Annotated in this window: 55 protein-coding genes and 2 pseudogenes (2 of these 57 cut by a window edge); 23 read left to right on the top strand and 34 right to left on the bottom strand. The window is 71.9% G+C overall.

The annotated features are described in order from the left end of the window. The 3 genes from BSB02_RS21450 to BSB02_RS21440 all read right to left on the bottom strand — a co-directional run. Positions 1–474, bottom strand: partial view of an ion transporter gene (locus BSB02_RS21450; RefSeq protein WP_240506559.1) — the 5' portion only. It extends 306 nt beyond the left edge of the window; only the first 474 of its 780 coding nucleotides appear in the window; it begins with the start codon at positions 472–474; its stop codon lies beyond the left edge, outside the window. Between the two features lie 84 nt (positions 475–558). Continuing rightward, positions 559–1,506, bottom strand: a complete 948-nt coding sequence (locus tag BSB02_RS21445) for a sporulation protein (RefSeq protein WP_084961070.1) — start codon at positions 1,504–1,506, stop codon at positions 559–561. A gap of 182 nt (positions 1,507–1,688) precedes the next feature. Beyond that, the gene (locus tag BSB02_RS21440; protein WP_084961068.1) at positions 1,689–2,132 is read right to left on the bottom strand and encodes a MarR family winged helix-turn-helix transcriptional regulator; all 444 of its coding nucleotides are present in this window, start codon (positions 2,130–2,132) and stop codon (positions 1,689–1,691) included. Between the two features lie 78 nt (positions 2,133–2,210). Between BSB02_RS21440 and BSB02_RS21435 the strand changes: the two genes are divergently transcribed. The 5 genes from BSB02_RS21435 (at position 2,211) to BSB02_RS21415 (ending at position 7,635) form a co-directional block, all read left to right on the top strand. Continuing rightward, positions 2,211–2,591, top strand: a complete 381-nt coding sequence (locus BSB02_RS21435) for a hypothetical protein (RefSeq protein WP_084961066.1) — start codon at positions 2,211–2,213, stop codon at positions 2,589–2,591. 68 nt (positions 2,592–2,659) lie between these two features. Beyond that, positions 2,660–4,135 (top strand): pyridoxal phosphate-dependent decarboxylase family protein, encoded by a 1,476-nt coding sequence (locus BSB02_RS21430; protein WP_084961064.1) that lies wholly within the window; start codon positions 2,660–2,662, stop codon positions 4,133–4,135. Next, the gene (locus tag BSB02_RS21425) at positions 4,122–5,375 is read left to right on the top strand and encodes a lysine N(6)-hydroxylase/L-ornithine N(5)-oxygenase family protein (protein WP_084961063.1); all 1,254 of its coding nucleotides are present in this window, start codon (positions 4,122–4,124) and stop codon (positions 5,373–5,375) included. Before BSB02_RS21430 ends, BSB02_RS21425 begins: the two co-directional genes overlap by 14 nt. Beyond that, positions 5,372–5,896, top strand: coding sequence for a GNAT family N-acetyltransferase (locus tag BSB02_RS21420; RefSeq protein ID WP_084961061.1), 525 nt, complete (start codon positions 5,372–5,374; stop codon positions 5,894–5,896). Before BSB02_RS21425 ends, BSB02_RS21420 begins: the two co-directional genes overlap by 4 nt. Further along, positions 5,893–7,635, top strand: a complete 1,743-nt coding sequence (locus tag BSB02_RS21415) for an IucA/IucC family protein (RefSeq protein ID WP_084961059.1) — start codon at positions 5,893–5,895, stop codon at positions 7,633–7,635. The genes BSB02_RS21420 and BSB02_RS21415 overlap by 4 nt, the downstream gene beginning before the upstream one ends. Here the strand turns inward: BSB02_RS21415 and BSB02_RS21410 are convergent. Together BSB02_RS21410 and BSB02_RS21405 are read right to left on the bottom strand one after the other, a co-directional pair. Next, positions 7,617–8,321 (bottom strand): B3/B4 domain-containing protein, encoded by a 705-nt coding sequence (locus tag BSB02_RS21410; protein ID WP_084961057.1) that lies wholly within the window; start codon positions 8,319–8,321, stop codon positions 7,617–7,619. The genes BSB02_RS21415 and BSB02_RS21410 overlap by 19 nt on opposite strands. Before the next feature lie 16 nt (positions 8,322–8,337). Continuing rightward, on the bottom strand, positions 8,338–9,261 hold the full coding sequence (locus BSB02_RS21405) for an NADP-dependent oxidoreductase (RefSeq protein ID WP_206184814.1): 924 nt from the start codon (positions 9,259–9,261) through the stop codon (positions 8,338–8,340). 81 nt (positions 9,262–9,342) lie between these two features. On the opposite strand from BSB02_RS21405, the gene BSB02_RS21400 reads away from it, so the two are divergent. Next, the gene (locus BSB02_RS21400; RefSeq protein WP_084961180.1) at positions 9,343–10,293 is read left to right on the top strand and encodes a GlxA family transcriptional regulator; all 951 of its coding nucleotides are present in this window, start codon (positions 9,343–9,345) and stop codon (positions 10,291–10,293) included. A gap of 4 nt (positions 10,294–10,297) precedes the next feature. On the opposite strand, the gene BSB02_RS21395 is transcribed toward BSB02_RS21400, so the two are convergent. Both BSB02_RS21395 and BSB02_RS21390 read right to left on the bottom strand, forming a co-directional pair. Continuing rightward, a complete protein-coding gene (locus BSB02_RS21395) occupies positions 10,298–11,017 on the bottom strand; it encodes a hotdog fold domain-containing protein (RefSeq protein WP_084961053.1) in 720 nt (239 codons plus the stop codon). 78 nt (positions 11,018–11,095) lie between these two features. Continuing rightward, positions 11,096–11,656 (bottom strand): MmyB family transcriptional regulator, encoded by a 561-nt coding sequence (locus BSB02_RS21390; RefSeq protein ID WP_240506558.1) that lies wholly within the window; start codon positions 11,654–11,656, stop codon positions 11,096–11,098. 347 nt (positions 11,657–12,003) lie between these two features. Between BSB02_RS21390 and BSB02_RS21385 the strand changes: the two genes are divergently transcribed. Continuing rightward, positions 12,004–12,993 (top strand): aldo/keto reductase, encoded by a 990-nt coding sequence (locus BSB02_RS21385; protein WP_084961051.1) that lies wholly within the window; start codon positions 12,004–12,006, stop codon positions 12,991–12,993. Positions 12,994–13,006: 13 nt separating this feature from the next. On the opposite strand, the gene BSB02_RS21380 is transcribed toward BSB02_RS21385, so the two are convergent. The 3 genes from BSB02_RS21380 to BSB02_RS21370 are packed head-to-tail and all read right to left on the bottom strand — an operon-like array spanning position 13,007 to position 16,126. Further along, positions 13,007–13,822: a carbohydrate ABC transporter permease gene (locus BSB02_RS21380; protein WP_084961049.1), complete on the bottom strand. Its 816-nt coding sequence runs from the start codon at positions 13,820–13,822 to the stop codon at positions 13,007–13,009. Continuing rightward, positions 13,819–14,733, bottom strand: a complete 915-nt coding sequence (locus tag BSB02_RS21375) for a carbohydrate ABC transporter permease (RefSeq protein WP_084961047.1) — start codon at positions 14,731–14,733, stop codon at positions 13,819–13,821. The genes BSB02_RS21380 and BSB02_RS21375 overlap by 4 nt, the downstream gene beginning before the upstream one ends. Before the next feature lies 1 nt (position 14,734). Then, positions 14,735–16,126: an ABC transporter substrate-binding protein gene (locus tag BSB02_RS21370; protein WP_084961045.1), complete on the bottom strand. Its 1,392-nt coding sequence runs from the start codon at positions 16,124–16,126 to the stop codon at positions 14,735–14,737. 121 nt (positions 16,127–16,247) lie between these two features. Between BSB02_RS21370 and recD2 the strand changes: the two genes are divergently transcribed. The 4 genes and pseudogenes from recD2 to BSB02_RS42410 form a co-directional block, all read left to right on the top strand. Continuing rightward, a complete protein-coding gene (gene recD2, locus BSB02_RS21365) occupies positions 16,248–18,350 on the top strand; it encodes an SF1B family DNA helicase RecD2 (RefSeq protein WP_084961043.1) in 2,103 nt (700 codons plus the stop codon). A gap of 89 nt (positions 18,351–18,439) precedes the next feature. Further along, positions 18,440–19,063 carry an FMN-dependent NADH-azoreductase gene (locus BSB02_RS21360; RefSeq protein ID WP_084961041.1) on the top strand — a complete coding sequence of 208 codons (624 nt, stop codon included), beginning with the start codon at positions 18,440–18,442 and terminating at the stop codon, positions 19,061–19,063. A gap of 49 nt (positions 19,064–19,112) precedes the next feature. Further along, positions 19,113–19,796, top strand: coding sequence for a helix-turn-helix domain containing protein (locus BSB02_RS21355; protein WP_084961039.1), 684 nt, complete (start codon positions 19,113–19,115; stop codon positions 19,794–19,796). A gap of 34 nt (positions 19,797–19,830) precedes the next feature. Beyond that, a pseudogene (locus BSB02_RS42410) lies at positions 19,831–19,959 on the top strand (MerR family DNA-binding transcriptional regulator); the annotation flags it as partial. Here the strand turns inward: BSB02_RS42410 and BSB02_RS42405 are convergent. Further along, positions 19,941–20,084 (bottom strand): hypothetical protein, encoded by a 144-nt coding sequence (locus BSB02_RS42405; RefSeq protein WP_240506566.1) that lies wholly within the window; start codon positions 20,082–20,084, stop codon positions 19,941–19,943. The pseudogene BSB02_RS42410 and the gene BSB02_RS42405 overlap by 19 nt on opposite strands. After that, positions 20,085–20,270: a hypothetical protein gene (locus BSB02_RS41550; RefSeq protein WP_206184819.1), complete on the bottom strand. Its 186-nt coding sequence runs from the start codon at positions 20,268–20,270 to the stop codon at positions 20,085–20,087. It lies immediately after the preceding gene. A gap of 9 nt (positions 20,271–20,279) precedes the next feature. Between BSB02_RS41550 and BSB02_RS41545 the strand changes: the two genes are divergently transcribed. Further along, positions 20,280–20,777 carry a peroxiredoxin gene (locus BSB02_RS41545; protein ID WP_206184805.1) on the top strand — a complete coding sequence of 166 codons (498 nt, stop codon included), beginning with the start codon at positions 20,280–20,282 and terminating at the stop codon, positions 20,775–20,777. A gap of 10 nt (positions 20,778–20,787) precedes the next feature. Here the strand turns inward: BSB02_RS41545 and BSB02_RS21345 are convergent, their stop codons facing one another. The 3 genes from BSB02_RS21345 to BSB02_RS21335 form a co-directional block, all read right to left on the bottom strand. Continuing rightward, the gene (locus tag BSB02_RS21345; protein WP_084961037.1) at positions 20,788–22,353 is read right to left on the bottom strand and encodes an ATP-binding SpoIIE family protein phosphatase; all 1,566 of its coding nucleotides are present in this window, start codon (positions 22,351–22,353) and stop codon (positions 20,788–20,790) included. Between the two features lie 42 nt (positions 22,354–22,395). Then, positions 22,396–23,079: a class I SAM-dependent methyltransferase gene (locus BSB02_RS21340; RefSeq protein WP_084961035.1), complete on the bottom strand. Its 684-nt coding sequence runs from the start codon at positions 23,077–23,079 to the stop codon at positions 22,396–22,398. Positions 23,080–23,350: 271 nt separating this feature from the next. Further along, positions 23,351–23,818, bottom strand: a complete 468-nt coding sequence (locus BSB02_RS21335; protein WP_084961033.1) for a hypothetical protein — start codon at positions 23,816–23,818, stop codon at positions 23,351–23,353. 201 nt (positions 23,819–24,019) lie between these two features. Here BSB02_RS21335 and BSB02_RS21330 point away from each other — a divergent pair, with 201 nt between their 5' ends. After that, entirely contained in the window at positions 24,020–24,862 is an 843-nt protein-coding gene (locus BSB02_RS21330) for a maleylpyruvate isomerase family mycothiol-dependent enzyme (RefSeq protein ID WP_084961031.1), read from the top strand. A gap of 173 nt (positions 24,863–25,035) precedes the next feature. Then, on the top strand, positions 25,036–25,728 hold the full coding sequence (locus BSB02_RS21325; protein WP_084961029.1) for a maleylpyruvate isomerase family mycothiol-dependent enzyme: 693 nt from the start codon (positions 25,036–25,038) through the stop codon (positions 25,726–25,728). Here BSB02_RS21325 and BSB02_RS21320 read toward each other — a convergent pair. Further along, positions 25,725–26,909 carry an MFS transporter gene (locus tag BSB02_RS21320; protein ID WP_084961027.1) on the bottom strand — a complete coding sequence of 395 codons (1,185 nt, stop codon included), beginning with the start codon at positions 26,907–26,909 and terminating at the stop codon, positions 25,725–25,727. The two genes, BSB02_RS21325 and BSB02_RS21320, sit on opposite strands and share 4 nt — an antisense overlap. A gap of 52 nt (positions 26,910–26,961) precedes the next feature. Between BSB02_RS21320 and BSB02_RS21315 the strand changes: the two genes are divergently transcribed. Beyond that, positions 26,962–27,690: an SDR family NAD(P)-dependent oxidoreductase gene (locus BSB02_RS21315; protein ID WP_084961025.1), complete on the top strand. Its 729-nt coding sequence runs from the start codon at positions 26,962–26,964 to the stop codon at positions 27,688–27,690. Here the strand turns inward: BSB02_RS21315 and BSB02_RS21310 are convergent. The 11 genes from BSB02_RS21310 to BSB02_RS21260 all read right to left on the bottom strand — a co-directional run bounded on the left by BSB02_RS21310 (position 27,687) and on the right by BSB02_RS21260 (position 38,077). Continuing rightward, the gene (locus tag BSB02_RS21310) at positions 27,687–27,917 is read right to left on the bottom strand and encodes a DUF6343 family protein (protein WP_084961024.1); all 231 of its coding nucleotides are present in this window, start codon (positions 27,915–27,917) and stop codon (positions 27,687–27,689) included. The two genes, BSB02_RS21315 and BSB02_RS21310, sit on opposite strands and share 4 nt — an antisense overlap. 28 nt (positions 27,918–27,945) lie before the next feature. Next, positions 27,946–28,650, bottom strand: a complete 705-nt coding sequence (locus BSB02_RS21305) for a maleylpyruvate isomerase family mycothiol-dependent enzyme (RefSeq protein ID WP_084961022.1) — start codon at positions 28,648–28,650, stop codon at positions 27,946–27,948. 89 nt (positions 28,651–28,739) lie between these two features. Next, on the bottom strand, positions 28,740–29,480 hold the full coding sequence (locus BSB02_RS21300) for a hypothetical protein (protein ID WP_084961019.1): 741 nt from the start codon (positions 29,478–29,480) through the stop codon (positions 28,740–28,742). A 346-nt stretch (positions 29,481–29,826) separates the two neighbouring features. Then, a complete protein-coding gene (locus BSB02_RS41540; RefSeq protein ID WP_084961018.1) occupies positions 29,827–30,036 on the bottom strand; it encodes a hypothetical protein in 210 nt (69 codons plus the stop codon). A 141-nt stretch (positions 30,037–30,177) separates the two neighbouring features. Then, entirely contained in the window at positions 30,178–30,792 is a 615-nt protein-coding gene (locus BSB02_RS21290) for a PIN domain-containing protein (protein WP_206184818.1), read from the bottom strand. 263 nt (positions 30,793–31,055) lie between these two features. Next, positions 31,056–32,051, bottom strand: coding sequence for a LacI family DNA-binding transcriptional regulator (locus BSB02_RS21285; RefSeq protein WP_084961016.1), 996 nt, complete (start codon positions 32,049–32,051; stop codon positions 31,056–31,058). After that, the gene (locus tag BSB02_RS21280; protein WP_143590962.1) at positions 32,048–32,980 is read right to left on the bottom strand and encodes a carbohydrate ABC transporter permease; all 933 of its coding nucleotides are present in this window, start codon (positions 32,978–32,980) and stop codon (positions 32,048–32,050) included. The genes BSB02_RS21285 and BSB02_RS21280 overlap by 4 nt, the downstream gene beginning before the upstream one ends. After that, positions 32,977–33,954 (bottom strand): carbohydrate ABC transporter permease, encoded by a 978-nt coding sequence (locus BSB02_RS21275; protein ID WP_084961014.1) that lies wholly within the window; start codon positions 33,952–33,954, stop codon positions 32,977–32,979. The genes BSB02_RS21280 and BSB02_RS21275 overlap by 4 nt, the downstream gene beginning before the upstream one ends. Next, on the bottom strand, positions 33,954–35,288 hold the full coding sequence (locus BSB02_RS21270; protein WP_084961012.1) for an ABC transporter substrate-binding protein: 1,335 nt from the start codon (positions 35,286–35,288) through the stop codon (positions 33,954–33,956). The genes BSB02_RS21275 and BSB02_RS21270 overlap by 1 nt, the downstream gene beginning before the upstream one ends. Before the next feature lie 94 nt (positions 35,289–35,382). Next, a complete protein-coding gene (locus BSB02_RS21265) occupies positions 35,383–36,288 on the bottom strand; it encodes a serine/threonine-protein kinase (RefSeq protein WP_084961010.1) in 906 nt (301 codons plus the stop codon). Between the two features lie 67 nt (positions 36,289–36,355). Beyond that, complete coding sequence (locus tag BSB02_RS21260; protein ID WP_084961008.1) at positions 36,356–38,077, bottom strand: N-6 DNA methylase; 1,722 nt, start codon at positions 38,075–38,077, stop codon at positions 36,356–36,358. Positions 38,078–38,131: 54 nt separating this feature from the next. On the opposite strand from BSB02_RS21260, the gene BSB02_RS21255 reads away from it, so the two are divergent. The 7 genes and pseudogenes from BSB02_RS21255 to BSB02_RS43630 all read left to right on the top strand — a co-directional run bounded on the left by BSB02_RS21255 (position 38,132) and on the right by BSB02_RS43630 (position 47,512). Next, positions 38,132–38,902 carry a PP2C family protein-serine/threonine phosphatase gene (locus BSB02_RS21255; protein ID WP_084961006.1) on the top strand — a complete coding sequence of 257 codons (771 nt, stop codon included), beginning with the start codon at positions 38,132–38,134 and terminating at the stop codon, positions 38,900–38,902. Positions 38,903–39,032: 130 nt separating this feature from the next. Continuing rightward, positions 39,033–39,767 carry a CHAP domain-containing protein gene (locus tag BSB02_RS21250; RefSeq protein WP_084961004.1) on the top strand — a complete coding sequence of 245 codons (735 nt, stop codon included), beginning with the start codon at positions 39,033–39,035 and terminating at the stop codon, positions 39,765–39,767. 52 nt (positions 39,768–39,819) lie between these two features. Continuing rightward, positions 39,820–43,101: a fused isobutyryl-CoA mutase/GTPase IcmF gene (gene icmF / locus BSB02_RS21245; protein ID WP_084961002.1), complete on the top strand. Its 3,282-nt coding sequence runs from the start codon at positions 39,820–39,822 to the stop codon at positions 43,099–43,101. 77 nt (positions 43,102–43,178) lie between these two features. Then, positions 43,179–44,123 (top strand): RNA polymerase sigma factor SigJ, encoded by a 945-nt coding sequence (gene sigJ, locus BSB02_RS21240; protein ID WP_084961000.1) that lies wholly within the window; start codon positions 43,179–43,181, stop codon positions 44,121–44,123. A 123-nt stretch (positions 44,124–44,246) separates the two neighbouring features. Continuing rightward, positions 44,247–45,443 (top strand): NAD(P)/FAD-dependent oxidoreductase, encoded by a 1,197-nt coding sequence (locus BSB02_RS21235; protein ID WP_084960998.1) that lies wholly within the window; start codon positions 44,247–44,249, stop codon positions 45,441–45,443. A 123-nt stretch (positions 45,444–45,566) separates the two neighbouring features. Further along, the gene (locus tag BSB02_RS21230; RefSeq protein WP_084960996.1) at positions 45,567–46,844 is read left to right on the top strand and encodes an ATP-binding protein; all 1,278 of its coding nucleotides are present in this window, start codon (positions 45,567–45,569) and stop codon (positions 46,842–46,844) included. Positions 46,845–46,926: 82 nt separating this feature from the next. After that, positions 46,927–47,512: pseudogene (locus BSB02_RS43630) on the top strand (phosphotransferase). A gap of 10 nt (positions 47,513–47,522) precedes the next feature. Here the strand turns inward: BSB02_RS43630 and BSB02_RS21220 are convergent. Genes BSB02_RS21220 through BSB02_RS21190 form a run of 7 tightly spaced genes read right to left on the bottom strand, consistent with a single transcriptional unit; the run spans position 47,523 to position 55,146 of the window. After that, positions 47,523–48,521 (bottom strand): 2-hydroxyacid dehydrogenase, encoded by a 999-nt coding sequence (locus tag BSB02_RS21220; protein ID WP_084960995.1) that lies wholly within the window; start codon positions 48,519–48,521, stop codon positions 47,523–47,525. Then, positions 48,518–49,138, bottom strand: coding sequence for a histidine phosphatase family protein (locus tag BSB02_RS21215; RefSeq protein WP_084960993.1), 621 nt, complete (start codon positions 49,136–49,138; stop codon positions 48,518–48,520). The genes BSB02_RS21220 and BSB02_RS21215 overlap by 4 nt, the downstream gene beginning before the upstream one ends. Further along, a complete protein-coding gene (locus tag BSB02_RS21210; protein WP_240506554.1) occupies positions 49,135–50,604 on the bottom strand; it encodes an FGGY-family carbohydrate kinase in 1,470 nt (489 codons plus the stop codon). Before BSB02_RS21210 ends, BSB02_RS21215 begins: the two co-directional genes overlap by 4 nt. Further along, the gene (locus tag BSB02_RS21205) at positions 50,601–52,037 is read right to left on the bottom strand and encodes an FGGY-family carbohydrate kinase (protein ID WP_084960991.1); all 1,437 of its coding nucleotides are present in this window, start codon (positions 52,035–52,037) and stop codon (positions 50,601–50,603) included. Before BSB02_RS21205 ends, BSB02_RS21210 begins: the two co-directional genes overlap by 4 nt. After that, on the bottom strand, positions 52,037–53,266 hold the full coding sequence (locus BSB02_RS21200; protein WP_240506553.1) for a sugar ABC transporter permease: 1,230 nt from the start codon (positions 53,264–53,266) through the stop codon (positions 52,037–52,039). The genes BSB02_RS21205 and BSB02_RS21200 overlap by 1 nt, the downstream gene beginning before the upstream one ends. Next, positions 53,263–54,060, bottom strand: a complete 798-nt coding sequence (locus BSB02_RS21195) for an ATP-binding cassette domain-containing protein (RefSeq protein WP_084960989.1) — start codon at positions 54,058–54,060, stop codon at positions 53,263–53,265. The genes BSB02_RS21200 and BSB02_RS21195 overlap by 4 nt, the downstream gene beginning before the upstream one ends. After that, positions 54,061–55,146: a substrate-binding domain-containing protein gene (locus BSB02_RS21190; protein WP_084960987.1), complete on the bottom strand. Its 1,086-nt coding sequence runs from the start codon at positions 55,144–55,146 to the stop codon at positions 54,061–54,063. It lies immediately after the preceding gene. A gap of 193 nt (positions 55,147–55,339) precedes the next feature. Here BSB02_RS21190 and BSB02_RS21185 point away from each other — a divergent pair, with 193 nt between their 5' ends. Further along, positions 55,340–55,641, top strand: the 5' end (the start) of a protein-coding gene (locus tag BSB02_RS21185) for a DeoR/GlpR family DNA-binding transcription regulator (protein WP_240506552.1). It continues 484 nt past the right edge of the window; the window shows 302 of its 786 coding nt (coding positions 1–302); the start codon lies at positions 55,340–55,342; its stop codon lies beyond the right edge, outside the window.

Here is a 55,641-nt window from a genome sequence, read left to right as displayed (position 1 = left end):
CAGGATGTCGCCGAACAGCTTGGTCGAGATCACCGCGGCGATGTAGACCAGCAGGACCAGCAGGCCGAGGATGGACGCCATGCCGGGCACGGCGGTCAGCAGCGCGTGGACGACGCGGCGCATGCTCGGCACGGCCGACACCAGCCGCAGGGCCCGCAGGATGCGCAGCGCCCGCAGGATCGAGGTGGGGCCGCTCGCCGGGATCAGCGCGATCGCCACGATGACGGTGTCGAACCAGTTCCAGGGGTCCTTGAAGAACGCGCGCCCGTAGGCGTACAGGCGCACGGCGATCTCCGCCGTGAAGATCGCCAGCGCCGTGTGGTCCACGGCCACGAGCAGCCAGCCCACGCTGTCCATGAGGGCGGGACTGGTCTCGCAGCCCATGGTGACGGCGTTGACGACGATCACGCAGATCACCGCGCGCTGGACGAGGGGGGACTCCAGGAAGACGCGTACGCGCTCTCGCCTCGACAAGCTCGACAAGGGGGCCGCTCCCGAAGGTGAGGGGACAGATCGCAAAGATCATCCCAGAAGCCCCCTTGCCGCTTGATCCACTCCCTACCAGTCGCCGCCGGAGTCACCCTCGAAGGCGTCCTCGAAGACCTCCTCGACCGCCTCGGCCGCCAGGAAGCCGCCGACCATCCCGGCCGCGCCCGCCGCCGCGAGCCCGCCCAGGCCGTGCCCGCCGTGGTGCCCGCCGTGGTGCTCGTACGGCTCGGCGTGGTACGGCTCGGCGGCGTGGCCGTACTCGCTCAGGCCCGTGACCCAGCGGTCGATCTCGGCGGCCCAGTCGATGCCGAGGGCCTGCTCGTGGGTCACCTGCCACCGGCCGACGGCGTCGCCGTACCGGCCGCTGCGCTTGTCGGCCTCCAGCACGACCTGGAGGCCCGCGGGGCTCGCGAGGAAGGTCAGCTCGATCTCGTTGACGCGGCCCGCGTGCTGGGCGGGCGGGTAGAACTCGATCTCCTGGTAGAACGGCAGCTCCTGGCGCGCGCCCCGGATGTGCCCCGCCTCCAGGTCGGCCGCCTTGAGGTGGTAGCCGAGCTGGGCCAGGCCGCGCAGCACCTGGGCCTGCGAGGGCAGCGGCTCGACGGCGAGCGGGTCCAGGTCGCCCTTGTCGACGGCCTTGGCGATGGCCACCTCGGTCCGCACGCCCACGGCCATGCCGGGCAGGTGCCGCCCCTCGACCCGGCTGACCGGCGTCTCCCACGGCAGCTCGACGTGGAAGCCGACCGCCCGCTCCTCTCCCTTGCGCAGCGTCAGCGGCCCGCAGACCTGGGCGCGGAAGAACTCGCCCAGCCCGTCGGCCTCGCCGTCGCCGTACTCGAGCTCCACGCGGGCCACCAGCCCGAGCGTGATGTGCTCGATCTCGGCGTCGAAGTCGCCGCCCTTGAGCCTGACCTCGCCGGTCAGCGTCCCGCCTGGGTGGGCGACCGGTACGGCGAGCACGGTGTCCACCGAGGGGCCGCCGACGCCGAAGGCGCCCAGCATGCGTTTGAAGACCATCGTTCCTCCCTTGAGTCGGGTGCGCCCGGGGCGCACCGGCACATGGAACGATCATCGCCGTGCCGGGGTTCCTCCGGAGGGGAAGCCGGGAATCGGGCCGCCGGGGAGTCGCGGGCCCGGGATGGCCGCCGGGGGCGTCGCGGGGCGGGGCCATCGCGGGCCGGGACGGCCGCCGGGGTGCCTCAGCCGGGGCGACGGGCGGCGGCCTCGAAGAGCTTGGCGACGAGCCCGCCGAGGCTGTCCCGCTCGGCCGCCGACAGCGGGCCGAGCAGCGCCTCCTCGGCCGCCAGCAGCGCGCGGGCGGCCTCCTCGAACGCCGACTCGCCCGCCGCGGTCGGCTTGACGACGTGCTTGCGGCGGTCGGCGGCGCTGCGCTCGCGGTGGGCGTAGCCGAGCCGTTCGAGCTCGTCGACCACCGCCACCATCGTCGTGCGGTCCATGCCGGTCAGCTGGCACAGGTCCTGCTGGGACAGCGTGCCGCCGCGGATGGCCTCCAGCACCATCACGTGCCGGGGACGCATGCCGAGCGGCGCCAGCGCCTCGTCGAAGGCCGCCGCCGCCACGTGACCCACCTTGACCAGCCGGTAGCCGGTGTGGTCGGAGATGCGATCCGCCTGTGCGCGCATGCGTCCAACTGTAGGCTCCCGGAAGCTCCATCAGCTAAGCTGATATTCAGTATTACTGATTATCAGAAGGGCTGCGCAATGGAGAACGTCGTCCGCTGGACCCTGGTTCTGATCGGCCTCGTGACGGCCACGCCCGCCGTCGCGCTCGTCTCCGCCGAGGCCGGCCTGTCGGCCTACCGGCTGGCCGTGCCCGGCGACCCCATGACGCTGGCGCTGCTCCAGCATCGCGGCGTCCTGCAGGCGGCCCTGGGCGCCGCGATCGTGTGGGCCGCCTTCCGGCCCTGGGTGCGGATCCCGGTCGCCGTGACGGCGATCGCCACCAAGGGGACCTTCCTCGCCCTGGTCCTCGCGCTCGGCGGCGCGTCTCGCGCGATCACCGGCGTGGCGTTCGATGTGGTGGCGATCGCCCTGCTCGTCGCCATAGCGGTGCGCCAGGCCAGAATCATCATAGTTAGGTAAGGCTTGCCTCAAATGACCGTCAATATTAGGTTAGGCTCGCCTAACTACCGAGACTGCCGAGGACGAGCATGCCTTCTGCCGCAAGGCCGTACCTGTTCAACGACCGCACGGTGGACAGCTACCGCGACTGCCTGACCGAGGGAATCGGCCGGGTGGCCGACCGGATCGCCCGGGTCAGGGGCCCCTTCACCGGGATCGCCCCCGACCGGCTGGCCACGGAGATCGCCCGGATCGACCTCGACCGCCCGCTGCGCGACCCGCGGGCCGCCCTGGATGAGCTGGAGGAGGTGTACCTGCGGGACGCCGTCTACTTCCACCACCCCCGCTACCTGGCCCACCTCAACTGCCCCGTGGTGATCCCCGCCCTGCTGGGCGAGGCGATCCTGACGGCGGTGAACTCCTCCCTGGACACCTGGGACCAGAGCGCCGGCGCCACCCTCATCGAGCGCCGGCTCATCGAGTGGACCGCCGCCCGCCTCGGCCTGGGCCCGGCCGCCGACGGCGTCTTCACCAGCGGCGGCACCCAGTCCAACCTCCAGGCCCTGCTGCTGGCCCGCGAGGAGGCCCGCGCCGCCGAGCCGGGCAGGCTGCGCGTGCTGGCCTCCGAGGCCGCCCACTTCAGCGTCCAGAAATCCGCCAAGCTGCTGGGCCTGGACCCCGGCGCCGTCGTGGCCGTGCCCGCCGACCGGGACCGCCGCATGCGGCCCGACGCGCTGGCCTGGGAGATCGAGCGGTGCTGGCGCGAGGACGAGGTCGTCATGGCCGTGGTGGCGACGGCCGGCACGACCGACTTCGGCTCCATCGACCCGCTGCCCGAGATCGCCGACGTGTGCGCCGTCACCGGGGCGTGGCTGCACGTGGACGCCGCCTACGGCTGCGGCCTGCTGGTCTCCCCGACCCGGCGGCACCTGCTCGACGGCATCGAGCGCGCCGACTCGGTCACCGTCGACTTCCACAAGTCCTTCTTCCAGCCCGTCAGCTCCAGCGCCGTGATCGTGCGCGACGGCGCCTGCCTGCGGCACGCCACCTACCACGCCGACTACCTCAACCCCGCCACCGCCCGCGTCCCCAACCAGGTCGACAAGAGCCTGCAGACCACCCGGCGCTTCGACGCGCTCAAGCTGTGGCTGACCCTGCGCGTCATGGGCGCCGAGGCGATCGGCGAGCTGTTCGACGAGGTGGTGGACCTGGCCGGGCGCGTCTGGGAGCTGCTGGCCGGCGACCCCCGCTTCGAGGTCGCGGCCCGGTCGCAGCTGAGCACCGTGGTGTTCCGCTGGCTCCCCGCCGACCCCGACCTTGCCGACCCCGACCTCACCGACCCGGACCTCATCGACAGGGCCAACCGGCACGCCCGCCAGGCCCTGGGCGCCTCCGGCCGGGCCATGGTCGCCGGGACCAAGGTCGACGGTCGGCAGTACCTGAAGTTCACGATCCTCAACCCCGAGACCACGCTCGAAGACGTCGCCGAGGTCCTCGACCTGATCGACCGGTTCGCCACGGAGTTCGTGGGAGACGCCGTTGGAGGCACAGTTGTCCGAGTATGACTTCGTCGCCGTCGGGCTCGGCCCCTTCAACCTCGGCCTGGCCTGCCTGACCGAGCCGATCGAGGAGCTGGACGGGCTGTTCCTGGAGCGCCGCCAGGCCGTCGACTGGCATCCCGGCATGCTGCTGGAGTCGGTCACCCTGCAGACGCCGTTCCTGGCCGACCTGGTCACCCTCGCCGACCCGACCTCGCCGTACTCCTTCCTCAACTACCTGAAGGAGACCGGCCGACTCTACCCCTTCTACATCCGCGAGAGCTTCTACCCGCTGCGCCGGGAGTACGACGCCTACTGCAGGTGGGCCGCCTCCAGGCTCTCCAGCCTCCGCTTCGGCCAGGAGGTGCTGGAGGTCACCCACGACGGTGACCGCTACACCGTCCGCACCGCCACGGCCGAGTACCGGACGCGGCGGCTGGTGGTGGGCACCGGCGCCGCGCCGTACCTGCCGCCCGCCTGCCGGGACCTCGGCGGCGACTTCCTGCACAGCTCCGGCTACCTGTACGGCAAGGCCGCGCTCCAGGACAAGGAGAGCATCACGGTCGTCGGCAGCGGCCAGAGCGCCGCGGAGATCTACTACGACCTGCTGTCCGACATCGACACCCGGGGCTACCGCCTGACGTGGGTCACCAGGTCGCCGCGGTTCTTCCCGCTGGAGTACACCAAGCTCACGCTGGAGATGACCTCGCCCGACTACGTGGACTACTTCCACGCCCTGCCCGAGAACACCCGCTACCGGCTGGAGGCCGAGCAGAAGGGCCTGTTCAAGGGCATCGACACCGACCTGATCAACGCCATCTTCGACCTGCTCTACACCAAGAGCGCGGCGGGAGCCGTACCGACCAGGCTCATCACCAACGCCGAGCTGACCGGCGCCGCCTATGACGGCGGCTACACGCTGACGTTCCGCCACGTCGAGCAGGAACGGGACTTCACGCTGCGCACCGACGGCCTGGTGCTGGCCACCGGCTACCGGCACGAGGTGCCGGCCTTCCTGGAGCCGGTGCGCGACCGCATCCGCTGGGACTCGCGCGGCCGCTACGCCGTCGCCCGCAACTACAGCATCGACGTCACCGGCCGGGAGATCTTCCTGCAGAACGGCGGCACCCACACCCACAGCATCACCTCGCCGGACCTCGGCATGGGCCCCTACCGCAACTCGTGGATCATCCGCGAGCTGCTGGGCCGCGAGCACTACCCGATCGAGAAGAGCATCGCCTTCCAGGAGTTCGGAGCACCCGCATGAGATTCTCCCTGCGCCCGCTGGACCCCGACGCGGACGCCGAGCTGCTGCACGGCTGGGTGACGCACCCCAAGGCCGTGTTCTGGATGATGCAGGACGCCGACGTGGCCCGGGTGCGCGAGGTCTACCGGCAGATCGCCGCGCACCCGCACCACGACGCCTTCATCGGGCTGGCCGACGGCGTGCCCGCCTTCCTCGTGGAGCGCTACGACCCCGCCCACGTCGAGCTCAACGGGCTCTACGAGCACGAGGAGGGCGACGTGGGCATGCACTTCCTGTGCGCGCCCACCGACCGGCCGATCCACGGCTTCACCCGCGCCGTGATCGGCTGGATCGTCGAGTGGCTGTTCTCCGACCCGGCCGTGCGCCGCGTGGTGGTCGAGCCGGACGTGCGCAACGAGGCCGTGCAGGCGCTGAACGCGGCCGTCGGCTTCGAGGTCGTCGGCGTCGTCGCCAAGCCCGAGAAGCAGGCCCTGCTGAGCGTCTGCACCCGCGAGAGCTTCCGCCAGGGGGTGACGGCGTGAACCCCTGCGAGGCCGTCCGCCACCTCAACCCCGAGGCCTGGGCCGTGGCCAACCGGCGCCTGGTCCGCAAGGCGCTGGCCGAGTTCGCCCACGAGCGGCTCATCACGCCCGAGCCCGTCGGGCCGGGCTGCTACGCCGTACGCGGCGCCGGCGTGGAGTACCGCTTCGCCGCCCGCCGCATGGCCCTGGACCACTGGCACATCGACGCCGACAGCCTCACCCGCCACCCTGACGGGCCGCTGGACGCCGTGGAGCTGGTGCTGGAGCTGCGGGAGGCGCTGGGGCTGAGCGACCGGGTGCTGCCGGTGTACCTGGAGGAGATCGGCTCCACCCTGGCCGGGACCGCCTACAAGCTCACCAGGCCGCCGGTCGCCGCCACCGACGACTTCCAGGCCCTGGAGAGCGGGATGACCGAGGGGCACCCGTGCTTCGTGGCCAACAACGGGCGGCTCGGCTTCGGCATCCACGAGTACCACGCCTACGCCCCCGAGGCCGGCCGCCCGGTGCGGCTGATCTGGGTGGCGGCCCACCGCGACCACGCGCAGTTCACCTGCTCCGCCGACACCTCCTACGAGGAGCTGATCCGCTTCGAGCTGGGCGAGCGGGCGCTGGGCCGGTTCGCGGGCGTCATGACCGGCCTCGGCCTGGACCTGGCCGACTACGTGCTCATCCCGGTCCATCCCTGGCAGTGGTGGAACAAGCTCGCGGTCACCTTCGCGGGCGAGCTGGCCACCCGCCGCCTGGTCTGCCTCGGCGAAGGCGACGACGACTACCTGCCCCAGCAGTCCATCCGCACCTTCTTCAACGCCACCGACCCGGCCAAGCACTACGTCAAGACGGCCCTGTCGGTGCTCAACATGGGCTTCATGCGGGGCCTGTCGGCCGCCTACATGGAGGCGACCCCGGCCATCAACGACTGGCTGGCCGCGCTCGTCGCCGGGGACGAGGTGCTGAAGGACACGGGCCTGACGATCATCAGGGAGCGGGCCGCCGTGGGCTACCGGCACCGGCAGTACGAGGCCGCCACCGACCGCTACTCGCCCTACCGCAAGATGCTGGCCGCGCTGTGGCGGGAGAGCCCGGTGCCGGGCCTGGAGCCGGGCAGGCGGCTGGCCACCATGGCCTCGCTGCTCCACCCGGGCCTGGCCGCCGAGCTCGTCAGGGGCTCCGGGCTGCGGCCCGAGGAGTGGCTGCGCCGCTACCTGGAGGCCTACCTGCGCCCGCTGCTGCACTGCTTCTACGCCTACGAGCTGGCGTTCATGCCGCACGGCGAGAACGTCATCCTCGTGCTCGACGGCTGCGTGGTGGAGCGGGCGATCTTCAAGGACATCGCCGAGGAGATCGTGGTGATGGACCCCGACCTGCCGCTGCCGCCGCAGGTGGAGCGCATCAGGGCGAAGGTGCCCGAGGAGCTGAAGATCCTGTCGATCTTCACCGACGTGTTCGACTGCTTCCTGCGGCACCTCAGCGCCGCCCTGGTGAGCGACGGGGTGCTGGGGGAGGAGGAGTTCTGGCGTACGGTGGCCCGCTGCGTGGCCGACTACCAGGACTCGGTCCCGCACCTGGCCGACAGGTTCCGGCGGCATGACATGTTCGCCGAGGAGTTCGCGCTGTCCTGCCTCAACCGGCTCCAGCTGCGCGACAACCAGCAGATGGTGGACCTGGCCGACCCGGCGGGCGCGCTGCAGCTCGTCGGCACGCTGCGCAACCCGATAGCCCCCTACCGGCGCACCTCGTAGGAGAAACGCGGGGAGGCCGCGCTCAGCAGGGCGCTGTCGGGCTTGACCGGCCAGGCGCGGCCCAGCTCCTCGACCAGGACGCCGGTGAGCTCCGCCACGTCGTCGGCGGCCGTCTCGTGCAGCGCCTCGGCGACGATCAGCACCTCGGTCGTCGAGTCGCGGACGGCCGAGTGACCGCTCTGCCGGTTCGACCAGCGTCGCGCGTGCGCCCGGCCGCCCGCGTCCGCGAAGATCACCTCGCCCGGCTCGGGATGCTCGGTCTCGCCCGCGAAGGTGAGGTACACCTCGTCGCCGCGGGCGTGCCGTACCTCCAGGCCGCCGTCGACGCGCGTCACGTCGAAGGCCGCGATGGGGACCGCGTAGGCCAGCGAGACCGCGTTGCACAGGTCGATCAGCGGGTGGATGCGGGGCAGCGCGCCCTCCTTGCGGAAGCGCCGCAGCAGGGCCTCGGCGGCGCACCGGTACTGGGTGGGCTTGAGCCCCATCCGCGTGAAGGTCCGCCGCCAGGCCTGGATCTCGGGCAGGTCGCTTTCCGTGCCGCCGGCCAGGCGGTCGCGCGCCACGGCGGCGAACCGCTCGACCCGCTGGCCGACGTCGGCGCGGGCGTCGACGCCGACCACGAAGACCGTCCCCGCGGCCAGGGTGGGGTGCTCCGCCCAGACGGCGGGGGAGTGCTGGAAGTCCACGAGGGTGAATCTACCGTCACACGGTCAGCACGATCTTGCCCGTGGTGCGGCCGGTCTCGCCGCGCCGGTGCGCCTCGGCGGCCTCGGCCAGCGGGAACACGGCGTCCACGAGGACGCGCAGCCGCCCCGCGTCCGCCAGCGCCGCCATCTCCTTCAGCGCGCCCCAGTCGGGCTCCACCAGCATCGCCTCGGTGCGGATGCCGCGCTCGGGACGCAGGCCCGGATGGATGTCCGACAGCACGAGCGAGACCAGCACGCCGCCGTCGCGCAGCACCCGCATCGAGCGCGGGCCGTAGTCCCCGCCGATGGTGTCGATCACCGCGTCGACCCCGCCGACCGCCTCGGCGAAGTCGGTCTCCCGGTAGTCGATCAGCTCGTCGGCGCCCAGGTCCTTCACCTGGGCGTGCTTGGGCGCGCTGGCCGTGCCGATCACGTAGGCGCCGCGGGCCTTGGCGATCTGCACGGCGAGGTGGCCCACGCCTCCCGCGGCCGCGTGGACGAGCACCCGCTGGCCGGGCTCCACCCGGGCGACGTCCACGACGGCCTGCCAGGCGGTCAGCCCGGCCAGGGGCAGCGCGGCGGCCTGCACGTGGTCGAGGGTGGCGGGCTTGGGGGCGAAGGTCCTGGTGGGGGCGGTCACGTACTCGGCGTAGGCGCCGTGGTCGCGGGGGTAGCGCAGCATGCCGTACACCTCGTCGCCCGGCTTGTACAGCGCGGCGCCGGGGCCGGCCGCCTCCACGACCCCGGAGACGTCCCAGCCGAGCACGAACGGCGGCTGCCCGATCCAGCCGCCCACCTGCCTGAGCTTCCAGTCGGTCGGGTTCACCCCGGCCGCGCGGACCCGCACGAGCACCTCGGTCGGGCCCGGCTCCGGGCGGTCGATCTCCACGGTCTTGAGCACCTCGGGGCCGCCGAGGACGTCCTGGCTGATGGCGAGCATCTTCGTCATGGGAATCAGCGTGCCGTGCCCGCCCGGAGGCCCGGAAGTGGCCCGGTGGCCATCCTGTGCAAGGATCGGGTCATGCACACGATCGCGGTACTGGCCCTGGACGGCGTCATCCCCTTCGAGCTCGGCATCCCGGCGCGGATCTTCGCCGCCGCCGGCGGGTCCCGCTACCAGGTGATCACGTGCTCGCTCGACGGCCGGCCGGTGCGCAGCGACGCCGACTTCTCCATCGCCGTGGAGCACGACGCCTCGGCGCTGGCCGCGGCCGACACCGTCGTGCTGCCGCCCTCGGAGGACCACGCCGGCGTCACCGCCCCCGAGCACCTGCCCGCGGGGGTGCGCGAGGCGCTGGCCTCGGTACGGCCCGGCACCCGCATCGTGTCGATCTGCATCGCCTCGTTCGTGCTGGCCGCCGCGGGGATGCTCGACGGCCGCCGGGCCACCACCCACTGGCTGCAGGCCGACCGCTTCCGCCGGTCCTTCCCCCGCGTACGGCTGGAGCCGGAGGTGCTGTTCGTCGAGGACGGCGACATCCTCACCGCGGCGGGCGGCGCCGCCGGGGTGGACGCCTGCCTGCACCTCATCCGGCGCGACCACGGCAGCGCGGTGGCCAACCAGGCGGCGCGCAAGTGCGTGGTGCCGCCCTGGCGCGACGGCGGCCAGGCGCAGTACATCGAGCGTCCGATCCCCGAGCCCGGCACCGAGGGCACCGCGCCCACCCGGGCATGGGCGCTGGAGCGCCTTCACGAGCCGCTCCAGCTCGACGACCTGGCCGCCCACGCCGGGATGAGCCGGCGCACCTTCACCAGGCGCTTCCGCGCCGAGGTGGGCATGAGCCCGGGCCAGTGGCTGATCCGGCAGCGGGTCGAGCTGGCCCGCCACCTGCTGGAGAGCAGCGACCTGAGCGTCGACCGGATCGCCGCCCGGGCGGGGTTCGGCACCGCCGCCTCGCTGCGGCTGCACATGCGCACCATGTGCGGGGTGTCGCCGCACGCCTACCGCAGGACCTTCCGCCAGGCCGCCTAGATCATTACTGTCCGACGGCGATCCAGGTGGCGCGGGCGGCGGCGACCAGCGTGCCGTCCGGCTCGTACACCGCCGAGGCGGCGAACAGCTTGCGCCGCTCGACGCCCCGGTGCCGAGCGGTCACCACATACGTCCGGCCGGGGAAGACCGGCCGGCGCACGCGGCCGGTCAGCCTGCCCAGCAGCGCCACGTCGCCGGGACGCAGGTGCACCCAGGCCGACACGCAGTCCAGCGCGCCCCACACCTGGCTCAGCGGCAGGGGCGCCGCCGCGTGCCCGGCCGGGACGGCGGGCACGTGCCAGGGAGCGGCGAAGACGCCCGGCGTGCTCGTGGGGCCGGGGTGGATGCGCAACCCGTCGCCCTCCTCGCGGAAGCCGCAGACGAAGCACCGGGGGAAGGGGTGGCCGTCCAGGCCGGGGAAGGCCGCTCCCGCCTCGGCGGCCCGCTCCAGTGGCACGAAAGGCGCAGGCTCGGGTTCCTGGGGCACGGGGACGGCCTCGGCCAGCACCTGCTCGCCGAGGCGGAAGGTCACCCCGGCGGCCGTGCGCTCCACCCGCACGGCCGTCTCCAGCGGCGTCGGCGCCCGCAGCGTCACCTCCACCGCGCCCGCGCCGGGCAGGAAACCCGCGGCCAGGCCGCTGATCCACCCTCCGTTGGCGATCTCCGGCGGGCCGCAGAAACGTTCGGGCACGCGGAACTCCTGGACGGTCGTCGTCCCGGTCATGGCTCTCCTCGGCGATCCGTAGGCGTATCGGACACCCAGCCTGCGCCCACGTCCTTGCACGGCGCTTTCACGACCGGGTCAGGTGTCCGGGGTGCGTGCCTGGGCTCCTTCCCGGGCCTGTCCGGCCTGTTCGGCCTGTTCGGTCTGTTCGAGCGTGGAGGCCCAGCTGGCGAGGAGGGTGAGCCTGTCGTGGTCCGGGGTGCCGGGGTCGGCGCCGAGGGCGGTGAAGGTCAGGCCGGGGTCGGCGGGCAGGGGCATGGCCTCGTAGGCGAGGCTGAGGTGGCCGACGACGGGATGGCGGAAGGTCTTGGTGCCGGTGTGGTGCAGGCGGACGTCGTGCGCGGCCCACAGGGCGCGGAATGCCTCGCTGCGGGTGGCGAGCTCGCCGACCAGGTCGGTCAGGGCCCGGTCGTAGGGGTCGCGCCCTGCTTCGGTGCGCAGCAGGGCCACGGTGACGTGGGCGGAGTCCTCCCAGTCGGGGTAGAAGTCGCGGGCGCGGGGGTTGAGGAAGCGGAAGCGGGCGAGGTTGACCGGCCGGACCGGATCGTCGAAGACCGGCGCGTACAGCGCCCGGCCGAGCCGGTTGGCGGCGACGATGTCCAGGCGCCCGTTGCGGACGAAGGCGGCCGCGTCGGTCATGGAGTCCAGCAGGCGCTGGATGCCGGGCCGTACCCGCTGCTGGGCGGGGCGGCGGCGGACGCGGGGGCCGGAGTTCGCGGCGCAGCCCGGGGACGCGCCGGTTGCCGCCGTAGGCGGGCAGGCCGGCCTGCTGCGGGGTGATCCTGGCTCGCCGCGAGACCAGGAACTCGCGAACCTCGCTGCGGTTGTCCATGTCGTCCCAGGGTAAGCCGGTTCCTCGTGCTGTGGGGTGTTCTGTCGGTACGTGGAACAGCAGGAACTCCCTGACGCCGTCTCATCGGCGGTTTGCTGGCCGGTGCCGGGACGGCCGGCGAAAGACCAGGGCTTTCCGCGCGAAGGAGATGACGGTGGACAAGCGAACCCTCGGACGTGGCCTCGAGGTCTCGGCGATCGGCCTGGGCTGCATGGGCATGAGCCAGAGCTACGGCCCCAACCCGGGCGGCCGGCAGGAGATGATCGCGCTGATCCGGGCGGCGGTGGAGCGTGGCGTCACGTTCTTCGACACCGCCGAGGTCTACGGGCCGTTCCACAACGAGGAGCTGGTCGGCGAGGCCCTCGCCCCCATGCGCGAGCAGGTCGTGATCGCCACCAAGTTCGGGTTCGCGTTCGACGCCGAGGGCCGTCGGATCGGGCTGTCCAGCCGGCCCGAGCACATCCGGCGGGCCGCCGACGGCTCGCTGCGGCGGCTCGGCGTCGAGGTGATCGACCTGTACTACCAGCACCGCGTCGACCCCGATGTGCCGATCGAGGAGGTCGCCGGAGCGGTCAAGGAGCTCATCCAGGCGGGCAAGGTCCGGCACTTCGGCATGTCCGAGGCGGCCGCCGGCACCATCCGCCGCGCCCACGCCGTCCAGCCCGTGACCGCCGTGCAGAGCGAGTACTCCCTGTGGTGGCGCAGGCCCGAGCAGGAGGTCCTCCCCGCCCTGGCGGAGCTCGGCATCGGCTTCGTCCCCTTCAGCCCGCTCGGCAAGGGATTCCTCACCGGCAAGGTCGGCACGTCCACCACCTTCGACGGCTCCGACATCCGCGCGAGCATCCCGCGCTTCACCCCCGAGGCACGCGAGGCCAACCAGGCCCTCGTCGACCTCCTCGCCGCCGTCGCCCGGCGCAAGGGCGCCACCCCCGCCCAGATCGCCCTGGCCTGGCTGCTGGCCCGGCAACCCTGGATCGTGCCGATTCCTGGCACCCGCCGGCTGGAGCGCCTGGAGGAGAACCTCGCCGCCGCCCGGGTCGAGCTCACCGCCGGCGACCTCGCCGACATCGAGGCCGCCACCGCCGAGCTCGACATCCAGGGCGCCCGCTACCCGGAGCACCTCGAACGCATGACCGGCCTGTGACCCGCCCGCGCGCCTATTTGCCGCCGGTCGTCGCGATGCCCCGCACGAAGTGCTTCTGGCCCAGGAAGAACAGCACGACCATCGGCACGGTGGCGATCACGCTGGCGGTCATGACGATCTCCCAGTGCCACTCGCCGCCGAAGCCGTAGGCGTCCAGCAGCGATTTCAGCCCGCGCGGCACCGTGAAGGTGGAGGAGTCGCGCAGGTAGACGAGCGGGCGCATGAGGTCGGTCCAGGCGGCCTGGAACTCGAACAGCCAGGTGACCACGATCGCCGGGCGGCACAGCGGCAGCGCGATGCGCCAGAAGATCGTCCAGTTGCCCGCCCCGTCGATCCTCGCGGCCTCGAACGGGTCGCGCGGCAGCGACAGGAAGAACTGCCGCAGCAGGAAGATGTAGAAGGCGCTGCCGAACAGGTTCTGCGCCCACAGCGGCGTCAGCGTGCCGACCATGCCGAGGGAGTTCCAGATGAGGAACGTCGGGATCATGGTGACCGCGCCGGGCAGCATCATGGTCGCCAGCAGCACGCCGAACAGCACGTTGCGCCCGGGGAAGCGGAAGTAGGCGAACCCCCAGGCCACCATCGCGCTGCTGATGGTCACCGTCACGGCCGCCATGACGGTCACGAACGCGGTGTTGGCCATCCACAGCGCCATCGGCGCCTCCTGCCACACCTTGACGTAGTTGTCGAGGGTGAAGGTCTCCGGGATCAGCTTGTGGTCGAACACCTCGCCGCGCGGCTTGAAGGAGGCGCTCAGCAGCCACACGAAGGGATAGACGAAGGCGACGGACAGCAGCGTGAGCGCCGCCCACACAAGGATCCTCTTCACGGCCGCTCCCCCTCGTAGTAGACGTACCGCCTGGTGAGCAGCACCTGGACGGCCGTGATGATCATGATCACGACGAACAGCAGCCAGGCCATGGCCGAGGCGTAGCCCATGTGGAGGAACTGGAAGGCCTGCTGGAACAGGTAGATCACGTAGAAGAGAGCGGCGTCGTTGCTGTAGGTGGTGTTGCCCGCGCCGAAGAAGGCCGTGTAGGCCTCGGTGAAGGACTGCAGGGCGTTGATGCTGTCCACGATGAACAGGAAGAACAGCGTCGGGCTGATCATGGGCACGGTGATGCGCAGCGTGCGCCGCCACCATCCGGCCCCGTCGACCATCGCCGAGTCGTACAGCTCCTGCGGTACGGCACGCAGCGCGGCCAGGATGATGATGACCGAGGCCCCGACCGTCCACAGGTGCATCAGCACCAGGCCCGGCTTGACCCAGTCGGGGTCCGTCGTCCAGGCGGGCCCCTGGATGCCGAACAGCCCCAGCACGGTGTTGATGAGCCCGTTCTGCCCGTTGAACAGCATCAGCAGCAGGATGCCCACGGCGACGGGCGGGGTCATCTTGGGCAGGAAGAAGGCCGTGCGGAAGAAGCCGGTGGCCCGCGCGGCGGCGTTGAGCAGCAGCGCGAGCCCCAGCGAGACGACCAGCTGGGTGGGCACCGACATCGCGGCGAAGATCAGCGTGTTGCGGAACGCCAGCCCGGCCTTCGGGTCCTCGAACATCTGCCGGTAGTTGTCGAGGCCCACGAAGGCCGGGTCGTTGATCACGTCGTAGTCGGTCAGCGACAGGTAGCCGCTGTAGACCACGGGCCAGAACGTGAAGATCAGGAACCCGGCGATCCACGGGCTGATGAACAGCAGCGCCGCCCGCGTCTCGGCGCGCCGGCCGCTTCGTGTCAGGCCGCGCATGTCAGTTCGTTCGCCTGGCCCATGCGGCCCATGCCTTGTCCAGCGCGGCCTGCGCCACCTGTTGCGCCTGGTCCAGGGCCGCCTTCGGCTCGGCCTGGCCGTTCAGCACCCGGTTGACGGCGTCCTGCCAGGCCTTCTTGAACTCCTCGTCGGCCGGGTTGGCCGGCAGGCTGAAGGTGTTGGCGTTGGCCTCGTAGACCGCCTTGACCCCGCCGTCCCAGGGCTCGCCGCCGGAGGTGACCATCTTCCTGATCTCCTCGTCGGCCCGCGTGTTGCCGGTCAGGACGCCGGTGAACGCCTTGTTCTCCTTCGTGCGGGCGGCCAGCCGGGCCTGCGCGGCGGCCTTCCAGGTCTCCACCTGCGTCATCGCCTTGGCGAAGCGGCAGGCGGCCTGCGGGTTCTTCGCGCCGCGCGGGATCGCCCAGGCCGCGCCCGAGGAGTACGCCAGGGGCCTGCCCTGCCTGTCGCGGAAGGTGTCGAAGGCCATCGGGGCCTTGGGGGAGACGTTGTTGAGCACGTTGAGGTACCACTGCTCCATCGGCATGGCGCCCAGCTCGTTCCTGGCGAACTGGTTGCCCTTGCCGAAGAAGTCGGCCGCGTCGCGCAAAGCCTTGACCTTGGGGAAGCCGCCCTGCTCGGTGTAGACGCCGGCGGCGAACTCCAGCGCCTGCACCACCTGGGGGCTGTTGAGCTGGGCGGTCCTGCCGTCGGCCGAGATGAGGTCGGCGCCGTTGGCCTTGGCCCACAGAGGCAGGAACTCCGGCAGCTTGCTGTCGTAGCCGATGACCTTGAGCTTGCCGCCCGGCGCCTGGTGCATCCTGCGGGCGGCGGCGGTGACGGACTCCCAGCGGGAGCCGTTGACGTCCTGGATGGTCAGCCCTGCCCTCCGCAGCAGGTCGGCGTTGGCCATGGTGATCTGGACCTGGTTGAACTCGGGGATGGCCCAGATCTCCCCGCCGAAGGTCACCTGCTTGATCGCGGCCTCGCGGTACATCGAGGTGTCGATCTTCTCGCCCTCGACGCACGCCGTCAGCGGGATGATGGCGCCGCGCGAGGCGAAGGTGCCGATCTGGTCGCGGTTGGGGTTGATGAGGTCAGGCGGGCTGCCGGCGGCGACCGCGGACAGGAACTGCTGGATGTCCAGCTCGCCCTCGACCAGCTTGACCTCGACCTGCGGCCCTAAGGCGGCCTTGGCCCTGTCCAGCCGCGTGGTGGCGATCTCGTCGTCCGTCCCGAAGCCCATGACGGTCAGCGTGCCGCTGAGCCTGGCCTCGGGGCTGTACTTGACTGCTTGTGTGGGCGCCGCCGCGCCGCCGGTGCCCTTGGCGCAGGCGGACAGCGCCAGCGCCAGCGACAGCGGAACGGCCGCCCAACGGAGGAGTCGGGGTGTCATAGGGGGTCCTCCACACCGGTGCTACGAACGGCACCCAAGTGGCTGCCCCCTGTCGTGTCGATCACACCTTCCGGCGTCGCCGCCCCGGGTCTTGTCGGCGGGATGTCCTAGTGTTCGGTCCGTGGAGGCGTCGGTGGAGCAGCTGGTGTACGTCCGGGAGGACGAGTACACAGTCGCCCGCATGAGCTCGGAGGAGGTCCCGGCGTTCGTCGCCTCCGGCCGGGCGCTGGCCGGCGTGCAGCCCGGCGAGACGCTCTCGCTCACCGGCACGTGGGAGGAGCATCCACGGCACGGGCGGCGCCTCGCGGTGACCGCGTGCGAGCGCGTGACGCCGTCGACCGTGCGGGCCATCCAGCTCTACCTGGGCTCCGGCCTCATCCGCGGCATCGGCCCCCGCCTGGCCCACGCGATCGTCAGCCACTTCGGCGCCGACAGCCTGACCGTCATCGACACCGCTCCCGAGCGGCTGCGCGAGGTGGTCAACATCGGCCCGGTACGGCAGGCGCAGATCGTCGAGGCGTGGCGCGAGCAGAAGGCCGTGGCCGCCCTGATGGTGGCGCTCCAGGGGTTCGGGGCGAGCCCCCTGCTGGCGGCCAAGATCTACCAGGTGTTCGGCGCGCAGTCCCTGGAGGTGCTGACCACCGACCCCTACCAGCTCATCGGCCGCGTGCGGGGCATCGCGTTCGTCACGGCCGACCGCATCGCGCTGCGCTGCGGCGTGCCCGAGACGAGCCCCCAGCGGATCAAGGCGGCCCTGCTCGACCGGCTGGAGGCCGCGGCCACCGGCGGCGGCCACTGCTACCTGTCGCCCACCGCGCTGGTGACGCAGACCGTCGCGGTGGTGCAGCAGGACGAGGAGCTCGTGCGGCGCCAGCTCGACGCCCTGCGGGCCGACAAGCGCGTGGTGGTCGAGGCCGACGCCGTCTACCTGCGGGAGCTGCACGACCGCGAGGTGAAGCTGGCCGCCGAGCTGGCCCGGCTGCTGCGGGCCCGCTCCACGCTGCGCCTGCGCCCCTACGCCGAGGACCTCTCGCTCGACGACGACCAGCGCGCGGCCGTCACCATGGCGCTGACCAGCACGGTCTCGGTCATCACCGGCGGGCCCGGATGCGGCAAGAGCCACACCGTCAAGGTGATCGCCGCGACCGTCCGCGCCATGGGCGGCCGGGTCACGCTGTGCGCGCCGACCGGCAAGGCCGCCAAGCGGCTGTCGGAGCTGACCGGCCAGCGGGCGATGACCGTCCACCGCATGCTGGCCCACGAGCCCGACCCCGAGGCGCTCTTCGACGAGGCGCCCGTCCAGGCCGACCTCATCGTCGTCGACGAGGCCTCCATGCTCGACCTCCACCTGGCCACCCGGCTGTGCACGGCCGTCCTGTCCGGCACCCACCTGCTGTTCGTCGGCGACAGCGACCAGCTGCCCAGCATCGGCCCCGGCAGCGTGCTGTCGGACCTGCTGCGGGTGGAGGCGGTGCCCCGGGTGCGCCTGACCCGCGTCTTCCGCCAGGCCGACGGCAGCGCGATCATCCGCGCCGCCCACAGCATCCGCACCGGCGAGCTGCCGGCGCTGCCGGGCGGGGGCGGCTTCTGGTTCGAGGAGATGGACGACCCCGACGAGGTGGCCTCCCGGGTGGTGCACCTGGCCACGGAGGCCATCCCCCGCAAGCAGGGCGTGGACCCCGGCCAGGTCCAGGTGCTGTGCCCGATGCGCAAGGGCGCCGCCGGTACGGCGGAGCTGGGCCGCCGGCTGCAGGAGCGGCTCAACCCGCCGGCCGACGACAAGCCCGAGCACTGGTCCGGCCCCCGGGTCTTCCGGCTCGGCGACCGGGTCATGCCCATCCGCAACAACTACGACAAGGGCGTCTTCAACGGCGAAACCGGCACCGTGACGGCCCTCGACCCGATCGAGCGGACGCTGGAGGTCCGCATCGACGACGGCGAGGTCGTCACCTACGGCTTCGACGAGCTCGACGACCTCACCCACGCCTACGCGATCAGCGTCCACCGCTCGCAGGGGAGCGAGTATCCCTTCATCGTCGCGCCCGTCGTCGTGGAGGCCGGCGGCATCATGCTGCGGCGGCGCCTGCTCTACACGCTGGTCACGCGGGCCAGGTCGTGGGTCGTGCTCGTCGGCCAGCGTAAGGCGCTGGAGCTGGCCGTCCACCGGCTGGGCCGCCGCCGCAACACCTCCCTGGCCGCCCGCCTCGCCTACCACCTCGGCTGAACCCATCCTTGACTAACCGGACTGCGGTCCATATCGTGGTGCCCGGAGTTAAACGGACTACGGTCCATTTTTCTGGAAGGGTATGAACTGTGAGCCGACTGCTGCACATCTCGGCGTCCCCGCGCGGGGCCGCCTCCGTCTCGCTGAGCATCGCCGAGGCGTTCCTCGACGCCTACCGGGAGGCCAACCCCGGCGCGGTCGTGGACCGCTTCGACCTGTGGGACGGCACCCTGCCCGAGTTCGGCCCGGCCGCCGCGGGCGCCAAGATGGCCTTCATCGCGGGGGAGGAACCGCGCGGCGAGCGGGCCGAGGCGTGGCGAGCCGCCGTGGCCGTCTTCGAGCGCCTCGACTCCTACGACCGCTACCTGTTCAGCGTGCCGATGTGGAACGCCGGCGTGCCGTACAAGCTCAAGCAGCTCATCGACGTCGTCAGCCAGCCGGGCATGGTGTTCTCCGTCGACCCCGAGCTGGGCTACACGGGCCTGCTGACGGGCAAGCGGGCCGCCGTCGTCTACACCAGCCTCGTCTGGGCGCCGCACCTCGGGCCGGAGTTCGGCGCCGACTTCCAGTCCACGTTCTTCGGCGACTGGCTGCGCTGGGCGGGCGTCAAGGACGTCCACGAGATCCGCTACCACCCCGGCCTGACCGGCGACGCGGAGGCCGAGGCCAAGAAGGCGGCGGAGCGGGCCCGCGAGGTGGCTCGCCGCTTTTAGTCGAATCTACGGCTATCTGCAGTGATCTGCGCTGTAGGCTCCAGTGCTTATGGACCATGCGGAGCTGTTGGGCCGGGTACGGGAGCTGCGCGGCCAGGGCAAGTCCCCCAAGCAGATCGCGAGGGCGCTGGGCATGGCCCCGTCCGCCGTGGCGCCGCTGGTGCGGGCCGTGGCCGCCGAGCGCCCCTCCGGCGAGTCCGAGCTCGTGGGCAGCTGGGTCAATGTGGGCTGGAGCGCCGGCCTGGCCTTCGACCCGTCCTTCGGCTGGACCGACGAGGCGCCGCGGGACGAGCAGCCCAACGCCGGGATGGTCAGCGTCCTGGTCGCCCGGCGGCACGGCTACGACAAGGTGTCGGTCTGCGGCTACCTGGCCGACGTGTACTGCCTGGGCGTCAAGCACGCCATCGGGCCGCAGGTCATGGACGAGCGCGAGCTGAGCAGCTTCCGCGAGTACTTCTTCGGCGACTACGCGGGCTGGCGGGCGGCGCCGCTGGAGCTGGCCAGGCAGATCGTCCTGGGGTCCATCGAGTACGCCAGGGGCCTGGGCTTCGAGCCGACCGGCGACTTCGCCGCCGCCCAGGGGCACCTCGGCGAGTGGGAGCCGCCCTCGGCGATCACCTTCGGCCGCGACGGCAGGCCCTGCTACGTCCCCGGCCCGGAGGACGACGCGCGCAAGGTCCTCAGGACGCTGGAGCGCACGGTCGGCGAGGGGAAGTTCGACCACCTCGCTTGACCCTGACGTCAGGGGCAGGCCGTACGGTGGCGGCATGCGAACCGGCGAGGTCGCACGCGCGACGGGGGTGACCGTCCGCGCGCTGCGCTACTACGAGCAGCTCGGCCTGGTGGTGCCCGGGCGATCGGCCAACGGCTACCGCGACTACGGCCCGGCCGAGGTCAGGCTGGTGGAGGAGATCAAGGCGCTCACCCGGCTGGGGCTGCCCGTCGAGGAGACCCGGCCGTTCCTGGAGTGCCTGGCCGCCGGGCACGCCACCGGCGACTCCTGCCCCGCGTCGCTGGCCACCTACCGGAAGGTGATCGACCGGCTCACCGAGCGCATCGACGAGCTCGCCCACCGCCGGGACCGGCTCATCGAGCAGCTGCACCGCGCGGCCGGCGACGTCTCCTCGGCCGCCTCCGCGGCGCTGACCACGCTGACCACGCTGCCCGAGGGCCTGCCCCGCCCGCCGACGACGGTGCCGCCGCGCACCTGCCCGGCATGCGCCTGCCCGCCCTCACCCTCACCAGCACCGACGGCGAGCAGGTCGCGCTGGACCGGCTCGGCGCCGGGCGCACCGTGCTCTACCTCTACCCGCTCACCGGACGGCCCGGCGTGGACCTGCCCGAGGGCTGGGACGCCATCCCCGGCGCCCGCGGCTGCACCCCCGAGGCGTGCGGCTTCCGCGACCACTTCGCCGAGCTGCTGGCGGCCGGGGTGCGCCGCGTTTACGGCGTGTCCACCCAGCCCAGCGACTACCAGCGGGAGGTGGTCGACCGGCTGAACCTGCCCTTCGCCATGCTGGCCGACCCCGGCCTGTCCCTCGCCGCCGCACTGTCGCTGCCCACCTTCGAGGCCGGGGGACAGGTGCTGCTCAAGCGGCTGACCATGATCGTGCGGGACGGGACCGTGGAGCACGTCTTCTATCCGGTGTTCCCGCCCGACAAGCACGCGGCCCAGGTGCTCGCCTGGGTGCGCGAGGCCGGCGGACCGCGGTAGCGGGGGACGGTCATTGGTGGGGGCGGACCGTGAACCACACGGTCTTCCCGCCCGCGATCCGGGTGGCGCCCCAGCGGTCGGCCAGGTGGGCGACGAGCTGCAGCCCGCGGCCCTGCTCGTCCCACGGCCCGGCGGTCCGCAGCTGCGGCAGCCGGTGGTCGTCGTCGGTCACCTCCACCAGCACCGTCTCGGTCCACACCATCCGGATCGAGATCATCCGGGTGGCGTGCCGGCGGGCGTTGGTGACCAGCTCGCTCGTCAGCAGCTCCAGGCGGGGCGCCAGGTCCGCCAGGCCCCACTCGTGGAGGGTACGGCGCAGCAGGCGGCGCACCTGGCCCGGCGCCCGGGTGTGCGGTTCCAGGAACCAGCTGGCCACGCGGTCGCTCGGGATGCCCTCGAACCGGGTCAGCAGCAACGTCACGTCGTCGCGCCGGGGATCGGCGGCCGCCCCCTCCAGCAGGGCGTCGGCCAGCGCCTCCAGCGAGCCGCCGGTGGCGCCGATCGTGTCGCGCAGCTGTTCCAGCCGGTGCTCGATGTCCAGGCCGCGGCGCTCGACCAGCCCGTCGGTGAACAACGCCAGCAGGGACCCGTCGGGGGCGGCGATCTCGGTGGTGGCGATCGGCGGCCGCCCCACGCCGATGGGCAGGCCCATGGACTCGCCGAGGTCGAGCAGGTCCGCGACGCCGTCGCCGCCGACCACGATCGGGGGCAGGTGACCCGCGCTGGCGATGGAGCACCGCCGCACGATCGGGTCGTAGACGGCGTAGACGCAGGTGGTGATCGAGTGGTCGGTCAGCCGGCCGGCCAGGTCGTCCAGCGAGCGCAGGACCTGGTCGGGCGGGAGCTCCAGGGCGGCGAGGGTCTGCACCGCCGTCCGCAGCTGGGCCATGATCGCCGCGGCCTCCAGGCCGTGCCCCATGACGTCGCCGACGACCAGGGCGACCCGGCACCCGGACAGCGGGATGATGTCGAACCAGTCGCCGCCCACGAGCATCCGGGAGTCGCCCGGCTGGTAGCGGTGGGCCAGGGTCACACCGGGCAGGTCGCGGGGCGGCGCCGGACGCAGGCTCCGCCGCAGGGTGTCGGCGATCGCGGCGTGCCGCCGTTCCTCGTGCGCCCGGTGGACGGCGATGGCGGCCACGTGGGCGAGCTGGGCGGCCAGCAGGAGGTCGGGGTCCTGGAAGGAGGCGCGTGGATCGCGCCGGGTGAGCACCGCGACCCCGGCGGCGTGCGTGGCGTCGGCGAGGGGCACGACGGCGCAGTGCTCGCCCAGCAGGACGGGCGCCGGCACGCCCTGGGCCCGCTCGCACCCCAGCCAGGCGTGGTCGGGTTCCTTGGGCCACGGACCGGGTCGCGGGGGCAGGTGCGCGGCCGTGGCGGCCAGGTAGTGGCCGTGCCGATCCGGCGGGTCGGCGGCCTGCTCGGGGTCGTGGAGGAGGTAGACGGCGGCCGAGTCGGCCACCCACGGCACCAAGGCCTGGCACAGCCGCTCGGCGATCGCGTCCGGGTCCTGGGCCGAGGCCAGCTGCCAGGTCGCCTCGTGCAGGGACACCAGCCACTCACAGTCGGGATGCATGGTCGGAGAAGGGAGGCTCACCGCCGCGCCTTGACGGTGCGCTCAGCCGGCGCGCCGACAGGTGAGGAACAGCTGGATCTCCGGGGGCGCCTGGGTGCTGGCCGGAGCGTAGGACCTCGCGTCGCTGTGCTCGACGGTGAAGCCCGCCTGCCGTACCACGTCGACCAGGTCGTCGTTGAGGTAGCCGGTCACGCGGACGGGCGCGCCCAGGAAGGAGAAGGGGACGTCGTCCATGTCGATCTCCACCATGGACAGCGACAGCCAGCCGCCCGGCGCGATGACCGAGTGGAGGCGGCGCAGGGTCCGCTCGATCTCGGCGCGCGGCAGCATGAGGAGCACGAAGTACGCCACGACCGCGTCGAACGCGCCCAGCCGGTCGTCGAGGTCGACGACGTCCATCTCCAGGAACCGCGCCTCCGGCACGTTCGCCCTGGCCAGGTCGAGCATGACGGGGGAGATGTCGATGCCGGTGACGTCCATGCCGGCGTCGGCGAACCGGCGGGCGGTGGGCAGGCCGGTGCCGCATCCCACGTCGAGCACGCGCGCGCCGGGCCTGAGCTGCTTGAGCAGCCACTCGCCCTCGGCTTCCTGGCCGTCCTTGTGCGGGAACGCCTCGTCGTAGCGGGCCCCGATCCGGTCGAACGCACCTCCCTGGAGCGCGCGGAACTCAGCCCGCGTCAACCCGTGGGCGCCGTCGGGGTGGAGCGGGAAGTCCTGCTCGGCCATGTCGCCTCGTCGGTCTCGACAGCAATTTGACTCACCACAGATAGTGGATCTTTCCGCAGGAGTCAATATATCCCCACAAACCTGCCCATTTGGGAGGCTTCATGGCAGCCCTTTCGGCCAGGACTCTGAAGGCGAGCCCTGGCCGCCTGGCAGGTCTCCGTCGGGGCCCGAAGTCAGGGCCACGAGGTCACGGGCCACGAGGTCAGGGCCACGAGGTCACGGGCCGAGGTCACGGGCCACGAGGTCACGGGCCGAGATCAGGGCCCCGACGTCACGGGTCCGAGTCTTGAGTCGCGGCCTCGGCCGTCGTCCCCTCCGCCTGCGCTCCCGCCCCGCGAGCGCGCCGGTACGGCAACTGTGCCGCGATCCCCAGCTTGGCCATGCGCATCTCGATCGCCAGCCGGCTGCGCCCGAACTCCGCCATGAGGTCCGACACGCAGGCCCCGGGGGCGGCGGCCAGCTCGCGCAGCCGTTCGTCGTCCTCCGAGCTCCACCGCAGGCTCGCGTTGCGGTGCGCCGGACGCCTGGCCTGCCGGGCCTTCGCCGCCGACGCGAGCATGCGGGCCACCACCTCCAGCTCCTCGCCCGCCACGGTGCCGCGCAGGACGGCGAGCCGCCGTCCGGAGGAGTCGGACCCGACGACGTCGACCCGCAGGTCGCCCGTGTCGGTGACGTCCGCGCACAGATCATAGGTCCGGCCCTGCTCGGCCAGGTGCAGGGCGAGTGCCTCGGGAGCCATCGGCCACCTCCGAAGGTCGGGGAGAACAACGAGCCGACCCAGGTCTATCAGCTGTCGGTGACAGAACCAGCACGCAGAGCATTCGTGCGGATTTTCGAAGAATGCCCGTTTGGGGCATATGGCGTGGAAACAGAGGGGCTCATGACGCGATGATCGCGCCATGGCCTTCAACGACCACGCCAAGAACACTGAGGTGAAGCCGTGACCGATACCTCCTGGCTCGGGCCCGCCATCGACGTCCGGCCCGTCCTCGCCGAGCAGCAGGACGCCTTCATCGACCTGTTGCGCCGGCTCGACGCCGACGAATGGAGCCGGCCGACGATCTGCCCCGGCTGGACCGTCAAGGACGTCGCCGCGCACGTGCTCGGCGACCACATCGGACGCCTGTCCATCCACCGCGACGGTTTCCATGTCCTGTATCCGCGAGAGGGCGAAGACTTCCCCGTTTTCCTCGACCGGATCAACGAGGAGTGGGTGATCGCCGCCCGCCGCATCAGTCCGCCGATGCTCATCGAACTGCTGTCGGACTTCGGGGGCCAGATCGTGCGGTTCTGGCAGACCATCGACCTGGACGCGCTCGGCGGCTCGGTACGCTGGGCGGGCCCCGGACCGCATCCCTGCTGGCTCGATGTCGCCCGCGAATACACCGAGTACTGGACCCACCAGCAGCAGATCTGCGACGCCACCGGACGAGCCGGACTCACCGACTCTCGCTATCTCGGCCCGGTCATCGACACCTTCCTGCGGGCCCTGCCCCATACGCTGCGCGACATCGCCGCCCCGCCGGGCACCGCGCTCCAGGTGGTCGTGACCGGACCCGGCGGCGGCACGTGGACCTGCGTCCGCGGTCAGGAGCGCTGGGGGCTGAACCACCGGCCACACTCCCAGCCCGCCGCACGGCTCGAACTCGACGCCGACACCACCTGGCGGCTGTGCACCCGCGGCATCACCCCCGAGCAGGCGGCGGAACGCGCTCACATCGATGGCGATCAAGACCTCGCGGCAGCGGCCCTCCGCATCGTGTCGATCATCCGGTCGCAGTGAACCGCGAGGCATGCCGATGAGTTTCGCCCGGCGAGACTGTCTATAAGACGAGGGGACGCCCGTCCTCCCGCCGCCGACCCGCAGGGAGATCACCATGCCAGCTGCCGAACCGCCGTGCTCCCGGGTCGCGGATGCGCGGTGAAACGGATGGGCCGCATCGCCGGTGAGATGTCATGAGCCGCGGCCTGGCGCTGCTCGAACGCGCCATCTCCTACACGCGCGGGAGCCTAGTGCTGGTGACGCCCGAGGACCTGACCCGCCCCACGCCCTGCGCCGCCTGGGACCTGCGCGCCCTGCTGGCGCACATGGACGACTCGCTGGCCGCGCTGAGCGAGGCGGCCGACGTGGGTGAGGTGGGGCCGCCGGGGCCGCTGCCACGGGACCGGCCCAGCCACCCAGAGGGACCCGGCGACGGCCGGGCCGGTGAGAACGACATGGGCACGCCGAGCGCACCGAGCACGCCGGGCACGCGCCCGGGCGGAGTGCCGCCCGGGCGCGCGCCCGGGCGGCTCGTCCCCGAGGTCGACGTCCTGCGCAGGCGGGCCTGCCGGTTGCTCGGCGCGTGGACGTGGGCGGGCGAGGAGGGCGCGGTGACCGTGGGCGGGTGCTCGGTGACCGCGATGACGGTGGCCGCCGTCGGCGCGATCGAGATCGCGGTGCACGGCTGGGACGTCGCCAGGGCCTGCGGCCGCGACCGCCCCCTCCCGGCGGCCCTGGCCGAGGAGCTGCTGGAGTTCGCCCCCCTGTTCGTCGCCGACGACGACCGCCCCCACCGCTTCGGCCCCCGGGTCGCCGTGGTCGCCGACGCCGATCCCGGTGATCGTCTGCTGGCCTTCCTCGGCCGGCGGCCCGCGGAGCCGGTCTAGCTCACGCGCTCGAACACCGCCAGCGCCACCGCCCCCGACAGGCAGGCGGCCGCGACGACCGCCATGACGAGCGTGTACCCGGCCGCCTGCGCCATCGCCGCCCCCGCCAGAGGCGCCAGTGCCTTGGCGAACGTGATGGGAAGCGTCAGCACGCCGCTGATGCTCGCGTAGGCGGCCGTGCCGTACCGGTCGGCCAGCAGCGCGGGCCGCGCGATGGTGCTCACCCCGAAGCCCAGCCCGAACAGCACCACGGACCCGATCGCCCCCGGCACGGTGGCCCCCACGAACGGCAGCATCGCGGCGGCCACGCCCTGCAGCACGAAGACCGCGGCCGTGACGAGCGCGACGGGCCACCGGCTGTGCAGCCCGCTGGTGACCACGCGCCCGGTCACCGACAGCACGCCGAGCAGCCCGGCCGCCGAGGCGGCGAACAGCGGCGCGTGGCCGAGCGCGATCAGGTAGCTGACCAGCAGCATGGCGATCACCGCCACGGCGCCGCTCTGCGCGAGGAAGGCGGCGGCCAGCAGCCAGAAGGGCCTTTCCCGTACGGCGGAGCCCACCGACGCCCCGGCGGGCCGGACCCGGCGGCTCCTGGGCAGGCAGGCGTGGAGCGGAACGGCGACGACCCCGTAGCCGATCGCGAGGATCACCAGCGCGGTGCGCCAGCCGTACCGCTCGACGAGGAAGCCGGTCAGCGGCAGGAAGACGCTGGAGGCGAACCCGGCCACGATGGTCACCGCGAGCAGCGCCCGCGAGCGGCGGGAGGCGTCGAACCACGCGACGATCACCGCGAAGGCCGCGTCGTAGAGCACCAGGGCCGCGGCCGGGCCGAGCACCGCGAAGACGAGGTAGAGCTCGAGCGGCGAGCGGACCTGCGACCAGGCGAGCACGGCCGCCGTGGCGACGAGCGCGCCCACGGTCATCACGGTCCGGCCGCCGCGCGCGTCCAGCCAGCGGCCTGCGAACGGCGCCACCAGCCCCGACAGCAGCAGCGAGACGGTCATCGCCCCGGTCAGCTGGGCGATGCCGGTGCCCAGCTCGCGCGCCATGGGGGTGAGGAAGACCGAGAAGGCGTAGTACAGCACGCCGAAGCCGATGGTCTGGGTGACCGCCAGGGACGCGACGAGGCCGAACCCGTCGCGGCGTGATGCCGGGGTCTTCCGCGCGGTGGGCCGCAGCACAGGGGATACCTTCCCGGGGCATGGAGCGCGGAATCCGTGATGATGGTCACTTATGGACGTTTCCTACGTGGTGACCGGTGGGGCGCGGGGCATCGGCCGCGCGATCGTGGACCGGCTGCAGGGCACGGTCGTGGTCGTCGACCGCGAGGCGCCCGCGCCGGATCCGAAGGTCATCCCGGTGATCGGCGACGCCGGCGACGAGGCGGTGGCCGAGCGGGCGGCCGACCTCGCCGAGAAGGCGGCGCCGCTGGCCGGGTGGGTCAACAACGCGGCGGTCTTCCGCGACGCCTCCCTGCACTCCAGCCCGGCTTCGGAGGTGCTGGAGCTGATCTCGCTCAACCTCGGCCTGGCCGTGGTCGGCTGCGCGGTCGCCGTCCGCCGGTTCCTGGCCGCCGGCACCGGGGGCGCGATCGTCAACATCACCTCGCACCAGGCGCGGCGCGCCGTGCCGGGGGCCCTGCCGTACGCCACGGCCAAGGCGGGGATCGAGGGCCTGACCAGGGCGCTGGCGGTGGAGTACGGCAGGCACGGCATCAGGGTCAACGCGGTCGCCCCTGGCACGGTGGCCACCGAGCGCTACCAGCGGTTCGCGGCCGAGCAGGGCCCCTGGGTGGCCCAGGAGGTGGCCAGGCTCCACCCGCTCGGCCGCCCCGCCTTCCCGGAGGAGGTCGCGCACGCGGTCGCGTACCTGCTGTCGGACGGCGCCAGCTTCATCACGGGCGCGACCGTCCCGGTGGACGGCGGCCGCACGGTCCTGGGGCTGGACCCCGAGGAACGCTAGCGGCGGCGGCTCAGCACCGCCAGGTCGATCGCCGCGGCGAGGGCGACGGCGCCGGCGATGGCCGCCTCCCAGCCCCACACCGCCTCGCCGGTCGCCTGGGCGCGGGCGAGGAAGAACACGGCGAGCAGGAGCGCCACGGGCAGGGCGATCAAGGACAGCACGCGCCGGGCCCGCACCGCGCTGCGGGCGTTGACCGGTTCGGTGCCGCGTCGGTCACGTAGCCACATGCCGGCCCCCTACCCATGGGGGCGGGGCTCAGGCCAGGCAGCGCAGCGCGGCGGCCAGGCGCGGGTCCAGCGGGTGGCCGGCCGGCAGGCGCCCCACGGTGGCCTCGACGAAGTCCGGGTACGACAGCGTCGCGCTGATTCCCTCCGCGTACACCCAGATCTGCTCGGCGGTCTGCTCCACCTGCACCTTCGCGCCCTGCTCCCGCAGCGCGAACACGCCCATCAGCATGCGCCACCGCGTCCTGTCGTCGGCCTCCTCCTCGCTCACCGGCGCGCCGACGTCGTCGGCGTGGGTGGCGTACTCGGAGTCGTAGTGGAAGGTCTGCATGTCCACCGGGTACGGCCCGGCCGCGGTCTCCAGCGTGGCGTCGCGTCCCAGCGCCCGCATGCGGCTGCGGGTCTCGCCGTTCTTGGTCCGCCACTCCTCCAGCACCTCGGCCACCGGCAGGCCGCGGCGCTGCCGTACGCACCACTCGTTGAAGCTCTCGTACCCGCGCACGCCCTCCTCGGCCAGCCGGGCGAACAGGGCGTTCACCTCGCCGTCGAGGCATGCGTGGTTGTAGAGCTCCTCACCGGCCAGGTGGGACAGCACGTCGCGCACCGACCACCCGGCGCACCGGGAGGGACGTTCCCAGCCCGCCTCGTCCAGCGAGGCGAAGAAGCGGTCCAGCCGGCCTGCCTCGGTGTCGAAGATGTCGAACGGGTCGTAGGCGTCCAGGGTTTCCTCCGTCATGTGGACGTCTCTACCCACATGCGCCGCGCATAAGGAGGCCCGGCCCCCTGCCGGGGACCGGGCTCGTGTCGTGCCTTACTCGGCCGGGGTCAGCGGTGCCAGCCGTACCAGCCGCTGCGGACCCGGACGTAGTCGTAGCCGCTGGTGGAGCCGTTCAGCTCGTCGTCGCCGTCGAAGACGGCCTTGAACGTGCCGCTCTTCCAGGCGCGGGTCTTGGCCCAGAAGCGGCCGTAGTCGTTGGTCTCGGCGCTGGCGACCCACTTCCAGCCGCTGGTGCCGCTCTTGCGGTAGTAGATGTCGACGTCCGCGTCGCCCAGGTTCTCCCAGCCGTCGTCGTTGACCTGGAGCCGGCCGGAGAAGTAGATCTTCTTGCCCTTCTTGACCGACGAGGGGCCGGCGCTGAAGTACTTGAAGCGGGTGTCGAGCTTGCCCTTGGCGGCTTCGACGACGAAGGTCGCCTTGTCGGTGTCGGTCTTGCCGGTCTCCTTGTCGGTGCCGACGACGGTGGCCTGCCAGCGGCCGACCGGGTCGTTGCTGCTGAAGGGGACGCTGAAGACCCACTTGTCGGTCTGCTGGATCTGCCTGGCCACGAGGGTCTGCACGTCGCTGTCCTTGGGCTTGACGTGGACCTCGACCTTGTCGACGTCCTGCGACGCCTCGACGACGATCTTGACCGACGCGGAGCCGCCCTTGGGGACGACGACCGGGTTCGGCGCGATGTCGGTGATCTCGACCGACGGAGCCGTCGTGGTGGCGGAGGCGGCGCCGCCCGAGACGAGCAGCGTGCCACCGGCCACGGCGGAAACCATGGCGACAGCCATCTTCTTCATGAGGGTGCTTGTTCCTCTCCCCGTTGCGTCGGCCGGCGTTCGGGAGTGCCGACCGTCTCATGACATAAGAGTCAACAAGGAGGAGAAAAGTTGCCTCTTTCCCCATAGAAATTTTTCGTAGCGATGGTGACCTGCGCAGATCCTCCCGAAAATCATTGGCTCGCCGACGATGATCGTGAAGGTCGCCGTCGCGGTTACGGGATCGCCTGTTCCGATGGATCCTCCGCTGGCGCATCGCCTCACCGACGAGGCGTTGGCGCGCTCTGAGAGGGTGATGCTGGCCGGGCGAGGCGTGCGCCGCCGGCCCTGAGCAAGATCGGACGGGCAGGGTGGGGGAGCGGGAGCGTCAGGCGGATTCCCGGATCACCAGCTCCGTGGGCAGGATGACCGGGTCGGACGGGCCGCCGGAGAACAGGCCGAGGAGCAGGCGGACCATCGCGGCGGCCTGGTCGGCCACCGGATGGCGGACCGTCGTGGCGGCGGAGGCGGCGTCGCCCGAGACGAGCAGCGTGCCACCAGCCACGGCGGAAACCATGGCGACAGCCGTCTTCTTCATGAGGGTGCTTGTTTCTCTCCCCGTTGGGTCGGCCGGCGTTCAGGAGTGCCGGACGGCATGAGAAAACCCGGCCCACAAGGAGCCGGGTGGTATGTGCCTACGAGGATACCAGGCGGGCCCGGATCTGTACGGAGGATGACCTCACCATCCTGCAGGGCGCGTGTATGGACCCACGGTTGCAGGCAGCTGGCACTTCGCCAGATCACTGGCGGTGAGCTGGTACCACCAGTGCCGTCCTACGCCGTCGGAAGCCTGGCCGCGCAGCGCGCCTGCCAGGTAGTTGGCGCTGGGGTTGACCAGTCCCACCGGTACCCGTTGTCGCGCCTGTTCGACGGGGAAGCGCAAGTCGCTGTCGTTGGAAATCACGACCGCGGCGTCAACGACCTTGGTGAGGACGTCGAGCAGCAGATGTGAGGCGACGTTGACGTCCGAGCCCTTCTCCTCCCTGTACGCATAGGAAACCATGAAGCGCGCGTTCGGCAGAGGAGTGCTGGTGGAGTCGCAGACTTGGACCGGCCAGCCCGGGCGCGTCAGGATCGGCCTGCCCGCTCGATCCCGTACGGCAAGCGGCGCATACTTCACCCGCGAGACGTAGTAGCCGAACTCGATGTGGTCCACGCTGCCGCTCTCCCGCAGGGCGTTGAGGTAGACGCCCTGGTCACGCTGGCCGTCCGGATTGTCGGCTCCATTGATGCGCGCGGTGCAATACACCACCCGTTCCACGTCGGCGCCACGCCAGTCTGCTCGCCGCGCCACGCCAGTCTGCTCGCCGCGCCACAAGAGACTTCGCCAGCGCGCGAAGGTCCAGCCAGCGCCATCCTGGGGTGCCCCGGCCGCACAGGCCTCGCGCGCCGTAGTAGAGGTTGTAACCGTCTATGTAGATTCCGACACGCATGCGGGTGACCGTATCGGAATCACGGGCATTGCGTAGTGGCTTTGTGACAGTGAGTGCCCTCAACGTGTGAGGGTGACGCCGGCCCTGAGCAAGATCGGACGGGCAGGGTGGGGGAGCGGGAGCGTCAGGCGGATTCCCGGATCACCAGCTCCGTGGGCAGGATGACCGGGTCGGACGGGCCGCCGGAGAACAGGCCGAGGAGCAGGCGGACCATCGCGGCGGCCTGGTCGGCCACCGGATGGCGGACCGTCGTCAGAGGCGGATCGGTGTACTTGGCCGCCTCGATGTCGTCGAAGCCGACCACCGCGACGTCGTCGGGCACCCGCCGTCCCGCCTGGCGGAGCGCCTGCAGCGCGCCGATGGCCATCAGGTCGTTGGCCGCGAAGACGGCGTCCAGGTGAGGGTCGTCGCGCAGCAGCTGACGCATCGCGACCGCGCCCGACTCCCGCGTGAAGTCGCCGACCGCGACGATGGACCGCCGGTCGGAGTCGCGCAGCACGTTCCGGTACCCCGTGAGCCGGTCCTGGCCGCCGATCATGTCCAGCGGGCCCGCGATGGTCGCGATCCGCCGCCGCCCAGCGGCCACCAGGTGCCGGACCGCCGCCTCGGCCCCGCCGACGTTGTCGTTGTCCACATAGGGGATGTCGACCGGTACGGCGGGCCGGCCGTACGACACCACCGGGACCCGCATGCGCGCGATCGCGGCCGGCAGCGGGTCCGCGCCGTGCATGGAGATGAGCATCGCGCCGTCGACGTGGCCGCTGGCGATGTACCTCTCCACGCGCGCGTGCGACTTGGCCGAGCCCGCCAGCATGAGCACGACCTGCTTGTCCGCCGCCTCCAGCTCGATGCTGGCCGCCCTGATGACGGTCGCGAAGAGGGGGTCGTCGGAGAAGACGCGCGTGGGGGGCTCGGAGACGACCAGCGCGATGGAGTCGGTCCGCTGGGTGACGAGGCTGCGGGCGGCCGAGTTCGGCACGTAGCCCAGCTCGTCGACGGCCCGCAGCACCGCCTCCCGGATGTGGGGCGCGACCGTGGTCTGGCCGTTGACGACACGGGAGACGGTGGCTCGGGAGACCCCGGCCAGGGCCGCCACCGCCTCCAGAGTCGGACGTTTCATCCCTTGATCCCGCCTGCCAGGAGCCCGCGGACGAAGTAGCGCTGCATGGACAGGAACACCACGAGAGGAATGATGACAGACACGAAGGCGCCGGAGGTCAGGCGCTGCCATTCGTCCCCTCTCGTGCCCGCCATCTGCGCCAGCCGTACCGTCATGGGGGCCGACTCGGCGGTGCCGCCCGCGAAGATCAGCCCGACGAGCAGGTCGTTCCAGACCCAGAGGAACTGGAAGATGGCGAAGGTGGCCAGGGCGGGCGCGACCAGCGGCAGCACCACGCGCCTGATGATCTGCCCGTGGGTGGCGCCGTCGACCCGGGCCGCCTCCATGAGCTCGTGCGGCAGCTCGGCCATGAAGTTGTGCAGCAGGAAGACGGCGAACGGCAGGGCGAAGCAGGTGTGGGCGAACCACACCTGGGCGAAGCGGCCGGTGTCGCCCAGCTCCCAGGCGGGCAGCAGCTGGATCCCGGCCACCGACACGCCTTCGGAGAAGAACGACAGCAGCGGCACCAGGGCCATCTGCAGCGGCACGATCTGCAGCGCGAAGATCCCGATGTAGATCCAGTCCCGGCCGCGGAAGTTCAGCCAGGCCAGCCCGTAGGCGGCGAAGGACGCCAGCGCCAGCGGCAGCAGGACGCTGGGGATGGTGATGACGATGGAGTTGATCAGGAAGCTGGCCAGCCGCCCGGAGGAGGACGACGTGCCGAACAGCACCTCCTGGTAGTTCTCGAGGGTCAGGTTCGGGTCGGCGAAGAACGTCCACCAGCCCGTGCTCTTGATCTCGTCCTTGGGCCGGAAGGACGACAGCAGCAGGCCGAAGGTGGGGGTGGTCCACAGCACCGCGATGAGCAGCGCGACCAGGCTGGCCGCGCGCGTGCTCAGGCGGGCGCGCACGCGCGCGGCGGCGCTGGTCGTCGGCGAAGCGTGCGTCACTGCACCCTCCTGCGCAGGCGGGTCTGGTACCAGACGATGGGGGCCACCAGCACGAACAGGAACACGGCCAGGGCCGCGCCCTTGCCGGTCTCGCCGAAGCGGAAGGCGTTGTTGTACATGTCGACCGCGATCACGCTGGTGTCGAAGTTGCCGTTGGTCATCGTGCGGACGATGTCGAACAGCTTGAGGGTGCCGATCGCCTGGGTGACCAGGACGACGATCACCGCCGGGCGGATCGAGGGCAGCGTGACGCGGAAGAACATCTGCAGCGCTCCCGCGCCGTCCAGCCGCGCCGCCTCCACGATCTCGGCCGGGATGCCCTTGATCGCGGCCGACAGCACCACGGTGGCGAAGCCGGCCTGGATCCACACCAGCACGAAGATGAGGAACAGGTTGTTCAGCGGCGGCTCCTGCAGCCACTGCCGCGGCTCGCCGCCGAGCCAGACGACGATCTGGTTGAGCAGGCCGATCTGGTCGGCGTCCTCGGGCCGGTAGGCGTAGACGAACTTCCAGATGATGCCCGCGCCCACGAAGGAGATCGCCATCGGCATGAAGACCAGCGACTTGGCCAGCGCCTCGAAGCGGGAGCGGTCGACGAGCACCGCGTAGACCAGGCCGATGCCGGTGACCAGGAGGGGCACGAGCACGACCCACAGCAGCGTGTTGCGCAGGGTCAGCAGCGCCTCGGGCTGGCTGAACATCCAGACGTAGTTGTCCAGGCCGACGAAGGTCTTGCTGTCGCCGCTCATGAACGACAGCAGCGTGGTCCGTACGGCGGGCACCACCAGCCCGATGGTCAGCAGCGTCAGCGCGGGGGCCAGCAGGATGGCCGCGTGCAGCCTGGACCTGCTGCGCATCGGCGCCCGGTCCAGCAGCAGCAGCATCACGCCGACCACGGCGAGGAAGGCGACGACGCCGAGCAGCAGCATCACCAGCTTGGGCTGCTCGGCGCCGAAGTCGAACTCGAGACCCATCAGGACTTGGGCCAGCTCTTCTCGATGTCGTCAAGGACGGTCTTGGTGTCCTTGCCGTTGATCCACGCGGTCATGCCCTTCCAGAAGGTGCCCGCGCCGACGGCGGCCGGCATCAGGTCCGAGCCGTCGAAGCGGAAGACCGTCTGGGGGTCGCGCAGGATCTCCATGGACAGCTTGTCGATGGGGTTCTGCGCGCCAGCCAGGTCGACGCCCTTGTTGGCCGACACGTAGGTGCCGAGCTTCATGCGGCCGTTGGCGTGGTCGGCGGTGGCCAGGTACTGCTGCATGGCCTTGACCTCGGGCCGGTCGGTGAAGGCGGCCACGAACTCGCCGGCGCCGAGCACCGGCTTGCTGCTGGTGTCGTTGCCCGGCAGGTAGAAGGCGAAGACGTCGCCGTCCTCGGCCACCTTGGTGCCCTCCGGCCAGAAGTTGGCGTAGAAGGAGGCCTGCCGGTGCATGGCGCACTTGCCCTCGGTGATCGGCACGCCGCCCTCCTGGAAGGCCGTGCTGGCGATCGACTTGACCGGGCCGTAGCCGCCGTTGACGTACTTGTCGTTCTTGAGGATCGCGCCGACCTTGTCGACCGCCGCCTGGACCTTGGGGTCGTTGAACGGGATCTTGTGCTCGACCCACTGGTCGTAGCCATCGGGGCCGAGGTCGCGCAGGATCACGTCCTCGATCCAGTCGGTGGCCGGCCAGCCGGTCGCGTCACCGGACTCGATGCCCGCGCACCAGGGCTTGATCCCCTTGGCCGCGATCGTGTCGCTGAGCGTCATCAGCTCGTTCCACGTCTTGGGGATCTGCCAGCCGTTCTCCTGGAACATCTTGGGCGAGTACCAGACGAAGGACTTGACGCTCGCGCCGAGTGGGGCGGCGTAGAAGGTGCCGTCGACCGTGCCGTACTTCTTCCAGTCCGGCGACCAGCCCTCGTCGGTGAGCTTCTCCACCTCCGGCGGGGCGGGCTTGAGCTTGCCGGCCTTGGCGAAGCGGGCCAGCAGGCCGGGCTGAGGGAAGAACGCCAGGTCAGGCGGGTTGCCGCCGTCGACGCGGACCTGGATCTGCGCCTCGAACTCCCCGGTGCCCTCATACGTGATCTTGATGCCGGTGCACTCGGAGAAGGTCTTCCAGTTCTCCTGGAAAAGGTCCGCCTCCTTGTCGCGGATCGGCGAGTAGATGGTCACCTTGGTGTTGGGGTGCTTGCCGTAGGCGGCGTACGGCTGGCACTCGGCCGACGCGGCATCGCCGCCGCCGGTCGCCTGGGGTGTCTCCTGGGAACTGCCGCAGCCCGTGACGACGAGCGCAAGGCCTATGGTTCCTGCCGCGAGTCGGCGCATGTGAGCCTCCGTATGGTTGGGAGCGCTCTCCAAGGTGTTAAACCCACGTCACAATGTCAATAACGGGCATATTACAGAGAGCGCTCTCTCGGTCTCATACCGGGAACAACACTCGCCCGACCACGCGGGCGTACATGCGCCCCGGGCTGGGCTCCCCGGCCAGGAACCCCGGCAGCATCGGCAGGTCCACGGCGTACGGCTGGAGCCGATCGTACAGCTCGGTCATGCCGGACGGCCGGGCCTCGGGCCGCTTGTCCAGCAGCTGGGCCAGCAGGTCGCCGAGCCCGCGCGGCAGGCCGGGGATGGCCGGCGGGCGCTCCTTGACCTGCTTTTCGAAGACGGCGTAGTCGGTCGGGCCGGTGAACAGCGGGCGCCCGGTGAGCATCTCGTGCAGCACGCAGCCGAGGGAGTACAGGTCGCTGCGCGCGTCGCACACCCCGCGCTGGATCTGCTCGGGCGCCATGTAGGCGGGGGTGCCGAGGATCTGGCCGATCCGGGTGAACTGGGCGATCAGGCCGGTGCTGTCCGGCTCGCGCAGCATGGCCAGCCCGAAGTCCAGCACCTTGACGCTGCCGTCAGGGCAGAGCATGAGGTTGGTGGGCTTGAGGTCGCGGTGGAAGATCGACAGCGCGTGGGCCGCCGCCAGCACGGCGCACGCCTGGGCGGCGATCGCGCACGCCCACGGCACCGGCAGCGGGCCGTGCTCGCTGACCACGTCGGCCACGGTGACGCCCTCGATGAACTGCATCACCTGGTACAGCCGCTGCTCGTGGGCGCCGAAGTCGTACAGGACCGGCGCGCCGGGGTGCTCCAGCCGGGCCAGGATGCGCGCCTCGCGGACGAAGCGCCGCTCCAGCTCCTCGTCCGGGAGGCTGGTGAAGCGCAGCAGCTTGACCGCCACGCGCCGGTCGAGGCGCCGGTCGTGGCCCGCGTAGACCGCGCCCATGCCGCCCTGGCCGAGGGGAAGGTCGTCGAGCACGTAGCGGTCGCCGATGACCATCTGCCCCTCCCTGCCTCGCCTGCGGCGAATGCCCCGCCCTGGCGTCGCCTGCGGAAAAACTACACCGTCAGGGACGCAGGTGACCTTCGGCGAGACCTTCGAAACCGAGGTCGACGAGCGCCTGCCCGAGCGCCGTCGTCTCCCGCAGGGCGTCCTCCAGGGCCGTGAGCCTTCTGAAGGCCTGGCCGTACCGGCGCTGCTCGGCCAGGGGCAGGCGCGGCAGGCGGGTGCGGCGGGCGTCGAAGCGGCTGGACCCGGTGGTGGTACGGCTGCCCGCCGAGCGCAGGAAGCCGGCCAGGAAGTCGGGGTCGAGCTGGGCCGGGTCCACCCGGTACAGCGTCAGGTGCGGCCCGAGGACCGAGCCGGAGAAGGTGACGACACGCACGGTCGAGTAGGACGCCACGACGTCGCCGGGCTCGACGGGCACCAGGTCCTCGCCCGGCCCGGTGCGGCCCGAGGGCGGCGTGCCGTACAGCAGGTCGTCGGCCGTCAGCACCGGCACCTCGCCGCCGTTGAGGCTCATCCGCGCCGGGGCCTGGGCGACGGTGATGAGCCCGGCCCTGACCAGCTCGCCGACCGTGGTGGCGGGGTGGTCGACCGGGCGCTCCAGCACCTTCAGGTCCGGGGGGACGGCGCTGGTGGCCAGGTAGCGCTCGCGCGCCTCGGCGAAGGAACGGCCCAGGTCGTCGCGCTGCTTGTGGCGCGCGGGGGTCAGGTCGACGTCGTCGGTGAGCAGGTCGATGATGCGGACGTTGCCCTCGCGCCGCGCCACGGCCGTGGCCGTCAGGCCGGGCCCGCCCTCCATGAGCAGCACCTCGCCCGGCGGCCGGTCGCCCGGGCGGGGACGGCGCAGCAGCCACAGGTCGCCCGCGCCGAGGCTGACCACGGCCCGCAGCGCGCCCGCGCGCAGCAGGTTGGCGCGGATGCGGCGGCCGGCCTTGCGGCTGGCCGCCGCCGGGGGCATGAGGACGACCACCGTGCCGCCCGGCTTGACGTGGGTGAGGCAGTGCTGCACCCAGGCCAGCTCCGGCTCGCCGCGCGGCGGCACGCCGTACTCCCACCTGGTGTCGCCGACCAGCTCCTCATAGCCCCAGGCCCGCTCGCCGAAGGGCGGGTCGCACACCACGGCGTCGGCCTGCTCACCGTCGAAGGCGTCGCGCCGCAGCGAGTCGCCCGCCGCCACCCGGCCGTCGATGCCGCGCAGGCGCAGGCGGGCCGCCGCGATGCGCGCCGAGGTCTCGCTCAGCTCCTGCCCGAGCGCCCGGTACGGCTCGGCCGCCAGCAGCAGCGTGCCCACGCCGCAGGCGGGATCGAGCACCGTGCCGCCCTTGGCGCCGGCCAGCTCGACCATGAGGGCGGCCAGCTCGGGGCGGGTCACCGACAGCTGCCGGGAGTGCGCCTCCAGGTAGCGCTCGCACAGCAGCTCGTAGGCCCGCGCGGCGCCCTGCTCGGCGGCCAGCTCGCTCACCAGAGCCGCGACGTCCCGCTCCAGAGCGTGATCTTGGCCGGTCAGGAGCGCCCCGGCCGCCGCGACCAGTTCACCCAACCGCAAATCTCCCGCGGCTTTCAGGCGTTGCCACACCCGATCCGCGAGCGATACCTGGTAGGACTTCCCATAGCGGCTCAGCCACGCCTCGATCTGGCGGAGCGAGAACAGAGGCTGGCTGGCCGTCCCGCCGACGGGCTGGGGGAAGTCGTCATGGCGACGGCGCCAGTTGCTGACCGCGGCCCGTCCGACACCGGCGAGCCGGGCGATGTCCCCGGCGTTGACGGTCGGGTCTTGGTTCATGAATCTACCGTAGCACGCTTGTGAAGTCTTTCAACCAATGATTTACTGGTGTCCATGAAGCACAACATCCGCTATGCCGCAGGGTCAGATGTGGGCCGCCGCAGAGAGCAGAACGAGGACGCGGGCTACGCGAGCTCGCGCCTGCTCGCCGTGGCGGACGGCATGGGCGGTCATGCGGCGGGGGAGCTGGCCAGCTCGGCGGCGATCGCCGTCATGCGGGAGCTTGACGCCAAGCTGCCGGAAGGCGGCGCCGACCTGGTGGCGGCCCTCGAAGGCGCGGTGCAGGAGGCCGGGCGCCGGCTCGTGGAGCTGGCCGAGATCGACCCGGCCCGCCGGGGGATGGGCACGACCGTCACGGCCATGCTGTTCGACGGCTACACCTTCGCGCTGGCCCACCTGGGCGACTCGCGGGGGTATCTGCTGCGCGACGGTGCGTTGTACCAGATGACCAAGGACCACACGCTGGTCCAGTCGATGGTGGACGAGGGGCGGATCACCGAGGACCAGGCCGCGGTCCACCCCCGCCGGTCGATGGTGCTCAGGGTGCTCGGCAGCGAGGGCAGGGCGGAGCCGGACATGGCGCTGCGTGAGGCGTTGCCGGGTGATCGCTACCTCCTGTGCTCCGACGGGCTCACCAACGTGCTCGGGCCGGAGACCCTGCACGAGGTGCTGACCACGCTGGCAGAGCCGGCCGCCGCCGTCCAGCGGCTCATCGACCTGGCCAACGAGGGCGGCTCGCCCGACAACGTGACCGTGATCGTGGCCGACGTCGTGGCGCCGGGGGAGGGCGAGACGACCGTCTACCGCGTGGGGGCGGGCGCCTGAGGGGAAGACCGCACCACAGGAGTTACATTTCACCTCATCCATCGACAACTTCGCGATGTTGGACATGTCCGGTCCACGGCTCACCTACAGTCGATCGTGAGCCGCGTGTCGTGTTCGCGAAGGAGTCGTCCTGGACCCCATCGGTGAAGACCTTCTCAAGGCGGCGCGCCCCGAGCTCGGATACCGGGAGAAGGGCGGCCAGCACACCAAGTTCGGCGAATGGTACGCGGATCGCTTATCCGATCCCCAGTACCGGGACGCCCCCTGGTGCGACATGTTCATCGCCTGGGCGGCGGACAAAGCCGGCGTCGCCGAGTACGTGGGACAGTTCGCCTGGACCCCCTCGCACGCCGCATGGTTCATCAAGCACGGCGCGTGGTCCGACAAGCCCGAGCCCGGCGCGCTGGTCTTCTTCGACTGGAGCGGCGGCAAGAGCTACAAGGGCGTCGACCACGTCGGCATTGTGGAGAAGGTCGAAGGCGGCAAGATCCGCACCATCGAGGCCAACGTCGACCGGGTGTGGCTGCGGCGCAAGCTGCGCGACACCGACAAGGTCGTCGGGTACGGCCTGCCGTCCAAGGTCAAGGAGACCCTGACGGCCGCCCGGCAGGACACGGGAGTCAAGACCGTCACGGTGCTCAGCGAGCGGCCCGAGGGGCCGGGAGCCGGGATCGACGGCGTGGTGATCCCGGTGGTGTTGCTGCTGGGCATGGTGCTCAGCATCGTCGTTGGAGCGCTCCGATTCACCGGCCGCCCCCGCGGCGCCCACCGCCGCTGGGTGGCTGAGCGGCCGTCCGAGGAGCGGGTGAGGCTCCACCCCTACAGTCCCGAGAAGAAGCGTGAGACCGCCGACGCTGGGAAATAGTAGGACGTCCTAGTATCTTTCGTAGAGGCACCTCACGAAGGAGTGATAGGGCGTGCACGTTCCGGCCAACCCCGTACGGTTCGTGACCGCCGCGGCGTTGTTCGACGGCCACGACGCCGCGATCAACATCATGCGGCGCATCCTGCAGACCCAGGGCGCCGAGGTCATCCACCTCGGTCACAACCGGTCCGTCGACGAGATCGTCACCGCGGCCATCCAGGAAGACGTCCAGGGCGTGGCGATCAGCTCCTACCAGGGCGGACACGTCGAGTTCTTCCAGTACCTCGTCGACCTGCTGCGCGAGCGCGGCGCCGGCCACATCAGGGTGTACGGCGGAGGCGGCGGGGTCATCGTGCCGGACGAGATCGCCCAGCTGCACGCCTACGGAGTGGCGCGGATCTTCTCCCCCGACGACGGGCAGCGCCTCGGCCTGCCCGGCATGATCAACCAGCTCATCAGCGAGTGCGACCACCCCCTGCAGGACCCGCCGTCGGTCGAGGCCGTGGTCTCCGGCGACCAGGCGGCGCTCGCGCGGGCCATCACCCTGATCGAGGCGGGCCGGGCGCCCGCCGAGCTGGTGGAGGGGCTGCGCGCGGCCGGGCGGGCCGCGCCCGTCCTCGGCATCACCGGCACCGGCGGCTCGGGCAAGTCGTCGCTGACCGACGAGCTGCTGCGCCGCTTCCGCCTCGACCACGACGACAAGCTGCGCATCGCGGTCATCGCCATCGACCCCACCCGCCGCCGGGGCGGCGGCGCGCTGCTCGGCGACCGCATCAGGATGAACGCCCTGGGCGCGCAGACCTACTTCCGCTCCCTGGCCACGCGCGGCGCCGCTTCCGAGGTGCCCGCCCACCTCGACGACGTGATCATGGCCTGCCGCGCCGCCGGATACGACCTGGTCATCGTGGAGACGCCCGGCATCGGCCAGGGCGACGCGGGGATCGTGCCGCACGTGGACGTGCCGATCTACGTGATGACGCCCGAGTTCGGCGCCGCGTCGCAGCTGGAGAAGATCGACATGCTCGACTTCGCCGAGGCCGTGGTGATCAACAAGTTCGAGCGCCGCGGCGCCGAGGACGCCCTGCGCGACGTCCGCCGCCAGCTGGTGCGCAACCGGGGCGCCTTCGGCGTCTCGCCCGAGGAGATGCCGGTCTTCGGCACCATCGCCGCCCGCTTCAACGACGAGGGCGTGACCGCGCTCTACCATCACCTGCGCGGCCTGCTCGTGGACAAGGGCCTGCCCGCCGGGCCCGGCCTGCTGCCGCAGGTCTCCGGGCGCACCTCGCGCGTGGCCAAGTCCATCATCCCGCCCAGCCGCGTGCGGTACCTCGCGGAGATCGCCGAGACCGTCCGCGCCTACCACGCGGAGACCGAGGCGCAGGTCGAGATCGCCCGGCGGCGCCAGCAGCTGGCCGCCGTCCGCGAGCTGCTGGGCGAGGACCCCGCTCCCGCGCCCGCCGGGGGGACCGGCATGGGCGCCGCCGCCGTGGCCGCGGCGTCCCGTACGGCGGGCGGCCAGGGCGGGCGCGTCGGCGAGCTGCTGCGGCAGGCCGAGGCCGAGCTGTCGGAGGAGAGCAGGCGGCTGCTGGAGGAGTGGCCCGAGCTCAGGCGGCGCTACGGCGCCGACGAGCTGGTCGTGAAGGTCCGCGACCGGGAGATCCACACGCCGCTGTGGCGCGAGACGCTCAGCGGCAGCCGCATCCCCCGCGTGGCGCTGCCCCGCTTCGAGGACCACGGCGAGCTGCTGCGCTTCCTGCGCAAGGAGAACCTGCCCGGGCGCTTCCCGTTCACCGCGGGCGTCTTCCCCTTCAAGCGGGACGACGAGGACCCCACGCGGATGTTCGCGGGCGAGGGCGACCCGTTCCGCACCAACCGGCGCTTCAAGCTGCTGTCGGAGGGGCAGCCCGCCACGCGGCTGTCCACGGCGTTCGACTCGGTGACGCTCTACGGGCACGACCCCGACGTGCGACCCGACATTTACGGAAAAGTCGGGACTTCGGGGGTGTCGGTGGCGACCCTCGACGACATGAAGGTCCTCTACGACGGGTTCGACCTCACCGCGCCGAACACGTCCGTCTCGATGACCATCAACGGGCCCGCGCCGACCATCCTGGCCTTCTTCCTCAACACCGCCGTCGATCAGGCCCTGGAGCGCTTCGAGGCCGAGCACGGGCGCAAGCCGTCCCCCTCGGAGGAGCAGGAGATCCGGGCGCGCGTGCTGTCCACGGTCCGCGGCACGGTGCAGGCGGACATCCTCAAGGAGGACCAGGGGCAGAACACCTGCATCTTCTCCACCGAGTTCTCGCTGCGGATGATGGCGGACATCCAGGAGTGGTTCATCAAGAACAAGGTCCGCAACTTCTACTCGGTGTCCATCTCCGGCTACCACATCGCCGAGGCGGGCGCGAACCCCATCACGCAGCTGGCGTTCACGCTGGCCAACGGGTTCACCTACGTCGAGGCCTACCTGGCGCGGGGGATGAAGGTGGACGACTTCGCGCCCAACCTGTCGTTCTTCTTCTCCAACGGGATGGACCCGGAGTACTCGGTGCTGGGGCGCGTCGCGCGGCGCATCTGGGCCGTCGCCATGCGCGAGCGGTACGGCGCGGGCGAGAGGTCGCAGAAGCTCAAGTACCACATCCAGACCTCCGGGCGGTCGCTGCACGCCCAGGAGATGAACTTCAACGACATCCGGACCACCCTGCAGGCGCTCATCGCGATCTACGACAACTGCAACAGCCTGCACACCAACGCCTACGACGAGGCGGTCACGACCCCGACCGCGGAGTCGGTACGGCGGGCGATGGCGATCCAGCTGATCATCAACCGCGAGTGGGGCCTGGCGCGCAACGAGAACCCGCTGCAGGGCTCGTTCATCATCGACGAGCTCACCGACCTCGTGGAGGAGGCGGTGCTGCAGGAGTTCGAGCGGCTGTCGGAGCGGGGCGGCGTGCTGGGGGCCATGGAGACCGGCTACCAGCGGGGCAAGATCCAGGACGAGTCGATGCTGTACGAGACCCGCAAGCACGACGGGTCTCTGCCGATCATCGGGGTGAACACCTTCAGGAACCCCAACGGCGACGAGGAGGCGCCTCGCAAGCTGGAGCTGGCCCGGGGAACGGAGGAGGAGAAGCAGTCCCAGCTGCGGCGGCTGGCGGACTTCCACGCGCGGAACCGGGAGGTGGCCCCCGCGGCGCTGCGGCGGCTGCGTGAGGTCGCGATGTCGGAGGACAACGCCTTCGAGGTGCTCATGGAGGTCTCCCGGGTGTGCTCGCTCGGGCAGATCACCGAGGCGCTGTTCGAGGCCGGTGGGCAGTACCGGCGCAACGTGTAGGGGCGCCGCCGGGTGGGCTTCTGGGCATCGTGTGGACGGCCGCTGAGGCCGCAGGACGTGCGGGCTAGGATCGGGCCGTGGCCTTGACGGCGAACGACGTCGACCGGTTCGAGGCCTCCAGGCCGCGCCTGGAGGCCATCGCCTATCGCCTCCTCGGCTCCGCCGCGGAGGCCGAGGACGCCGTGCAGGAGACGTTCATGCGCTGGCTGGCCGCCGACGTCGACCGCATCGAGGTCCCCGAGGCCTGGCTGACGAAGGTCCTCACCAACCTGTGCCTCAACCAGCTCACCTCCGCGCGGGCGCGCCGCGAGACCTATGTGGGCCAATGGCTTCCCGAGCCGCTGCTCGCGGGCGACCCGATGCTCGGCCCGGCCGACACCGCCGAGCAGCGCGAATCGGTCTCGTACGCGGTCCTCGCCCTCATGGAGCGCCTGTCCCCGGGCGAGCGGGCCGTGTACGTGCTGCGCGAGGCATTCGACTACTCGCACCGGGAGATCGCCGAGATCCTCGACATCACCGAGGCCGCCAGCCAGCAGACCTTCCGCCGCGCCAAGAAGCGCGTCGCGGACGGCAAGGCCCGCACCCGGATCGACGAGGCCGCCGCCCGGCGGATCGTCGAGGAGTTTCTCACGGCCGCCACCAGCGGCCGGATCGAGCCGCTCGTGCGCCTGCTCACCGAGGACGCCACCTCGATCGGCGACGGCGGCGGGAAGGTCCCGGCCCGCGCCAAGGCGATCGAGGGGGCGGTCGCGGTCGCCAGGTTCCTGCGGGGACTGTTCGAACCCAGCGAGTCCAAGCGCGCCATGGTCGGCGGCACGCCGGAGGTCTACGCCTGGACCGCCAATGGCGACCCGGCCGTCGTGGCCGTCGTGGACGGCCGGGTGGTCGCCGTCATGTGCCTGGAGGTCACCGCCGAGGGCATCGCCGCGTTCCGCAGCCAGCTGAACCCCGACAAGCTCCAACGCGCGACCGCCCGCTGGGCGGCCACCGACCACGGGGAGCCCCTGTTCACCGTGTTCTGACCGTTGCATGAGGCGGCGTGAGCCTGCGCGAGGCTGTGTGAGGCGATTCACATCGCGTTCCTGTCAGGAAACCCCGGGCCGCCCGGTTCAAGGGGCAAACCAGCGTGAGACAGGAGCGAGGAAATGCAGCACCGCATCGTCGTCCTCGGAGCCGGATACACCGGCGCCTTCGCCGCCGGCCGCCTCGCCAGGCGGCTCCGGCGCGAAGACGCCGCCATCACCCTCGTCACCGCCGAGCCGGACTTCGTCGAACGTGTCCGCATGCACCAGCTGGCGACCGGCCAGGACCTCAAGCCCCGGCCGCTCAGCGAGATGTTCGCGGGCACCGGCGTCGAACTGAGGCTGGCGAAGGTCACCGGCGTCGACGTCGACCGCAAGACCGTCGCCGTCACCGGCGCCGACGGCGACGGTGAACTCGCCTACGACACGCTCGTCTACGCCCTCGGCAGCGGCTGGAACCCCCGAGGCGTCCCCGGGACCGCCGAGCACGCCCATGAGATCGCCAGCCGCTCCGGAGCGCTCCGGCTGCGCGAGCGCCTGGCCCGCCTCGACGCCGGGCAGGCCGTGGTCGTCGTCGGCGGCGGCCTCACCGGCGTGGAGGCCGCGACCGAGATCGCCGAGGCCCGCCCGGACCTCGACGTCGCCCTCGTCGCCCACGGCGGCCTCGGCGACTGGCTCTCGCCCAAGGGTCGGGCGCACCTGCGGAAGACCTTTGGCAAGCTCGGGATCACCGTGCACGAGCACACCGCCGTCACCGGCGTCGAAGCCGACCACGTCACCACCGCCGGCGGCGAGGCCATCCCGGCCGCGGTCACCGTGTGGACCACCGGCTTCGCGGTCCACCCGATCGCGAAGGCGACCGCCCTGGAAGTCACCGGCACGGGCCAAATCGTGGTCGACGAGACCATGCGCTCGGTCTCGCATCCCGACGTGTACGCCATCGGCGACGCGGCCATGGCGATGGGCCCCGGGGACAAGCCGCTGCGGATGTCGTGCGCCTCGGGCATTCCGACCGCGTGGCAGGCCGTCGACGCGATCGTGGCGCGCCTGACCGCCGGGAAGCTCCCGAACGTGCCGATCCGCTACTTCAACCAGTGCATCTCGCTGGGCCGCAAGGAGGGCTTGATCCAGTACGTGACCGCCGACGACCGCGCCTTGCCGGGGGCACTGACCGGACGGCTCGCCGCCGTCTACAAGGAGCTGATCTGCAAGGGCGCCGCCTGGGGCGTCGCCAACCCGACGTTCGGGCTGCCGGCCAGGCGCCGCCGCGTCGCGCGGGCGCAGGCCGCGACGGGCTCGGCCGTCAAGGCGTCGGCGTAGAGCCCAGGAGTCTCCTCCATCCGGCACAGCCGAGATGGGCGGATTGTGCGGGGTGGTGCAAGAGCCCTCTCCTTCGATCCTTTACCTTCGGTAGCTCCCAGGAGACGAGAAGGGCGGCGAAGGGTGAACTGGCTCATTCATGACTACCGAGAGGACGATCTCGCGGCCGTCGTGCACCTGATCGACAGCACCGCCGGGCTCGGCCAGGAGTCGGTGTACTCGCTGGCCGAGTGCATCGGCGCGCTGACGTCCCGGCAGCCGGCCGTGGTGGCGGTCCACCAGGGCGTCCCGATCGGGGCGGCGCTCGCGCACGTGGCCGGGGAGCGGGCGTGGGTGATGCGCATCGCGATCGCCGCGGCGTGGCGCGGGCGCGGCCTGGCCAGCGCGCTGCTGCGCGAGCTGGAGCGGAGGCTGATCGACGCGCGGGTGCGGCGCATCGCCTACGTGCTGCCCGAGGAGGAGCTGATCGGCGAGGGGCTGGTGAAGGCCGGCTACACCAGGCGTCCCGCGGTGGCCTACTTCGAGAAGACCGAGCCCGCCGTCGGCCTGGGGGCGAACCTGCTGGCCGAGCTGGGCGGCCGCGTGCTGCCCGGCGACCTGTGGGACAGGATGGCCGGCATGGAGGTGGAGAAGGACCTGATCGAGAAGCGGATCGTGCTGCCGCTGGCCGAGCCGGAGCGCGCCGCGCGGCACGGCGTGCGCCCGCCGCGGGCCATCGCCATGTTCGGTCCTCCCGGCACGGGCAAGACGACCTTCGCCCGGGCGATCGCCTCCCGGCTCGGCTGGCCGTTCGTCGAGCTGCTGCCCTCCCGCCTGGCCGACGACGGCAACCTGGCGGCGGCCCTGCGCAGCGCCTTCGCCCAGATCGCCGAGCTGGAACGGGTGCTGGTGTTCATCGACGAGGTCGAGGAGATCGCGGCGGTGCGCGGGGACCGCCCCGGCTCCGGCGGCCACGGCATCACCAACGAACTGCTCAAGCTGATCCCCGGGTTCCGCGAGCGGGACGAGCGGCTGCTGGTGGTCGCCACCAACGCCATCAGCTCGCTGGACCCGGCATTCCTGCGGCCGGGCCGGTTCGACTACGTGGTGCCGATCGGCCCGCCGGACGCGGCCGCCCGCTCGGCGATCTGGCGGCGCTACTCCGCCAATCGGGCCGACGTGGACCTGGACACGCTGGCCGCCGCCAGCGAGCTGTTCACGCCGGCCGACATCGAGCACGCCGCGAGGATCGCGGCGCAGGCGGCCTTCGAGCGGGACCTCGCGACCGGCGGCGACCCGGACGGCCCGGCCGGCGCCGGCACCGCCGACTACCTGTGGGCGATCGGCCAGTGCAAGCCGACCGTCACCCCGGCGATGATCGAGCGGTTCACGGCCGACATCGCCTCCCACGCCCGGCTTTGACGCACGCCGCCCGTTTCGTTGAAGAAAGGCGTTGAAGAAGGGCGTTGAAGAAGGGCGTTGAAGAAAGGACACCTCGCATCTCATGCAGATCCCGCCGCCGAATCGCGCTCTGCTGAGCCGGCTGCTGCCGGGCGTCGAACCGGAGGACCTCACCGTCCGCCAGGGGCAGTTCCACCAGGTGGTGATCGGCGCGGACCGTGTCGTGTGCCTGCCCCGCACCGCTGCGGCGGCCGCGCGGCTGCCGCAGCGGGCCGCCGTCCTGCGCCTGCTCGCCGGGCTCGATCTCGGCTTCGCCACGCCTCGGCCCCTGGCGGAGGGCGGCGCTCACGGCACGGACGAGCCGCCGTTCCTCGTTCTCAGCGGCGGTGCACGGCGATCTCGGTGCCGAGAACGTCCTCTGGGAGTGGGAGGACGGGCTGCCGCGGCTCAGCGGGGTGATCGACTGGGACGAGGTCGCGATCGGCGATCCCGCCGAGGACCTGGCGGCCGTGGAGGCCGGTTACGGCTCGCGTTTCGCGCATCGGGTCCGCACGCTGGGCGGCTGGCCGGACAGCACGACCACCCGCATCGCCGCCATCCGCGCGACCTTCGCCCTCCAGCAGGCCCTGTCCGCGCACCGGGACGGCGACGCGGAACAGCTGGCGGACGGGCTGGCCGGCTACCGCTGAAGGCGTCCCCTTAGTTGGCGGCGTGGAGGAGCGGCTCGCCGCGCAGGTAGCGGGCCACCTCCTCGGCGACGATGGCCGCCGCCTTCTCGGCCGTCTGCCTGCTCGCCCCCGCCAGGTGCGGGGTCATGACGATGCCGGGAGTGGTGAGCAGCCGCGAGTCCTTGGGGACGGGCTCCTCGGGGAAGACGTCGAAGGCCGCCGCGAACAGGTGCCCGGACTCCAGCGCGTCGCAGACCGCGTCGTAGTCCACGAGGCTGCCGCGGGCGCAGTTGACCAGCACCGAGCCGCGGGGCATGGCGGCGATCTCGGCGGCGCCGATCATCCCGGCGTTCTCCCTGGTGGCCCTGGCGTGCAGGGAGACGATGGTGGAACGCGACAGCAGCTCCTCCAGCGGGACGCTCACCTCCGGCACGTAGGGGTCGTGGACGAGCACGCTCGCCCCGAGACCCGCCAGCATCGCCGCGACCTTCCTGCCGATCGCCCCGTAGCCGACCAGGCCGACCACGCCGCCCTCCAGCTCCGGACCGACGCTGTCGTAGCGGTAGTAGTCGCCCCGCCAGGTGCCCTCGCTGAGGTCGGCGTGCGTCTGCGGGATGCGGCGGACGGCGGCCAGGATCATGGCCAGCGTGTGCTCGGCGGTAGCCGTGGCGTTGCGGCCGGGCGCGTAGGTGACCTTCACGCCGTGGCGGGCGGCGGCCTCCAGGTTGGCGTTGACGGGGCCGCCGCGGCCCACGCAGAACAGCCTCAAGGCGGGCGAGGCGGCCAGGATGCGCTCGGTGAGCGGCGCCATCTGGGTCACGCAGATCTCGACCCCGCGCAGCGCCTCGATCATCTCCTCCTCGCCGCCCGACGCCTCCGCCACCTCGGCCACCCGGCCGAAGGGCTCCACCGGCCAGGGCAGGGTGAGCTCGACGACGTCCAGGTCGGCCGCGACCCTGGCCCGGACGGCGTCGACGAGCAGGCGGTTGAGGACGAAGTGGTCGCCGGCGGCCAGCAGCCGGACCGTCATGCCGTACCTCCTCGGTGGAGCGGGGTGTTGTACTCCAGGACGGCCGCGTGCCCGTCCTCGAGCTTGATCTCGGTGAGCGCGGTGTTGCGCAGGAAGGGGAAGACGCGCCGGTACTCGCGCAGCGGGATGCCGATCAGCCGGCACAGCGCCAGCCGGATCGCCGTGGTGTGGGCGACGACGAGGACGCGGCCGCCGGGGTGCCGGACGGCGATGTCGGCCAGGCATTCGGTGAAGCGCTCCGCGGCCTTGACCGGGTCCTCGCCGCCCGGCAGGTGGCAGGCGACGGGGTCGGCGTGGAAGGCGTCCAGCGCCTCGGGGAAGCGCCGCGACATCTCGGTCCTGGTCAGCCCCTCGGCGTCGCCGAAGTCGAGCTCGCGCAGCCGTTCGTCCACCTGCGGGACCAGGCCGGTGCGCTCGGCGCTGGCCTGCGCGGTGACGCGCGCCCTGGACAGGGTGGAGGTCCAGATGCCGCTGAGCCGGGCCGTACCGGCCCAGTCGGCGAGCTGCTCCGCCTGCCGCAGGCCCCGCGGGGTCAGGGCGATGTCGCTCACGCCCGCGTAGCGGTTCTCGGCGTGCCAGACCGACTCTCCGTGGCGGACCAGGACGAGGCGGGTCATGGGCGTGTCCTCTCGATCGCGTGGGCGGCGACGGCCTCCTGCAGCCAGCCGCGGCGGGCCAGTTCCTCCACCAGGCGGACGTACGGCTCGGCGAAGCGCCCGGCCGCCTCCGGCCGGGGGTCGACGGTCCGGCGGACGCGCACCATCCGGGCGGCGACCTCGGCGGCGTCCCGCCCGGCGGAGGCGGCGAGCACGGCCATGCCGAGCGCCGGTTCGGCGTTCTCGGGCAGGATGACCGGGCGGCCGAGGATGTCGGCGCGCAGCCGGCACCAGTAGTCGCTGCGCGTGGCGCCGCCGGTCAGCGTGAGCGGGCCGTCCACCGGGGCGCCCAGCAGGTGGAGGTAGTCGAAGCAGAGCCGTTCGACGAACCCGACGCCCTGCAGCAGGGCGGCGAAGTGCTCGGCTTCGCCGGACGGCTCGCCCAGCAGGAAGCCGCGCGCCGAGGGCGCCACGAAGGGGAAGCGCTCCCCGGCCGAGACCAGGGGGTAGGCGACGACTCCGGCGGGCTCGAAGGCCGCGGCCGCCCGGTCCAGCGCGGCCAGGTCACGGCCGGGGAAGTCGCGCGAGATGACGCCGGAGCCGGTGCTGGACGCCCCGCCGGGCAGCCAGTCGCCGTTGGGTGCCCTGTGCGAGTAGACGACGCCGAGCGGGTCGCGGATCGGCTCCCGCGTGACGCCCTTGAGGACGAGGGTCGTGCCGAGCACGGAGTTCCAGCTGCCGACCGTCAGCGCGCCCGCGCCCAGCTGGGCCGCGCAGCCGTCGGTGGTGCCGGCGACGACCGGGGTGCCGGCGGGCAGCCCCGTCGCCTCCGCCGCCTGCGCGCACACCGTGCCGAGCGGCGTTCCGGGCCGGACGAGGCCGGGCAGCAGGCCCTCCGGCACGCCGAGCGCGTCGAGCACCTCGGCGGGCCAGCGCTCCTCGACCAGGTGGGCGCCGGTCTTGAGCGCGTTGCCCAGGTCGGTGGGGACGTCGTGGCCGACCAGGCGGCGGTTGACGAAGTCGCTCTGGTGGGCCAGCCGTGCTCTGCCGTCCCGCGCGGCAGGGCAGGCCCGAAGCAGCCACAGGAGCTTGGGCAGCGCCCAGGCGGCCTGCATGCGCCGGTAGCCGAGCTCGGCCCAGACCTCGCCGCCGACCTCGTTGATCCGGTCCACCTCGGCGGCGGCGCGGGTGTCGTCGTACATCAGCGCCGGGGTCAGCGGCCGGCCGTCGCGGTCGGCGAGCAGGATCGTGCCCGAGGTGGCGTCGACCGCCACGCCGCGCACCTGCGCCGGCGGCACCTCGGCCAGCGCCTCGCGGCAGGCCAGGCCGACCGCCCGCCACCACTGCTCGGGGTCCTGCTCGTGGCGGGGGCCGTCGCGGCGGCCGGTGAGCGGCCGCGTCCCCAGGCCGGCGACCCGCCCGTCGCCGGTCACCGCGAGCGCCCGGACGCTCTGGGTGCCCAGGTCGATCCCGATCCAGACGCTCACGGCCGCCCCCAGGTCGCCGCCACCGTCTCCCGGATCTCCAGGAAGCGGGCGTAGTGGGCGTCGTAGTCGTGGCGGGGCTCGAAGGCGTCCCTGATGCGTGCCGTGCCGGGATCGCCGCCGGTCGCCAGCCTGCCGAGCCGGTAGGCGCCGCGCGCGCCGGCCTCGGCGTCCGCCGACCGCAGCACCCGCAGCCCGGTCACGTCGGCGATCAGCTGCGTCCACACCTCGCTGGCCGCCCCGCCGCCGCACACCCGCAGCTCCCGCGGGCGCTCCCCGGCGGCCTCCAGGCAGTCCCTGATCACCAGGCTCAGGCCTTCCAGTACGGCTCGCGCCACGTGCTCGGGCCCGTGCTCGACGGTCACGCCGTGGAGGGATCCCCTGGCCCGCGGGTCGAGGAACGGCGCCCGCTCCCCGGCGGGCGACAGGTAGGGAAGGAAGGTCAGCCCGTCGGCCCCCGGCGCGGCGCGCAGCGCCAGCCGTCCGAGCTCCTCGGGGTCGCGCAGCCCCAGCAGGGCGCGGGCCCACTCGATCACCTCGCCGCCCGCCAGCGTCGGGAAGACCCTCAGGTGCCGGTACGGCAGGCCGAGCGCGACGGTGCAGCCGACCGGCTTGTCCCCGGGCTCCGGGCGATCGGTGACGATCTCCGTGCAGAGGGTCGTGCCGAGGATGCCGCACGCCTGACCCGGCTCGGTGACCTCCAGGCCGATGGCGGTGGCGGCGATGTCGTAGGGGGCCATGACGACCGGGGTGCCCGGCGGCAGGCCCAGCTCGCGCGCCGCCGGGCCGGTCAGGGGGGCGACGCGCTCGTCGTCGCCGAGGAGCCGGGGCAGCAGCCGCTCGGCCCACGGCATGCCGTACAGCTCCAGCAGGGCGGTGGAGAACCGGCCGGTGCGCAGGTCGGTGAACGGCGCCGAGCCGTCGGAGGTGTCGACGGCCGGCAGCCCGGTGAGCCGGGAGAAGATCCACCCGCCGCAGGTGAGCGCGGCGGCGGAGCGTTCCAGGCGCTCGGGGTCGTGCTCGGCCAGCCAGGCGAGGACGGCGTTGGGCAGGCCGGGAAAGGTGAGCGAGCCGTTGACGGCGAAGGCCCGGTCGAGGATCCCTTCGGCCGCCCAGCGTTCGACGATCCCGGCGGCGCGGCCGTCGTTCCACAGGATGGCCGGGCCGGTGGGCTCGCCGTCGGCGCCGACCAGCCAGCAGCCGTCGCCCTGGGCGGTGACCGCGACGAACTCCACGTCGCCCACCACGTCGGCGGCGGCCTCGCGGACGCACGCCGCCACCGCCTCCCACACCGCGGCCATGTCCTGCTCCGCCCAGCCGGGCCGGGGCCGGGACACGGCCGTCCGGCGGCGGGCGATCGTCACCTCCGCGCCGCGGGTGTCGTAGGCGACGGCCTTGATGAGCGTGGTCCCCGCGTCCACGCAGACGACCGCCATCAGGCCCGCCCGTGCGAGACGCGCGAGCGGCGCGCCACCGAGTCGACCGCCACCGCCAGCAGCAGGACCGCGCCTGTGACCATGAAGCGGAAGGAGGAGTCCAGGTTGAGCAGCGTCAGCCCGCTGGAGATGGCCTGGATGACGACGATGCCGAGCAGCGCGGCGAAGGCCGTGCCGCGCCCGCCGAACAGGCTGGTGCCGCCGATCACCGCGGCGGCGATGGCGTTGAGGTTCACGTCGCCGCCGCCGCTGGCCTGGTTGACCGCCGCCAGCCGGGCCGCAGCCAGCACGCCGCCCACCGCCGCGAACGTCGAGCACAGCACGAAGACGCTGGTGTAGACGGCTTTGACGTTGATGCCGGCGCGGCGGGCGGCCTCGGCGTTGCCGCCCACGGCGTACATGGACTTGCCGAAGCGGGTGCGGGACAGCACGTAGTGCATGACCAGCACCAGCCCGAGGAACAGCACGAACATCCAGCCGACGCCGCGGGTCTGGTTGAGGTACCAGACCACCGCGCCGACGCCCACGAGGAGCGCGGCGCTGCGGGCCAGCAGCAGGTTGACGGAGCGGGCCGACAGCCCGGCGCGGCGACGCCGCCGGGCGTGCAGGTGACCGCTGAGGAACAGCCAGACGGCGGCCACCACGACCAGGGCGTAGGACAGCCAGGGCGGCAGGAACGCCAGCTGGGCGAAGGCCACCAGCGAGGAGTCGAACGGCAGGTTGATCGAGCCCTGGGCGCCGAGCACGTAGAGCTGGACGCCGAGCAGTCCCAGCAGCCCGGCCATGGTGATGACGAAGCTCGGCACGCCGAAGCGGTTGAGGATCTGCCCGTAGATCCAGCCGATGACGGCGCCCAGCGCCAGCGCGGCCAGGACGGCCACGACCGCGGGCATGCCCTTGCTGACGAACAGCACGGCCATGACCGCCGAGGTCAGGCCGCCGGCCGAGCCGACCGACAGGTCGATCTGCCCTACCAGCAGGACGCAGACGACGCCGAGCGCCATGACGCCGACCGGCACCAGCTCCAGGGTCAGGTTCACCAGGTTGGTGCTGGACAGGAAGATCGGGTTGAGCAGCTGGAAGACCGTCCCGATCACCAGCAGCCCGATGACGACGGGCAGGACACCGAGGTCGCCGCTCCTGACGCGGTCCAGCATGCCCTCGGCGGCGCCCCGCACGCCGGCGCGGCCGATGAGCCGCTCGTCCAGCAGGTCCGTGGGTGTGCTCACGACCGCAGCCCTCCCGTGTTCCCGGAGACGTTCCCGATGGCGTTCCCGGAGGCGTTCCCGATGGCGTTCTGGGTGGCGCCGGTGATCGCGGCGACGATCTCCTCCTCGGAGACCTCGTCCGCGGCGAACACCCCGTTGTTGCGGCCGAGCCTGAGCACGGCCACGGTGTCGGCCACCGCCTTCACGTCCGCCATGTTGTGACTGATCATGATGACGCCGAGCCCCTGCTCGCGCAGCCGCCTGATGAGGCCGAGCACCTCGGCGGTCTGCGCCACGCCCAGCGCGGCGGTGGGCTCGTCGAGGATGACGACCTTGGGGTCGGCCAGCAGCGAGCGGGCGATGGCCACGGTCTGCCGCTGGCCGCCGGACAGGGAGGCGATCGGGGTGCGCACCGAGGGGATCTTCGCCGACAGCTGCCGCAGCAGCTCCCACGAGCGCACCTCCATCGCCACGTCGTCGAGCCGGTAGGGGCCGAGCTCCTGGCCGAGGAAGAGGTTCTCGATCACGTTGAGGTTCTCGCACAGCGCCAGGTCCTGGAAGACCGTGGCGATGCCCAGCGCGTGCGCGTCGGCCGGGCCGGCGATGGTGACCTGCCGGCCCTCGAAGGTGATCGTCCCCTCCGTCGCGGCGTGCACCCCGGAGAGGATCTTGACGAGCGTCGACTTCCCCGCGCCGTTGTCGCCGACCACCGCCACGACCTCGCCCCTGCGCACGTCGAGGTCGATGGCGGTGAGCGCGGCCACGGCCCCGAAGGTCTTGGTGATGCCGCGCAGCGACAGGACCGTGCCGGACATCTACTTGATTCCCAGCTTGTCGCAGGCGGCCTTGTACTCGGGCGTGCACACGTCGGCGGCCTTGAGCGCGCCCTCGGGGCCGAACATCACCTCGGCCACGTTCTCCTGCGTGACGACCGTCGGCTCGAACAGGGCCGAGGGCGTGTCGAACAGGGTGGTCTTGGCCTCGGGCTTCTTGCCCTGGACGAACTGGTAGGCGACGTCGGCGGCGGCCTCGGCCACGATCTTGATGGGCTTGGAGATGGTGTTGTACTGGTCGCCCGCGATGACGCGCTGGATCGCGGCCAGCTCCGCGTCGTTGCCGGTGACCGGCGGCACCTTGGCGCCCGCCGCCTTGAACGCGGCGATCGCGCCGCCGCCGGTGCCGTCGTTGGCGGCCACCACGCCGGCGATCTGGCCGGGGAACTGCGCGATCTGGCCGCTGACCCACTCCTGCGCCTTGTTGGGCTGCCAGCCGGGGGTGTCGTACTCGGCCAGGACCTTGAAGCCGCTGGGGTCGACGCCCGCGTGGATGCCCTTCTTGATCAGCTGGGCGGCGGCGTCGGTCGGCGAGCCGTTGACCACCAGCAGCCCGCCCTCGGCCTTGGTCTGCTTGAGGTGGTCGACGAGGGACTGGGCGATCGAGGAGCCGATCTTCTCGTTGTCGAAGGAGACGTAGTAGTCGGCCTTGGCCTTGGGGATGGGCCGGTCGTAGGCGATGACCGGCACCTTCTGGGACTGGGCGGCCTGGACGATCGTGGCGGCGGCCGCCGAGTCGACCGGGTCGATCACGATCGCCTTGACGCCCTGGGCGAGCATCGCGTTGGCCTGCTGTTGCTGCTTGGCCGCGTCGGCGTTGGCGTTCTGGTAGAGCACCTCGCAGCTGGGGCACAGCTGCTTGATCTTGGCCTTGAACAGCGGGGCGTCGTAGAGCTCGTACCGGGTGGAGGCGATGTCGGGCATGAGGAACGCGATCTTCGCGTTCTGCGCGCCGCCGCTGTCGCCCGATCCGGTGGCGCTCTGGGTCGAGCCGCCCGACGAACACGCGGCCAGCGCCATCAGGGCCGCGGCGGAGACCGCCAGGCCACGCTTGGGGACCCTCTTCATTGCAGCTCCTCGAACCTTCTCAACAGGCTGTCGCCGATGTGAGGAACCCAACATGACATCTCAGGAACGTGTCAAGTATCTGAGAGAACGCACACATCAAGTTGTTATAAATCTAAAGATCATCCCATGACGTGCTGCTGAACAGGGGATGTTAGATTTATCGCCGACATCACAGGATCGGAAGGACAGGCACGTGGCAGACGGCGAGACGGCGCTGAGCCCCCGGCAACGCCGCGACCAGATCCGCCAGCGGGTCCAGCAGGAGGGCTTCGTCCGCATGGAGGAGCTCGCCGAGAGCTTCGGCGTGAGCGTCATGACGATCCACCGCGACGTCGACGTGCTGCAGAGCGAGGGCTGGCTGCGCAAGGTGCGCGGCGGCGCCACCGCCCAGCCCTCCGCGCTCTACCACGGGGATGTACGGCACCGCATGCAGGCCATGGCGCGGGAGAAGCAGCTGCTGGCCGAGGCGGCGGTCACCATGGTCGAGCCCGGCAT

The sequence above is a fragment of the Thermoactinospora rubra genome, assembly GCF_002093975.1.
In the GTDB taxonomy this organism is placed as follows: domain Bacteria; phylum Actinomycetota; class Actinomycetes; order Streptosporangiales; family Streptosporangiaceae; genus Nonomuraea; species Nonomuraea rubra_A.
Note: the sequence above shows the minus strand (reverse complement) of the source record. Positions and strands in the feature narration are given on the sequence as shown.

Coding starts and splice junctions, on each gene's coding strand:
- BSB02_RS21445 (WP_084961070.1), bottom strand. CDS start 1,506: ATGGTCTTCAAACGCATGCTGGGCGCCTTCGGCGTCGGCGGCCCCTCG.
- BSB02_RS21440 (WP_084961068.1), bottom strand. CDS start 2,132: ATGCGCGCACAGGCGGATCGCATCTCCGACCACACCGGCTACCGGCTG.
- BSB02_RS21435 (WP_084961066.1), top strand. CDS start 2,211: ATGGAGAACGTCGTCCGCTGGACCCTGGTTCTGATCGGCCTCGTGACG.
- BSB02_RS21430 (WP_084961064.1), top strand. CDS start 2,660: ATGCCTTCTGCCGCAAGGCCGTACCTGTTCAACGACCGCACGGTGGAC.
- BSB02_RS21420 (WP_084961061.1), top strand. CDS start 5,372: ATGAGATTCTCCCTGCGCCCGCTGGACCCCGACGCGGACGCCGAGCTG.
- BSB02_RS21405 (WP_206184814.1), bottom strand. CDS start 9,261: ATGCTCGCCATCAGCCAGGACGTCCTCGGCGGCCCCGAGGTGCTCAAG.
- BSB02_RS21400 (WP_084961180.1), top strand. CDS start 9,343: ATGCACACGATCGCGGTACTGGCCCTGGACGGCGTCATCCCCTTCGAG.
- BSB02_RS21395 (WP_084961053.1), bottom strand. CDS start 11,017: ATGACCGGGACGACGACCGTCCAGGAGTTCCGCGTGCCCGAACGTTTC.
- BSB02_RS21390 (WP_240506558.1), bottom strand. CDS start 11,656: ATGACCGACGCGGCCGCCTTCGTCCGCAACGGGCGCCTGGACATCGTC.
- BSB02_RS21375 (WP_084961047.1), bottom strand. CDS start 14,733: ATGCGCGGCCTGACACGAAGCGGCCGGCGCGCCGAGACGCGGGCGGCG.
- BSB02_RS21370 (WP_084961045.1), bottom strand. CDS start 16,126: ATGACACCCCGACTCCTCCGTTGGGCGGCCGTTCCGCTGTCGCTGGCG.
- BSB02_RS21355 (WP_084961039.1), top strand. CDS start 19,113: ATGGACCATGCGGAGCTGTTGGGCCGGGTACGGGAGCTGCGCGGCCAG.
- BSB02_RS41545 (WP_206184805.1), top strand. CDS start 20,280: ATGCGCCTGCCCGCCCTCACCCTCACCAGCACCGACGGCGAGCAGGTC.
- BSB02_RS21345 (WP_084961037.1), bottom strand. CDS start 22,353: ATGCATCCCGACTGTGAGTGGCTGGTGTCCCTGCACGAGGCGACCTGG.
- BSB02_RS21340 (WP_084961035.1), bottom strand. CDS start 23,079: ATGGCCGAGCAGGACTTCCCGCTCCACCCCGACGGCGCCCACGGGTTG.
- BSB02_RS21335 (WP_084961033.1), bottom strand. CDS start 23,818: ATGGCTCCCGAGGCACTCGCCCTGCACCTGGCCGAGCAGGGCCGGACC.
- BSB02_RS21325 (WP_084961029.1), top strand. CDS start 25,036: ATGAGCCGCGGCCTGGCGCTGCTCGAACGCGCCATCTCCTACACGCGC.
- BSB02_RS21315 (WP_084961025.1), top strand. CDS start 26,962: ATGGACGTTTCCTACGTGGTGACCGGTGGGGCGCGGGGCATCGGCCGC.
- BSB02_RS21310 (WP_084961024.1), bottom strand. CDS start 27,917: ATGTGGCTACGTGACCGACGCGGCACCGAACCGGTCAACGCCCGCAGC.
- BSB02_RS21305 (WP_084961022.1), bottom strand. CDS start 28,650: ATGACGGAGGAAACCCTGGACGCCTACGACCCGTTCGACATCTTCGAC.
- BSB02_RS21300 (WP_084961019.1), bottom strand. CDS start 29,480: ATGAAGAAGATGGCTGTCGCCATGGTTTCCGCCGTGGCCGGTGGCACG.
- BSB02_RS41540 (WP_084961018.1), bottom strand. CDS start 30,036: ATGAAGAAGACGGCTGTCGCCATGGTTTCCGCCGTGGCTGGTGGCACG.
- BSB02_RS21285 (WP_084961016.1), bottom strand. CDS start 32,051: ATGAAACGTCCGACTCTGGAGGCGGTGGCGGCCCTGGCCGGGGTCTCC.
- BSB02_RS21275 (WP_084961014.1), bottom strand. CDS start 33,954: ATGGGTCTCGAGTTCGACTTCGGCGCCGAGCAGCCCAAGCTGGTGATG.
- BSB02_RS21270 (WP_084961012.1), bottom strand. CDS start 35,288: ATGCGCCGACTCGCGGCAGGAACCATAGGCCTTGCGCTCGTCGTCACG.
- BSB02_RS21265 (WP_084961010.1), bottom strand. CDS start 36,288: ATGGTCATCGGCGACCGCTACGTGCTCGACGACCTTCCCCTCGGCCAG.
- BSB02_RS21260 (WP_084961008.1), bottom strand. CDS start 38,077: ATGAACCAAGACCCGACCGTCAACGCCGGGGACATCGCCCGGCTCGCC.
- BSB02_RS21255 (WP_084961006.1), top strand. CDS start 38,132: ATGAAGCACAACATCCGCTATGCCGCAGGGTCAGATGTGGGCCGCCGC.
- BSB02_RS21235 (WP_084960998.1), top strand. CDS start 44,247: ATGCAGCACCGCATCGTCGTCCTCGGAGCCGGATACACCGGCGCCTTC.
- BSB02_RS21220 (WP_084960995.1), bottom strand. CDS start 48,521: ATGACGGTCCGGCTGCTGGCCGCCGGCGACCACTTCGTCCTCAACCGC.
- BSB02_RS21215 (WP_084960993.1), bottom strand. CDS start 49,138: ATGACCCGCCTCGTCCTGGTCCGCCACGGAGAGTCGGTCTGGCACGCC.
- BSB02_RS21205 (WP_084960991.1), bottom strand. CDS start 52,037: ATGGCGGTCGTCTGCGTGGACGCGGGGACCACGCTCATCAAGGCCGTC.
- BSB02_RS21195 (WP_084960989.1), bottom strand. CDS start 54,060: ATGTCCGGCACGGTCCTGTCGCTGCGCGGCATCACCAAGACCTTCGGG.
- BSB02_RS21190 (WP_084960987.1), bottom strand. CDS start 55,146: ATGAAGAGGGTCCCCAAGCGTGGCCTGGCGGTCTCCGCCGCGGCCCTG.